Raw genomic sequence first — 55,262 nt, 5'->3', positions numbered from 1 at the left:
TCACTGATCACATCGGTGCCGATCAGGACGTCGATGTCGCCGGTCGTGCCCTGCATGATCTGCGCACGGTGTTTTGAGATCGGGGAGAACATCGCCATGATCTCGCCGAAATCGAAGCCCTTTCCGACCGTGGTCCGGGCGCCGGTGGGGCCGCCGGTGATGACGCCCGAATTCAGGCCCGCCTCGGTCAGCCCGGGTGCGAGTTCGCGATAGAGGTAGGCGGCGGTGTCGGCGAAGGCGGAGAAAATGAGGATCTTACGATTGCCGTCGTTGATCGGGCGTGACACCTTGTCGACGATGAGCTGCTTGAGTCGCTGCAACTTCACGTCGTGCTCCGGGGCGACGACCCGCATCGCGCTGATCAGCTCGCGCAGGGTCTCCCTGTCGTGCCAGAGGTCGCCGCGGTAGCGGTCCACATCGATGTCCGACGGGTCGATCGCGACGTCGCCGACCATGAGGGCCTCGATACCGGCATCGTCGGTGTCGTCGATATCGAGATCGCCGAGGCCGTCGATGAGGTCTTCGTCGTCGATTTGCGCCTGCAGCTCCAACTGCCGCAGCCGGACGTCGACTGTCCGTTCTACCTTAACGAGGGTGATGCGGAACGCCTCGACGCTCGATTCGAGACGCTTCAGCAGATTGACGGTCATCAGCTGTTTGAGCCCCTGTTCACGGCCGCCCTGACCGAGGTTTCCGCGAGCATTGCCCGCGGTGACCTTCGATGCGTCCTCATACTTCGGCCGGCGAGAAGGAAAGACATAGCTGAGCGGTGCGTAGACGCCCAGGTTCAGCACTTGGAGCTGATCGAAGATGTCGTTGAAGCTGGGAGCGGTATCGATGTCGGTGAGCGGTTCGCGGATCGCGCGCGGTGGCAGTCGTCGCGGGAATGCTCCGATCGCGGAGGTGTCGTAGAACGCCTGGATGTGCTTGCGAGAGCGCGCGATGGTGACGGCGTCGAGCAGTTCGAAGAAGTCGAAATCGAGCATGCGCAGGATTCGCTCTGTGGTGCGCTCCTCGGGAGGAAGCTTGGACCAGGTGTTGAAGACGGACTGCGCATCGCGGAAGACCGTCTCCACACTGCTCGACAGGTCCAGATGGTCGCTGAGGTCGTCCGAGTCGCCCTCGTAGGCGAGCTGCAGCTGATTCTTGAGGTCGTTGAAGCGGTTGTTCACCGGAGTCGCCGACAGCATCAGGACCTTCGTCTTGACGCCTTCCTTGATCACCTGCCGCATGAGTCGCTGGTAGCGGGACTCCTTGCCCTCCCCGTAGTCCGCGTTGCGGAAGTTGTGTGACTCGTCGATCACGACGAGGTCGTAGTTGCCCCAGTTCAGCCGGTCCAACTGCTTGCCGAAGGACTCACCCCTCGTCCGCGACAGATCGGTATGCGCGAGGACGTCGTAGTTCAGGCGATCCTCGTGGAACAAGTTGGTGGTGTAGTTCGAGTTGTAGGTGGTCCAGTTCTCCGCCAGTTTCTTGGGACACAGGACGAGGACTGTCCGGTTGCGCAGCTCGTAGTACTTGATCACCGCGAGTGCCGTGAATGTCTTTCCGAGGCCGACGCTGTCGGCGAGAATGCAACCGTTGAAGGTCTCCAGCTTGTTGATGATTCCCGTGGCGGCGTCGCGCTGGAAGTTGTAGAGGCTGGACCAGATCTTGCTGTCCTCGTAGCCGGTGCGATCGTTCGGGAGTGTGTCCTCGGAGACGTCGTCGAGGAACTCGGCGAACAGGTTGTAGAGGATGAGAAAGTAGATCCGGGCGGGTGAGTTCTCGGCGTAGACCGCGGCGATGTGATCGTGGACGGCCTGCGTGACGTCGGTGAGCTGGCCTGGTGTGTTCCAGATCTGGTCGAACGTATCGAGGAACTGCTTGGTCTCGGCCGGGCCCTCGGCCTTCATGATGAAGTTCGACATCGCGTTGCCGCGTTCGTAGCCGAGGTCGGAGGTCGTGAAGGACTGCGGTGAGAGGTAGGCGGCGCGGTCGTCCACCAGTGTCATCGGCTGGATCTGCTGGCCGGTGGCGTTGGATCGGAACGTGACCTTGCGCCGCACCCATTCGGCGCACTCGCGGGCTACGGCGCGTTGCGTGAGCTTGTTGCGGAGCCGGATCTCGAATTCCGAGCCGTACAGGTCCGATTCGGCGTGCCCGCCGGGGATGAAGAACTCTCGTCGGGACTTGCGGACTCGGTCGGTGGCTCCGGCGGGATCGAACGACGCGGCGGTGAAGACGAACTGGAGGCCGTCGATCTCCTCCAGCTCCTCGCGGAGTGCTTCGAAGGCGAAGATCGAGAACGCGGCCGCCGCGATGCGCAGTCGTGTGCCTCTCCGGACTTCGGACTTGAGGTCGTCGCCAAAACGCTCCGTGGTGTTGTTGATCGTCCGCATCAGCTGCCGCCTCGCGAGGGGATCCTAGTGTGCTGGATCGGCGGTTCGGCGAGTTCAGGGATAGACCGTGCCAAGCCATCGCGAATCCCCACCACGATTCGGAGCATACCGGCGAGCCCGGGGGTGTCCGCGCCGAACCTCGGGTTTGTCCGGGAGTGCGATCGGCGTGGGCATCTCGACTCCGCTCGATCGTCGTGTGGGTGGCGGGGTTCCGTGTCGCGGGTCGTCCTGCGTGTCGCGGGTCGTGCCGGACGGGCGACACGCAACTGGACCCGCGACACGGGCGGGCGGCGTGGTCGCTGTCTCAGTCGGCGACGCTCATGTACGGGGAGACGGTGCTGCGGTGCTCGTCGACGGCGAGGGTGGCGCCCAACTGGGGGAAGGCGCGCTGGGCGCAGCCTGCCCGGTCGCACACACGACAGCCCGCGCCGATCGGGGTCACCCGGGCCTGCGGGCCCAGTTCGAGGCCGTCGGAGTAGATCACCCGGCTCGCGTGCCGCAGTTCGCAGCCCATGCCGAGCGCGAAACTCTTCGGCGACTGTCCGTATCGCGCCGCGCGCCGGTCGACGGTGCGGGAGATCCAGAAGTATTCGCGGCCGTCGGGCATCTCGGTGATCTGGGTGAGGATCTTGCCGGGGGAGCCGAAGGTCTCGTACACGTTCCACAGCGGGCAGGTGCCGCCGCTGGCCGAGAAGTGGAAGCTGGTCGCCGACTGGCGTTTGGACATGTTGCCGGCCCGGTCGATCCGGACGAACGTCCACGGCACCCCGCGCAGGTTCGGCCGCTGCAGGGTGGAGAGCCGGTGGCAGATGGTCTCGTACGACACGGAGTAGAACGCCGACAGCCGCTCGATGTCGTACCGGAAGTCCTCGGCGACGCCGTGGAACTGCGCGTACGGCAGGAGCGCGGCGCCGGCGAAGTAGTTCGCCAGCCCGTGCCGGGCCAGTGCGACGGCGTCGTCGGTGGTGAAGCCGCCCTCGGCGACGAGATCGTCGATCAGGTCGCCGAACTCCAGATAGCCGAGTTCGGCGGCGATCCGGAAGGTGCGCTGGCCGAGGGAGAGCGAGGCGGCGAAGTCGAGCTGTCCGCTGCGGCGATCGAAGCGATGCAGCACGTCGTCGCCCAGGTCGACGCGACGGTTGATCCGGACCCCGTGCACGTCGGAGAGCCGGTCGGCGAGGCCGGTGCGGATGTCCACCGAGTGCATGCGCATCCGGGAGGTCAGCTCCTCGGCGGCCAGGTCGAGGGAGTCGATGTAGTTGCGGCGGGCGGAGAAGAAGTTGCGGACCTCCTCGTGCGGGGCGCTGATCGCGCCGCGCAGACCAGGGTCGTTGCGGCCCGAGGTGACCGCGGCCAGCTGCTCGGTGACCTGCCGGTACCGCCGATGCATGTCGACCATGGCCGCGGCGATCGCGCGGTGGCCGCCGACCATCGCGCTGATCTCGCCGGGATCGGCGGCGGCCGGATCGGAACCGAGGTCGGCGTCGAGCAGGGCCTCGCGAAGCTCGGCGATCAGCCGGACGTCGTCCTGCGGATCGAAGAAGCCGATGTCGATACCGAACACCTCGCCGATCCGGCCCAGCACCGACGCGGTGAGCGGCCGGGAGTCGTGCTCCATCTGATTCAGGTACGACGCCGAGATCCCCAGTGCCGCGGCCAGCGCCTGCTGCGACAGACCGCGCTCGGCACGCAGCTGCCGCAATCGTGAGCCCACGTAGGTCTTGCTCATCATCTCCACCGTTCCAGGTCGCGGATCGGTACCGTGAGCCCGTGTCGAGCTCCCGGTCTGTCTCCATCCCGTCCCCACGCCGCGTCGCCGCATCGGTGCTCGCGCTGACCGTCGGGGCGGCCCTTCTCGCCGGCTGCGACTCGAAAGAGCCGGAGACGCCGCTGACCTCGCTGGTCGTCGGATCGTCGTCGGTGCCCGACGGGTTCACCGTGGTCCCGGCGAATGTCGAGGATCTCATCAGCGCCAATCGTTCGACGCTGGAGCAGGCCGCCTCGGTGGCCTTCACACCGCCCGAATGCGCGCCCACCGCCGATGCGAAGTTCAACCCGGCGCTCACCACCGACAACACCGTGCTGCTGGTCGCGCAGTCCGACAGCGCGACGCTCTCCGAGGTGGTGAGCACCGTGCGGCGCGACATCGACGCCGATCGCCGGGTGAGCACCGGGGTCTGCCGGGTGGTGACCGCCGTACCGTCGACCGGGACGCTGGCCGGGGCCCGGATCGTCACCACCTCGACCGAGCTGTCGTCGCCGACCGGCAAGGCCGTCGAGCAGGCGCTGGTGGTCCGGCAGGACACGGTCACCACGCTGGCCGCCGGCGGCGGGGTGCGCACCCGCAGCTCGCTGCTCTCGAACGTGCTGGTGCGACGGCCCTCCGGCGAGGTCGTGACGGTACAGCTGAACGTCGGCAGCTCCGGTGACCAGGTGACGCAGGCCCAGTCCGGCCCGATCAGCCCGCCGATCCCGGAATCCGAGTACACCCGGCTGGTGCAGCAGGCCGTCGACAGCGCCGCCCGGTGACGGCCGCGCCTGTGAGATCTCCCACAGCGTGCGGGATCGGCCGGGCCGGTCCGCGCACCGCTTCGCGCCCGGGGCGCTCGACGACGCTACTGACGAGTTCGGAGTTTTCCCAGTACGCGCGTACTTTTTAGCGAGCTTGCTAATCCGGCGCACCCCAAAATCTTCGCAGAATTTGCACAACGCGGCAAAAACCTAGCCTCGGTTTGCATCTCGCATGGTCTGGACCTGCACGTTTGTCCTGTGGCACTCTGTGTCGTGGCAACGCCTCGAGGTGTCATCCGATTCGCAAATCGGGAGACCCCGGAATCATCAAGCACTGCCGGACGGCAGTGAAGTAGAAAGCGAAGGCTTATGAGCAACGTCGGACAGCCCCGTACCGCCGCGGAGATCCAGCAGGACTGGGACACCAACCCCCGCTGGAAGGGCATCAAGCGCGACTACACCGCCGAGCAGGTCGCTGAGCTCCAGGGCAACGTCCTCGAGGACCACACCCTCGCTCGCCGCGGCGCCGAGATCCTCTGGGACGGCGTCACCAAGGGCGACGGTTCGTACATCAACGCCCTGGGCGCCCTGACCGGCAACATGGCCGTTCAGCAGGTCCGCGCGGGCCTGAAGGCCATCTACCTGTCGGGCTGGCAGGTCGCCGGTGACGCGAACCTCTCGGGCCACACCTACCCGGACCAGTCGCTGTACCCGGCCAACTCGGTGCCGGCCGTCGTGCGCCGCATCAACAACGCCATGCTGCGCGCCGACGAGATCGCCCGCGTCGAGGGTGACACCTCGGTCGACAACTGGGTCGTGCCGATCGTCGCCGACGGTGAGGCCGGCTTCGGTGGCGCGCTCAACGTCTACGAGCTGCAGAAGGCCATGATCGCCGCGGGTGCCGCCGGTACCCACTGGGAGGATCAGCTGGCCTCGGAGAAGAAGTGCGGCCACCTCGGTGGCAAGGTGCTGATCCCCACCCAGCAGCACATCCGCACCCTGACCTCGGCTCGCCTGGCCGCCGACGTCGCCAACACCCCGACGGTCGTCATCGCCCGCACCGACGCCGAGGCCGCCACGCTGCTGACCTCGGACGTCGACGAGCGTGACCGCCCGTTCCTGGACGGCACCCGCACCAGCGAGGGCTTCTACGGCATCAAGAACGGTGTGGAGCCCTGCATCGCTCGCGCCAAGGCCTACGCGCCGTACGCCGACCTGATCTGGATGGAGACCGGCAAGCCCGACCTGGAGCTCGCGAAGAAGTTCGCCGAGGCCGTCAAGGCCGAGTTCCCGGACCAGCTGCTGGCCTACAACTGCTCGCCGTCGTTCAACTGGAAGCAGCACCTGGACGACGACACCATCGCCAAGTTCCAGAACGAGCTGGGCGCCATGGGCTTCACCTTCCAGTTCATCACCCTGGCCGGCTTCCACGCCCTCAACTACTCGATGTTCGACCTGGCTTACGGCTACGCCCGCAACCAGATGTCGGCCTACGTCGACCTGCAGGAGCGCGAGTTCGCTGCCGAGGAGCGCGGCTACACCGCCACCAAGCACCAGCGCGAGGTCGGCGCCGGCTACTTCGACAAGATCGCCACCACGGTCGATCCGAACACCTCCACCGCGGCCCTGAAGGGCTCGACCGAAGAGGGCCAGTTCCACTAGGAACCCGCTCTCCTCGATAGAGGCGAAGCAATGACGATCCCGGGGCAGGCAGGGAGTGATCCTCGCCCGCCCCGGGATCGTCGTATCTGACGACCCCTTTCCCGCGCTCGCGTCGACCTAGGAGCTCACGACATGGCCAGCCAGCCCAGCGCGCCGATCTCGCGCGTCGGCATCGTCGGTGCCGGACAGATGGGTGCCGGAATCGCCGAGGTCTGCGCCCGCGCGGGCACCGACGTCCTGGTCTACGAGGCGACGCGCGAGCGGGTCGCGGCCGGTCGTGCACGGGTGCGCGAATCGCTCGCCGGCGCGGTCTCCTCCGGACGGCTCACCGAGCGGGAACGCGAACAGGCCGCCTGGCGCCTGCGTTTCACCGACAGCCTGGACGAGTTCGCCGATCGGCAGCTCGTGGTCGAGGCGGTCGTCGAGGACGAGGCGGTCAAGACCGAGCTCTTCGGACGGCTCGACGCGGTGGTCGCCGATCCGGAGGCGGTGCTCGCGTCCAACACGTCCTCCATCCCGATCACCCGGCTGGGCCTGGCTACGCGCCGTGCGGGCCGCGTGGTCGGCATGCACTTCTTCCATCCGGTGGCCGCGTTGCCGCTCGTCGAACTCGTCACCACCGCCGCGACGGACGACGCCGTGTCCGATCGCGCCGAGGCATTCGCGAGCGACGTGCTCGGCAAGCAGGTGGTCCGCTCCGCCGATCGCTCCGGTTTCGTGGTCAACGCCCTGCTGATCCCGTATCTGCTCTCCGGCATCCGGATGGTGGAGAGCGGTTTCGCCAGCGTCGAGGACATCGACAAGGCGATGGTCCTCGGCTGCGCGCACCCGATGGGTCCGCTCAAGCTCGCCGATCTGATCGGCCTCGACACGGTCAAGGCGATCGCCGACCGGATGTACGAGGAATTCGACGAGCCGCTCTATTCGCCGCCGGGACTGCTGCTGACGATGGTCGGCGACGGCCGCGTCGGCAAGAAATCCGGACGCGGTTTCTACACCTACGGCTGAGCGCCTTCCGGCCGTGTGTCGCCCGAAGTGGGGGCTCTGGCAAGCGGAACGACAGTGTGTCACTCTCCCGAACGGGTGAAATGGGCCACAGCTGCTAGCAGATTGCTAGCTTTTGCTAGCACTTGGCGGCATACTAGTGGTGTCGAACAGATCCGAATACGAGTCCTGTGGAACCGCCGCAGGGGGCGAACGGATAGAACGTAAGGAGTTGCCATGAGCACCGCTGAGCGCACCCTCCCGACCCCCGTCTACGCCGTCGTGGGCGCGGGCGACGTCGTCGTCCAGGAGGCCAAGGAAGCGTACGACCGTCTGCGGAACCGCGCGGAGACCGCCCAGACCCGTCTGGTCGAGACCCGTACCCGTCTCGCCGAGCTGCCGACCGAGATCAACGTCGAGGAGATCCGCGCCAAGCTGACCGTCGACGAGTTCAAGACCAAGAGCGAAGAGCTCCGCACCAAGGTCAACAAGGATGAGCTGCTCAAGGTGGCCCAGCCGTACATCGAGACCGCCACCGGCCTCTACAACAACCTCGCCGAGCGCGGCGAGGGCGCCGTGGAGCGTCTGCGCACCCAGCCCGTGGTCCAGGAGAACCTGGAGCGCGTCGGGAAGGTGTACAACGAGGCCGTCGACCTGACCGAGGACGCCCTGGGCGCCGTGTCGCACCAGACCCGCCTCGTCGGTGAGCGTGCCGCCACTCTCGCCGGCCTGGCCGCTGAGAAGGTCGAAGACGCCGCCGTGGAGATCGAAGAGGCCGGCAGCAAGGTCAAGGCCGAGGCCAAGACCGCCGCTCAGAAGATCGACGGCGCCGCCGGCACCGTCGAGGCCAAGGGCCGCACCGCCAAGGCGTCGCCCGCCAAGCGGATCGCCGCCGCCGAGGCTCCGGCCAAGCCGGCCGCCAAGAAGGCTCCGGCCCGCAAGGCTCCGGCCAAGGCCGCGCCGAAGACCGCTCAGTGATCCGGCTCGCCTGACTCGGGCGAGACCTCACCGGCCATCCGGCCCCCGTACCGCGCAGGTACGGGGGCCGGATTCGTCGTGTGGTCTCGACGTCGCGGGTCCGGGGGTCAGGCACGCTCCGGCGGGAACAGACCGGCGCCGCCGAATGCCGCGCGGTGTGAGACCGGGACCGAGCCGTCGTCGTTCACGATGCCGTATTCGGCGCCGAGCTCGGCGGTGACCAGGGTGTGCCCGCTGCGGTCGGCCAGCCGCGGATCGGTGCTCAGGCGGTCGATCACCCGGCCGATGAAGGCGGGGTCCTCCGCCTGCGCGATCGGGAAGCCCGCGAATTCGGTGATCCCCGCCGACAGCAGCAGCTCGGTGCGGACCAGGCCGGGCCAGAGCGACACCGCCCGGACACCGGTGCCGCGCAATTCGTGCGCCATGTCGTAGGCCATCTTGTCGAGGGCGGCCTTGCTCATCCCGTACAGCACGGAGTGCAGGTGCCCGCGGGTGCCGAACGACGAGATCGAGGCGATCAGTCCCGAACCCCGCGGCACCATCAGCCGCGCCGCGTACACCGAGGCGACGTAGTGCGCGCGCAGACCCACCGTGATCAGGGAATCCCAGTCGCTGAGCGGCCGTTCGTAGAACTTCTCGGTGAATCCGGCGAAGCCGCGCGGCGCGGCCCACGCGCTGTTCACCAGCAGGTCGAGGCGGCCCGCGGTCGTGGAGATCCGCTCGAAGACGGCGGCCACCGCGTCGTCGTCGGTGTGATCGCAGACGATGTTGGTCGTGCCGTCCGGGCCGGTGCCGTGCCGGGAGGTGCCGAAGACCCGCCAGCCGGCGTCGCGCAGCGCGGTCGCGACCCCCTTGCCGACCCCGCGGCTGGCACCGGTGACCAGCGCGACGCGGGCGCTCACGCCGGCTCCGCGCCGGGGAGCGGTGGGAGGGCCGGGGGAGCGGCGGTGAACCGGGCGGGCGAGCCGCCGGCTCCGACGATCCCCGCCACGCCGCCCCAGATCAGCATGGTCAGCTCGTCGATCAGCCGGTCCGCGTCGACCGGTGACGTGTCGAGCCAGCGGCCGACCGTGACCTCCACGCCGCCGACCATGGCCAGTGCCCAGGTGCCGGCTCCGGCGGTCTCGGCCTGCCGGACGGTGAGCCGGGTGCGCAGCGTCGACTCGATCGCGTCGGCGAAGATCCGCTGCGCCGAGGCGATCGTCGTGCCGGTGCCCGCGTTGGACGCCGTGCAGTAGCGATACAGGTTCGGTTCGGCGGAGATGATGTGCACGTAGACGGCGATCACCGTGCGGACCAGCTCGTAGTCGCCGAGGTCCTCGGTCAGGGCTTCGCTCAGCCGGGGCAGCATCCGGGACTGGATGAAGGTGTCGGCGACGGCGCCGGACAGGTCGCTCTTGTCGCTGAAATAGCGGTAGAGCACCGTCTTGGAGACCCCGATGTGTCCGGCGATCTCGTCCATGCCCGCCTCCGGGCCCAGGTCCCGGATGGCCGTCATGGTGCCGGCGATCAACTCCGACCGGCGCTCCTCCTTGTGCCGGGCCCAGCGCTGTTTGCGGCCGTCGGAGGCGACGGCGTCGACGGCGGGGCCGAGAAGCCGCTGCTCCAGCTCGCGAGTCAAGGTCGCCGCCGCGGTGACGGCGGCGCGGGCGGCGTGCGCGGGCCGGGGCGGGTTAGACATCGGCGCGGAAGGTCGGGGCGCGGCGGGATCGGCCGCGGTGGGATGGGGTACGCATCACCTGGCAACGGTAGTCGGTCGTGGGCGACACTGGACTGATGTCGACCAGCCTGACCTCTCCGCCGCCTGCCGGTGCGCTCCCGGCGGGGTTCGCCGAACCCGACGCCGAGCGGGTGCGCAGCCTTCGCCGGATGAAGTTGCTCGCGCTCTCGCTGCTGGCGCTGGCCGCGGTGATCTACCTGATCATGCGGTGGCTGGAGCATCGCGACGGACAGGACGTGGCGGCGTGGGTGGGCTACGTGCGGGCCGCCTCCGAGGCCGGCATGGTGGGTGCGCTGGCCGACTGGTTCGCGGTGACCGCGCTGTTCCGCAGGCCGCTCGGCCTGCCGATCCCGCACACCGCGCTGATCCCGCGCAAGAAGGACGACATCGGCGAGCAACTCGGCGGCTTCATCGAAGAGAACTTCATGACCCCGCAGGTGATCGAGCAGCGCGCCCTGAGCCTGGATCTGCCGGGCCGGGTGTCCGGGTGGCTCGCCGATCCGGCGAACAACGGCCGGATCAACGACGAGGCCTCGCGCACCCTCGCACTGGTCTCGGAGATGCTGCGCGACGAGGACATCGAGCAGTTCATCCAGGCGGTCATCACCTGGGCCGCAGAACCGGTCTGGGCGCCGCCGGCGGGCCGTATCCTGGAACAGCTGGTCGACGAGGACCGGCTCGAACCGGTGATCCAGCTGCTGTGCGACCGCGCCCACGACTGGGCGCTGGGCAGCCAGGGCGTGATCGACCGGGTGATCGACAAGGACGGGCCGTCGTGGGCGCCGAAATTCGTGAACAACCTGGTCGGCGACAAGATCTACCGCGAATTGACCGAGTTCACCTACAAGGTGCGGGCCGATCCCGAGCACGAGCTGCGGCGCGCGATCCGGGAGTTCGTCCGGCAGTTCGCCGACGACCTGCAGCACGACGACGCGATGATCGCGCGCTTCGAGCAGCTGAAGGAGGAACTGCTCGGCCGCGATGAGGTGACCGACGCGGCGTCGACCGCGTGGCAGGCCGCCAAGGGAGTGATCGAGCAGATGCTCGACGACCCGAACTCCACGCTGCGCACGTCCCTGTCCGACGCGGTGATCCGGCTGGGGGTCCGGATCCGCGACGACCAGCCGCTGCAAGACAAGATGAACCTGTGGGTGGCGCGCTCGGCACGACACGTCGCGGTCAACTACTCCGCGGAGATCATCTCGGTGATCACCGACACCGTCCGCGGATGGGACGCCGAGGAGACCAGCCGCAAGATCGAACTTCAGGTGGGCCGGGACCTGCAATTCATCCGGATCAACGGCACCGTCGTCGGCTCGCTCGCCGGGCTGGCGATCTACACGGTGTCGGTGCTGCTGTTCCATTGATCTCACTCGCGGGACCCGCCGGGCGCGCGCTTGCACTTGTTAGCACCGGTTCGGGATACTGGAACCCGAGAGGATGGCACCGGTGAGCAGCAGCGAGAACAGCAACGATGCGGGGCGGCAGAACGAGGCGGGACGGCAGACGGACGCGTCCGAGGAGGCGCCGCTCACGGTGGACGCGATGACGGCCGCCGCCCAGGACGCGGTGGCGACCGCCGCGCAGGACATCGGCGCCTTCATCCGCACCCAGCGGATGGCCGCCAAGGTCTCGCTGCGGCAGCTCGCCGATCGCGCCGGGGTCAGCAACCCGTATCTCTCGCAGATCGAGCGCGGGCTGCGCAAGCCGTCGGCCGACGTGCTGGCCCAGATCGCCAAGGGTCTGCGGGTCTCCGCCGAGGTGCTCTACGTTCGCGCCGGCATCCTGGAGGAGCGCCCGGCCAGTCCGGTGCGCGACGCCCTGCTGGTCGACACGTCGATCAACGAGCGGCAGAAGCAGATGCTGCTGGAGATCTACGACTCGTTCCGCAACGAGAACGCCGCGCAGGCCGCCGCCGAGGACGCCGCGATCGCCGAGACGGCCGCCGGGCCGGAGGCGGCCGGGATCGTCGTCGATCAGGCCCGCCGGTCGGGCTGAGAACACGCGCGTACCGCACGCCGCTAGAGTGGAAACCGTGACTGCTGGGAACGTTGTGCTCTGGATCATCAAGGTGATCCTGTACGCCATCTCCGCGCTGACCCTGCTCGGTGGTCTGGCCGCCTTGGTTCATGCGATCGGCACCCGTCCGGACGCGTTCCCGGCCGTCGACACCAAGAGCAAGGGCTTCTGGGTGATCGTGCTCGCGCTGTCGACCCTGGTCTGCACGCTGATCGGTGCGGCCGCGCTGCAGGTGTCCTTCCTCGGCATCTTCTATCTGGCCGGAGTGATCGCGATCTGCGTGTACCTCGCCGATGTCCGTCCGCGGACCGACGAGATCCAGGGCAAGTCGTGGTTCCGGAAGGCCGCATGAGCGGCGGGCGGGGCCGGTGACCGAATACCGCGTCGCCGAGCTCGCCGAGGTCTCGGGGGTCAGTGTCCGCAACATCCGCGTCTACCAGGACCGCGGTCTGTTGCCGCCGCCCGAGGTCCGCGGCCGCACCGGCTGGTACTCCGAAGAACACCTGGTCCGGCTCAATCTGATCTCCCGCCTCTTGGAGCGCGGCTACACCTTCGCGACGATAAGCGAGTTGCTGATCGCGGCCAGTCACGGCATGAAGGTGGAGCATGTGCTGCGCGACAAGCCGCGCTCGGGACGCTTCCGGAGCTTCCGGCGGGCCGCCACCATCACCATCACCGAGGTGCGCCGCACGCTGGGGGGCAGTGACCGTGCCATCGGCCTGAGCCAGAAACTCGGGCTCCTGGTCAAGGACGGCACCAACTTCGCGGTCCGCAACCCCGAACTGCTCGAAGGCGCCGAGGTGCTGGTCAAGGGCGGTATCGACGTCGACGTCCTGTTCGATCGCTGGTTGCGCGTGGAATCGGACCTGGCCGACGTGGCCGCCAGCTTCGTGTCGATCATCACCGACAAGTACTTCGACGAGAATCTGCCGAATCTGAGCGAGAAGTCGGTGTCCGAACTCGCCGAACTGATCCAGACGGTCCGGCCGATGGCGCACGAGATCGTCGAGACGGCCTTCAGCAAGGCGCTCGATGTGGAGATCTCCCGCGCCATCGGTGAGGCGAACAAGTATTTCGACGACGGGAGCAACGGTGGGCAGGGCTGACGGCTGGATTCCTTCGCCGTGGGGAAAGCGGGCGCTGCAGGCCGGTGCGGTGGGTGCCGGGCTGGTGGCCGCCGACATGGGCCTCGCCGTCGGCGGGATCCTCCGCGCGGCCACGACGTTCCCCTTGCCGATCGACGACGGGCCCGACCCCGCGCTGACCGACCCCCGGCATCTGATGCGATCGGGTGTCGTGTCGACGCCCGACGGGACGCTGCTGCACGTGGAGACCTCGCTGGATCTGGAGGATCACCCCGCTGACGAGGTGCTGGTCCTGGTCCACGGCTGGACGTGCAGCACGCGCTTCTGGAACGCACAGGTGAACCACATCGGCACGTCCCGGCCGGTGATCGCCTTCGATCACCGCGGCCACGGGCTCTCCGAGATGGGCAACAAGAAACTGGGCATCGAGACGCTCGGCCAGGATCTGCAGGCGGTGCTGGCCGCGACGCTGCCGCCGGGTAAGCGGGCCGTCCTGGTGGGGCACAGCATGGGCGGCATGACGATCATGTCGTGGGCCGGTCAGTTCGGCGAGACGATGCACGAGCGGGTCGCGGCCGTCGTCCTCGCCTCCACCGCCGCGCGCGGCGTCGTGGAACACCAGCGGCTCACTCCCGACTCGGTGCGCACCCTCACCCGTCCGGTCAACCCGCTCGTCGGACGGACCTTCCTCTCCACTCCCGTGCCGCTGCCGTCGAACCGATTGACCAGCCGCTTCACCCACTACCTGGCGCTGGGGCCCAAGGCGCGCGCCGCGCACGTCGATTTCAGCGACGAGCTGATCTCGCGGACCTCCCCGGTCTCCCGCGCGGCGTGGGGCGCCGCGATGTACGGCCTCAACGTGATCGCCGGCCTGGAGGCGATCAGCGTGCCGACCGCCGTGGTGGTGGGCTCCGAGGACCGCCTCACGCCGCCGCTGCACGCCGACTTCCTCGCCAAGGCGCTGGACCGCAACGGCGTCCTCCTCACCTACGACACCTACCCGGAGGCCGGTCACATGGTGCCGATCGAGCGTTCCCTGGAGTTCAACCAGCTGCTCGACGACGTCCTCGCCGTTCTCTGACCGGCGTTTCGCGCGACGGTCGGACCGCGCCCGCGACACCCCGATCTCCATCTGTCGCGGATCTTGTCGACCGCCGATAGACGTCGCGCATCCCGTCGGATCTGTCGGCGCGTCCGCGACGGATTTCCGCCGCCGGCAGGATCGGCCCTCGATCCAGGCCCGGCTCACCCGGTTTCGGCGACGCTGCTCCGCTCGAACCTGCTCGACGCCTCGCTCCAGGCTTGACAGTGCTGACTCGGGGTCGAGGCAGCACCGTTCAGTCCAGGGAGCAGCCGACGAAGACCGGTTCCGGGTGCAGGGCCACGCCGAAGGCGTCGCGCACGCCGTCGCGGACGGTCCGGGCCAGCGCGATCAGGTCGGCGGTGCGCGCCTCCCCGCGGTTGGTGAGGGCCAGGGTGTGCTTGGTGGAGAGCCGCACGGGGGCGTCGTCGCCGGGGAAGCCGCGGGTGAAGCCCGCGCGCTCGATCAGCCAGCCCGCGGAGAGCTTCACGCCGCCGTCGGCCGGGAACTGCGGGACCCGGACGTCGGCGCCGAGGCGGTCGGCGATACGGCCCAGGACGGCGGGCAGCGCGTCGTCGCCGACGATCGGGTTGGTGAAGAAGCTGCCCGCGCTCCACGTGTCGTGGTCGGCGGCGTCGAGCACCATGCCCTTGCTCGCGCGCAGGGCCAGGACGTGCTCGCGGACCCGCGCGGCCGGTGCGGCCGAACCCTCGTCGACGCCGAGCGCCCCGGCCAGTTCGCGGTAGCGGATCGGCGCGGAGACGGCGCCGTCGTTCAGCCGGAACGAGACGGCCAGCACCACATGGCCGTCGCGGCCCTTGAGCCGGCTGGTGCGGTAGCCGAGTTCCAGCCACGACGGCGCCACCCACGACACGTCGCCGGTCGAGCGGTCGAGTACCGCTGCGCCGCGCAGCATGTCGGCCACCTCGACGCCGTACGCGCCCACGTTCTGCACCGGGGTGGTGCCGGCCGCGCCCGGGATGCCGGACAGGCATTCCAGCCCGCCGAAACCCGCCTCGACGGTGGCGGCGACCAGCGCGTCCCAGTCGGTGCCAGCCGCGGCGGTGACGTGGGCGCCGTCGTCGTCCCGGCCGAACTCGATGTCCGACGACGCCACGAGCACCGCGGTGCCCGCGAACCCGTCGTCGCCGATCACCAGGTTCGATCCGCCGCCGATCAGCAGCACGGGTTCCCCGGCACGGTCGCACTCGGTCACCGCGGCGACCAGCTCGTCGGTGCTCTCCGCGCGGCGCAGCGACCGGGCGGGGCCGCCCAGACGCAGGGTGGTGAACTCGGCGAGACGCGGGCCGGGAGGTTGCGGAGTGCTCACCGCAGTAACGGTAGCCTCTAGGCCATGGCGAGCAACTTCGAGTATTCGGTCAGCTACCCGTTCGGTGTCGCCGAGCTGTGGGCGCTGATCAGCACCGAGCAGTACTGGCACGACCTGATCGAGCGCACCAACTCCGAGCTGGGCAGCGTGCAGTCGTTCCTCCTGGACGAGAACAAGGTGACCGTCACCACCAAGCAGGGTGTGGCCCCCGCCGAACTCCCGTCGGTGGTCACCGCGATCCTGCCGGGCGGCGTCGAGATCCCGCGCACCATCGACTTCGTGCTGGCCGGCGATCAGCTGATCGGCCAGATGGAGGCCTCGGTGTCCGGCCAGCCCGCCAAGATCCACGGCGACGTGATGGTGATGGGCGCCCCGGCGACCGCCACCTACGACGGCTCGTGCGCGGTCTCCATCCCCTTCGTCGGCGGCAAGATCGAGAAGGCCATCATCGACCAGCTACGCCACCTGCTCGACGCCGAGCGCGACGCCACCCTCGAGATCGCGGAGAAGTAGATTTCGCTCCCGATCCGGCGCTCGTTAGGCTGATCTTTCATGGCACGACGTCTCAGTTATTCGGCGCGCTTCGAGTTCCCCGCCGAGAAGCTCCACCAGGCGCAGATGGAACGGCAGTATTGGCAGGATCTGGTCGACGGATTCCGCATGCTGACCCCGGTCTCCGAGATCGACGAGTTCACCGTCGGTGACGACGGTATGCGCGTGGTGCTCAAGCAGGCCATCCCGCGGGAGATGATGCCGCAGCTCGCGCAGACCGTGGTGCGCGGCGACATGATGATCACCCGGGTCGAGACGCTCGGGTCGTACTCGGCGGAGAGCACGCCGGGCACCTACACCGCGTCGATCCCGGCCGGACCCGGTTCGCTCAAGGGCGAGCAGGTCCTGTTCGACACCGCCACCGGCTGCACGCTGCGCAAGACCACCGAGGTGAAGGTGTTCATCCCGTTCATCAACGGGAAGCTGGAGCAGATGATGCTGATAAACCTGGTCGACCTGTTCCGCGCGGAGGCCGAGTACGCGCAGTCGTGGGTGGCGAAGAACCTCGTCTGACCGTCTCGCCCCGTCCGGCCGGATCACCCGCGGCACGACGAACCTGAACCGGCTCCGCCGTGTCGACCGGTGGATCGTCGCCGATCCGCGCATCCGGGCCGTGCTCGACGACGCCGCGGCGCCGCTCGCCGTCGACCTCGGCTACGGCGCCCGCCCGGACACCGCCCTCGAACTCGCCGCGCGCCTGCGCGCGGTGGTCCCCGATCTGCGACTGGTCGGACTCGAGATCGACCCCGAGCGGATCGCGCCGCCCGCGGAGGGGGTGCGGTTCGCCCTCGGCGGCTTCGAACTCGCGGGACTGCGCCCGCACCTGGTCCGCGCGTTCAACGTGCTGCGCCAGTACGACGAGGACGAAGTGCCCGCGGCCTGGGCGCAGATCCTCGCCGGGCTCGCGCCCGGTGGCTTCCTGGTGGAAGGCACCTGCGACGAGATCGGCCGTCGCGCCTGCTGGCTGCTGCTCGACGCCACCGGGCCGCTGGAGCTGACGCTCGCCTGGGATCCCGCGCACACCGCGCGCCCGTCCGATCTGGCACCGCGGCTCCCGAAGGCCCTGATCCACCGCAACGTACCCGGCGAACCCGTGCACGACCTGCTGGTCGCCGCCGACCGCTGCTGGGACCGCGCTGCCGGGCACGAGCCCTTCGGGCCGCGGGCCCGCTGGCGCGCCGCACTGGAACTGCTCCGCGACGAGGGCGTCCCGATCCGCGTACGACGTGGCCGGAGCATCGACAACGTCTTGACCGTGCCCTGGTCGGCCGTTCGTCCGAACGGCTGACGCGCTGGTCAGAGCGCTACTATGCCGCACATGACTGATTCGCCGGGCTCCGCCCGCCGGCCGGAAGACTTCGACACCACCGCGATCGTCGGTGAGGACGAGGCCACCGCCCACGTCGGTATGGAGCAGCACGTACCGACGCAGATCGCTCCGATCGCGCCGACGCCCGCCCTGCCCCTCCCACCGGAGACCCCGGGGGGTACGGCGCCGTACGCCTACGGTGCGGACCCGCGCACCTCCGGCGACTACGCCTACACGCAGGCCGGCTATCCGGTCGGCGGGGGTGCCGGGCCGTACTCCGATCCGGGTTACGGCGGGTATCCGGCGACGCCCGGTCCCGGCTACTACGGTCCGCCCGCGGGCCGGCCGTCGCGGACCCCGCAGGTTCTGCTCGTCGTGCTGATCGTGCTCCTGCTGGTGGCCGGTGGCGTACTGGTCTGGGTGTGGTCGTCGTCGCACGACGACGCCACCCGGGCCGCGGGTCAGACGCGGACCACGCAGACCGCGACCACCACTCTCACCACGACCGCCCCTCCCGCCGCGCCCGGGCAACAGCTGGCCGACCTCGCCGCCGGCGACCGCGGCTCCCTCGGCTCGGGCCGCTGGTCGGCGCAGCTGAGTGCCAAGAAGCCCGGATTGAACGCCGAGAACCGGATCTGGGACGACGCGTCGATCCTCGACGAGCACCAGCGGCTCCGGAATCGCTTCCCCCAGGTCAAGCTGCTGAACAGCAGTGACTGGCCGGTGTTCAGCTACAGCGGCTGGTGGGTCACCGTGATGGACGGCGGGTTCGTCACCCCGGAGGCGGCCAACGCGTGGTGCCGCGGCAACGGCTTCGATCCGGACCACTGTTTCGCCAAGCTGGTGTCCGTGTCCGGAACTCCCGAGGGGACTACGCGATACTGGAACTGACTCACCGGCGACAGGCAAGGAGGCGGCCGTGCGGATCGCGCTCGCGCAATGCAATTCGGGAACCGACCCGGACGCCAACCTCGACCTGCTGGAACGGCTGACCGAACGGGCCGTCGCCGACGGCGCCGAACTGGTGATCTTCCCCGAGGCGATGATGTGCCGGTTCGGGGTGCCGCTCGGCGACGTCGCGCAACCGCTGGACGGGCCCTGGGCCGGCGGAGTCGCCCGGGTGGCCGAGCGCACGGGCGCCGCCGTGATCGCCGGCATGTTCACCCCGTCCGGCGACGGCCGGGTGCGCAACACACTGGTGATCGCGGTGCCCGGCGAGCCGGTGCGCGGCTACCACAAGATCCACCTGTACGACGCCTTCGGATTCGCCGAGTCGCGGACCGTCGCCCCCGGCGACGAACCGGTGGTGGTCGACGTCGCCGGACACCGCGTCGGCGTCGCCACCTGCTACGACATCCGCTTCCCTGCGCTGTTCGTCGAACTGGCCCGGAGGGGCGCCGAACTCATCGCGGTCCCGGCGTCGTGGGGTGCCGGACCGGGGAAGCTCGAGCAGTGGCAGCTGTTGGCGTCGGCGCGGGCCCTCGACTGTGCCACCTACGTGGCGGCCGTCGGGCAGGCACTACCCGACGATCCGGGCCTGCGCGAGTCGGCGGCGCCCACCGGGATAGGTCATAGCCGAATCTCAGATCCGTTCGGTAGCGTGATCGCCGATTACGGTGCGCAACAGCAACTGAGCGTTCACGACCTAGACCTGTCCGTCGTCGAGAAGGCGCGTGCCGCGTCGGCCGTCCTGGCCAACCAGCGCGTCATCCCGACGGACCCGACCGAGTAGAGGCACATGACCGAGCCCACCGACCCCGCCAAGCCGACCGAGCCCGACGCCCAGGATCGTCCGCCGGCCGAGCCGGCGTCCGAGAGCCCGGCCGATCCGGCCGCGACCACCGGCCCGGTCGACGTCACCGCCCTGCCCACCGACCACGTGCCCGTCGCGCCGAAGCACGCCACGCAGGAGCCCGCCGTGTCGGAGCCCGAGGCGCGCCCGGCGACCCGGCCGGTCACCGCCGAGTACCCCGCCCCCGGCGACTCCGGTGTCTTCGCGGCCCCTCCGGCCGATCCGGCGAGCGCCCCGGCGTCGTCCGGTTCGACGACCGGTACCACGCCGGTGGTACGCACCAAGCGCCGCCTGTGGCGTACCGTCACCCTCTCCGTGGTCGCGGTGCTCCTGCTGGTCGTGATCAGCGGGGTCGGCACCGAGCTGTACCTGCGGCACCGCGTGCAGAGCTGCCTGGAGAACGCGTTCAAGGACATGACCGGGACGTCGACCGACGTCTCGATGCCGCGCGGATCGATGCTGCTGGCCTGGATGCGCGGCGAGGTCGCCTGGGTGCAGGTGGACACCAACGACTCCGGCAACGGCTCCGCGATGCGGCTGCACGCCCGCGCGACGGACGTCAGCAGCAACGGTAAGACCGTCCGCACCCTGCGCGGCACCGCGTACGTCCCGTATTCGCGGGTGAAGGCGATGGCCGATGAGGGCGGGAGCGCGGGCGGCGCACCCACCATCGACTCGGTCACCGGCAGCGCCGCCGACCGCTCGATGACCATCGACTCCAACGTCCCGGTGGCCTTCCTCTCGGTACCGGCCACCGTGGTCCTGCTGCCGACCAAGACCACCGACGGCAAGGTCGAGTTCCAGGTCAAGGAGGCCAAGGCGTTCGGGATCGGAGTGCCGAACGACTTCGCGCAGGACCTCGTCGATCAGACCACCCAGGCGATGCTCGGCCCGCTCTTCCAGGAGATCCAGGTCAACGAGCTCACCGTCAGCGACCAGGGCATCGAATTCGGGTTCTCCGGCGACGACGTCAACCTGCAGGCCGCGTCGGCCAGCACCTCCGGCGGCGGAGGCAAGTGCACGTAGCGCTGCCGGCGTAGGTACTCAGCTCGTTGAGCCGTCCGAGTCAGGGGTGCGTTTCGACTCGATCTCGCCTTGCGGCTCGATCGGCTCAACGGGCGGTACGTAGCTCGTTGAGCCGGACGGGCCCCCCGGGGCCCGGCCGAGTCGAAACGACCTTCCGCGGGCAGGGGTGCGTTTCGACTTGATCTCGCCTTGCGGCTCGATCGGCTCAACGGGCTAGTGGGGCCGGGAACGGTTCGACGAGCTTCCACAGTCGGGGCTGTGTTTCGGCACGGTCTGTGCCTTGCGGCTTGACCTGTTCAACCGGCTGAGGGGGCCGCTTCAGCAGCTCGTTGAGCCGGACGGGCCCCCGGGGCCCGGCCGAGTCGAAACGACTTTCGGCGGGCAGGGGTGCGTTTCGACTCGATCTCGCCTTGCGGCTCGATCGGCTCAACCGGCTAGTGGGCCGGAGCGGCTCAACGGGCTAGTGGGGCCGGAGCGGTTCAACAGGCTAGTGGGGCCGGGGCGGTTCAACGGGATGGATGCGGGCCTGGCCAGGTGGTTCGCAACGGTCGACGAGGTGGGCTTCGGGGTCAGGCGAAGACGACGGTCTTGCGGCCGTGGACCAGGACGCGGTCCTCGAGGTGCCAGCGCACGCCGCGGGACAGGACCAGCGTCTCGATGTCGCGGCCCTGCCGGACCATGTCGGCCGGCGTCTGCTCGTGACTGATCCGGCCCACGTCCTGCTCGATGATCGGGCCCGCGTCGAGGTCGGCGGTGACGTAGTGGCAAGTCGCGCCGATCAGCTTCACACCGCGGTCGAAGGCCTGATGATAGGGGCGCGCACCGATGAAGCTGGGCAGGAAGCTGTGGTGGATGTTGATCGCCCGCCCGGCCCACGCCTCGCACAGCCAGGCGGGCAGGATCTGCATGAAGCGAGCGAGCACCACCGCGTCCGGGTCGTGCGCGTCGACCAGTTCACGCACCTGCTCGAAGGCGGCGGTCTTGCCCTCGGGGTCCCCGGCCGGGAACGGCACGTGGTGGAAGGGCACGCCGAAGCGCGTCGTCAGTGACTCCAGGTCGCGGTGGTTGCCGATCACGGCGCGGATGCGCGCGGGCAGTTCACCGCGTTCGGCACGGGAGAGCAGATCGGTGAGGCAGTGGCTGTCGCGGCTCACCAGCAGCACCACCGACTTGGGTTCCCCGGTGTCGGTCACGTTCCACTCGGTCTCCGGGCCCAGTCCGGCGGCGACCGCGGCGAAGCGAGCGCGGATCTCGTCGACCGTGAAACCGACCGACGACGCCCGGATCGCCTGCCGGGTGAAGAACCAGCCCGAGGTCTGGTCGGAATGGTAGGCGGCTTCGGTGATCCAGCCGCCGATCCCGGCGAGGAATCCGGAGATGGTGGCGACGATGCCGGTGCGGTCGGGGCAGCCCAGGGTCAACACGAAGCTGCGGTTGTCATCGGTGGGGGAGGCGGTCACCCGAACCAGTGTGCCAAGCTCGTTGTCGTGATTGAAACCAACCTGCGCCGCAGCCAGGTCGCGGCCCTCGTCGACCACACCCTGCTCAAACCGGAGGCGACCCGCGCCGACGCCGAGGCGGCGGTCGCCGACGCGGCCCGGCTCGGCGTCTACGCGGTGTGCCTGTCGCCGTCGATGCTTCCGATCGACACCGGTGCGCAGCGGACCTGCGTGGTGGCCGGCTTCCCGTCCGGCAAGCATCACTCGCTGGTCAAGGCCGCCGAGGCGCGGCTGGCGGTGGATTCCGGTGCCGACGAGATCGACATGGTGATCGACATCGGCGCGGCCGTCGACGGCCGGTTCGACGAGGTCTTCGCCGACGTGGTGACCGTCCGTGAGGGGGCCGGGGACGCGGTGCTGAAGGTGATCGTCGAGTCGGCGGTGCTGCTCGACCGGATCGGCCCGGACGGGCTGGCGCAGGTATGCCGCCGCGCCGTCGAGGGCGGCGCCGACTTCGTCAAGACCTCCACCGGACTCCATCCGGCCGGTGGGGCGAGTGTGGAGGCGGTGCGGGTGATGCGCGCGGCCGTCGGCGACGGGATCGGTGTCAAGGCCAGCGGCGGCATCCGCGACGCCGCGTTCGCCGCCGAACTGATCGCCGCCGGGGCGAACCGGCTGGGTCTCTCCGGCACCGAAGCGGTCCTCGCCGGTTTCCCGGAATAGCGCTGGGCCCGCGTCGATGCAGTGGGTGACGGGAATCGTCTTCGTGGTGGCGCTGGCCGTCACGGCGCTCGCGGTGACCGACGACCGGGCGCCCACCGCCGACCACCCGCGCGTGGGGCGCCGCGGTCTCGGCTGGATGTACTGGCCGGCCTGGCTCGCGTTCGCGGTGTGCGTCGCGGTGATCGGCGTGCGTGGGGGCAGCACGGTCGGGGGTGTCGTGGCAGCGGTCGCGGTGCTGGCCGGGGCCGTGGTGGTCGGCGCGATCTGGACCGATCTGGTCGTGATCCCCGGTCCGCGAGGCGGCCGCCGGATCGGGCCGTGGGCGGCGACGCGCGGCGGCCGCGAGTGGTGGACGCGAGGTTCGTTCGGCTCCACCGATCTCTACGGTGGCGGCCAGGAGGACGACTGGCGGCGAGTGAATCGCGCGGACCCGCCGGATCGGCACGACGGCTGAGGTGCGTCGACGCGCGGTCGAAGAGGCGCCGGTCGAGCAGCCTCGAAGCCGCCTTCTCCGGGGCGCACCGGCCTGGGCGCCGGTCAGTCGTCCAGCCGGAGGTGGCCGAGGACCAGTGCCAACTTGTGGCGGCCCCGGGCGCACCGGCTCTTGACGGTGCCCGGCGCGACGCCGAGGAGCGCCGCGGTCTCCTCGATGGAACGGCCCTGCAGATCGACCGCGATGATCGCCTCCCGTTGGCCGGCAGGCAGGACGTCGAGCGCGCGGCCGATGGCGAGTTGCAGATCGATGCTCTCGGTGAAGTCCTCCGGGGCGATGTGCGGTGCGGCGCAGTCGAACTCGGGGAGCGGGACGCCGTCGTGGCACTTGCGGCGCCGCAGGCGGTCGAGACACGAGTTGACGACGACGCGGTGCATCCACACCAGCACCGATGAGTCGCACCGGAACGAGCCCGCGGTCCGGACGATGCTGACCAGCGCGTCCTGCAGGGCGTCCTCGGCATCGTCGGGGTCCTGCGCGGTGCGCAGCGCGATCGACCAGAGGTAGCGCTTGTGCCGTTCGTAGAGTTCGCCGAACGCCCCGCCGTCGCCACGCGCCCCCGCATGCAACAGTTCCGCGTCACTGACCTCTTCGATGATCCCCCGAGTCATGCGAGTGACTGTAAGCGTTCACCGACCGGCTATTCCAGGGATTGTCGGACGCTGTGGATAGCCGCTCCGACCTGTGGATATGCGCATTGACAAGGGTGGGGTGACAGCAGTAGTCATCGCGCAGCGCACACCCTGGTGGGGCGGTTCCGGCGAATCACGACACGCCGCCGGGATGCGTCGCAAATCGCCGCCTACTCCGGATTCCGCCCGGATCGGCGAAATCGGGGAAAGCGGCGGAACCGGTCGGCCGCCTATCCGGTGCGGACGTTCCGGCGGGCGTCGACCTGATCGCGCGGCTTGAGCACGATCCGGTCGAGGTTCACATGCGGCGGCCGGGACGCGGCGAAGGCGATCACCTCAGCGATGTCGTCGGCGGTGAGCGGGGTCAGACCGTCGTAGACCTTCGCCGCGCGCTCGGCGTCGCCGTCGAAGCGGACGAGGGAGAACTCGGTCTCGACCATGCCGGGGCAGACCTCGGTGAGGCGTACGGGCTGCCCGACCAGTTCGCCGCGCAGGGTGCTGTGCAGCACGCTCTGCGCGTGCTTGGCGGAGGTGTAGCCGGCGCCGTTGTCGTAGACGTCGAGCGCGGCGATCGAGGTAACGGTCACGATCAGGCCGTCGCCCGACGCGATCAGCGCGGGCAAGAGGGCCTTGGTCATGCGCAGCGTGCCGACCACGTTGGTCTCCCACATCCAGCGCCAGTCGTCCAGGTCCGCTTCGGCGACCGGCGCCAGGCCCTTCGCGCCGCCGGCGTTGTTCACCAGGACGTCGACACGGTCGAGCGTCCCGCAGAAGCGTTCCACCGACGCCGGGTCCGTCACGTCGAGATACTGCGCGCGGCCGCCGATCTCGGTCGCGAGCGCCTCCACGCGGTCCGTGCGCCGGGCGCCGAGGACCACCCGGTATCCGTCGGCGGCCAGGGCGCGGGCGGTCGCCGCGCCGATGCCCGAACTGGCGCCGGTCACCACGGCGACCTTGGCGGCGGGGGCCGGTCCGGAGTCGGTCGAAGAAGCGGGAGCACTGCGCAGCGTCGTCATGAACCCCAGTCTAGGCGGCGAGCCCGACTGCTAGATTCGACGCCATGACCGGCTCCGGAGTGGTCGCGGCCAAGCTGCGCGTGGGTTCGGCTCCGGCCAGCATGGTGCTGAACGCGATCCGCGTCGGGGGTCCGGCGATGCGTGACGAGATCACCGCGCGCACCGGTCTCAGCCCGGCGACGGTCAACCGGCAGATCACGGCGCTGGCCGCCGCGGGCCTGGTCGACGAGCGTCCGGACCTGGTCGACAGCCGGGGTGTCGGGCGGCCGAAGATCCCGATCACCCTGGACCGGGACCGCTACTGCGTGGCCGGTATCCACATCGGGGCCCGGCGCACCGCGCTGGTGATCGCCGACATCGGCGGCCGCACCCTGTACAGCCACGCGATCGCGACCCAGGACGTGTGCGGCGGCAGCGCCGAGGCGGCCGTCGAGCGGCTGGCGGCGGCGCTCGCGGAACTGGTGGGCCGCTTCTCCGGCCGCCGCGTGCTGTGGGCGGGCGCCGCGCTCGGCGGCGGCGTCGACGCGGAGACCGGCGTGGTGGATCACCCGATCCTGCGCTGGCGGTCGCAGCCGCTGGGGCCGCGGCTGCACGACGCGCTGGGCGTCCGGGTATCCGTCGCCGAACACGTCCAGGCGATGGCGGCGGCCGAACTGCTGCTCGGTGGCGAGGTGGTGCCGCACGGCGCGGCACTGTTCTTCTACGCGCGCGAGACCGTCGGCATGGCGATGATCTTCGAGGACGAGGTGCATCAGCCGACCCGCGGTGCCGGCTCCATCGCGTCGCTGCCGGTCGCCCCGGGGCCGCTCGACACCGAGCCGATCGCGGCCTTGCAGACGGTGATCGGGACCGCCGCGCTCAAGGCCGCCGCCGCGCGGCTGGGCACCGGCGACGACGCCCAGGTCCTCGCCGATGCGCGGGCCCGGGTGCTGGGGCAGGCGGTGGCCGTGATGCGCGATGTGGTGAACCCGGATTCGGTGATCGTCGCCGGTGAGGCCTTCGCCGCCCACCCGCGCGGTCTCGCACCGGTGCAGGCCGCGTTCGACGCGGCCACCAGTACCGGCTGGCCGCTGGAGATCGTGCCGACGCGTTTCGGCGTGCATGTCCCGGAGGCGGCGCCGGTGGCGGTCGCACTGTCGGCCGTGTACGCGGATCCGGTCGCGGTGGCGGCCGCGGCCGTTTCATAGCGAAGGCGGCGCCGAGATCCCGCAGTTGTGACTGAAGTGACGTCTGTAGTTTAGTGGGACTACAGTCCGGCGAAACCGGTTCGTCTGGACTCGTCGAGGGGAACTCCGTGACCGAATCTCCGAAGACCCGCGCGGCCCGTGATACCGGTCGCCGCGTCCGTCGCCGGGCGCTGCTCGGCGCGGCGGGCACGGGTGCCGCGCTGCTCCTTGCCGTCTCCGGGGTCGCCGAAGCGGTGCCGGCGGTGCCCGACGGCGTGCTCGGCGCGGTGGGCAACTCGTCGTCGGACCTGAATCTGCCGGACCTGTTGGGCGCGCTGCCCGGGCTGCTGAGCCCGGGGACGCAGCCGGCCGGCACCACCCGCTGCGACACCGTGATCCAGGTGGGTGACTCCACCTCCGTCGCGGCGGACACGGCCGCGATGCTGCCCAGCGCCGGGGACACCGCCGGCGCGCAGTATCGGCGGGTCGGTGCACGGAACGTCACCGTCGACGCGCTGAGCGGCCGGGCGATCGTCGACGGCCCCGGACCGGACGCGAAGAGTGCGGTCGCCACCCGCCTGGGCCGCGGTGAACGTGGCTGCTGGGTGATCGCGATGGGCGTCAACGACGCCGGGGCGATCAGTTCCGGCTCCTCCGTCGACGCCGACGCCCGGATCGACGCGGTGATGCGGCAGTTGGCGGGTCAGCCGGTGCTCTGGCCGACGATCGCATCGTCCAACCCGCAGAACCGGGCCTTCGACAGCGCGGCGATGGCGGTCTTCAACGACGCGCTGCGCCGGGCCACCGCGCGGTACGACGACCTCGCCGTGTACGACTGGTCGGCCGCCGCCCGCCCGGAGATGTTCACCGACGGCATCCACTACACCGCCGCGGCGACCGCGGAACGGAATCGGCGGTTCGCCGACGCCCTGGCTCGGGCGTACCCGGCCGGGTCCGGCTCCACCCCGGCGGTGCGCTGGATCGGCTAGAGCGGGCAGCCGATGGACGTGTCGCGCTCGCCGGAGACGGCCTGTTTGAGGCCCTGCGCCACCGCGTCGGTGTACAGATCGGTGCCGGCCCCGAACGGGTGCACATCGTCGGGGCCGAGCAGATCCGGGTGGGCGGCGGCGGCCGAGCACCACGGCGCCAGGAACACGTTCTTGCGGGTCGGGGCGTACGCGATCACCTGCCGCGCGGCCTGCGGAATGCCCTCGACCGGGCCGTACGGCACCACCAGTACCACCTTGCGGTCGGGGCCGAGCATCCGGAGGATCCGGTCGAGCTGTCCGGGGAACGCCTGGCCGTTGGTGCCGAAACCGAGCACGACGTAGTCGCGGATCTTGTCCGACGACGCCAGATCCTGCAGCACCACCTCGCCGCCGGTGTAGTGCCGTGACACCTCGGCGTCGATGTAGATGCCGGGGAACTTCTTTCGCAGGGACGCCGAGGCGGCCAGCATCACCGAGTCGCCGACCGCCGTGACGTCGGTGCCCGCAGGCAACCCGGTCGCCGGAGGCTGCGGGTGTTTCGCCTGTTCATCGGCCTGGCGCTGTGCCTCTTTCTGTTGCTCGGCGAGGTGGTCGAGCTGTAGTTCCAGCTGCGACTTCGCCGGGCTGGTGCCCAGCGCCGACCCCGCCAGCAGGACGGCGACGGTCGTCACGACCGCCACCACCGCGGGGCGGGCCCGATGGGCGTTGCTGCCGAGCGCGGTCAGTACACCGCGGAAGCCCAGCCGCCGGAACGGCGTCTCGATCCAGCGGTACGAGAGCTCGGACGCCACGAGCGAGATCACGGCGGCGATCGTGCCGGCCACCCAGAGCGGGGTCTCCGAATGCGGGCCCATCAGCCAGTGTTTGACGAAGACCATCACCGGCCAGTGCCACAGGTACAGGCTGAACGAGCGCTCACCGAGCCAGCGCAGCGCGGGCAGCCGCAGGAGCCGCGGCACCGGCCCGGTCTCCCGGACCGCGTTGTAGACGACGGCGGCGGCGAGCACGCAGGCCGCGAACAGTCCGCCGCGGTAGGTGATCGGGGCGGTGTCCGGCAGGACGAACATCAGCGCGATGAGACCGGCGAAGGCGAGCGGTCCGAGCGTCCACCCGATGATCTGCGCGGTGCGGCGCGGCAGTTTGCGCGGCCACGAATCGGTCGCGTTCGACGCCGGGCTGGTCACCAGCAGGGCGAGAACGACGCCGGAGAGCAGCCCGAAGGCATGGGTCTCGCTGCCGAAGTAGACCCGGCTGGGGTCGGCGTCCGGCTGGTAGAGCCACGCCATGAGGGCCACCGAGGCGAACGCCAGCACCGTGGCGGCGACGGCGGCGAACAGCAGACGGCGACGGACCGGCCGGCGACGGCGCAGCCACATGAGTGCGACGAACAGCAGCGGCCAGACGACGTAGAACTGCTCCTCGATCGCCAGCGACCAGTAGTGCATGAAGATGCGCGGCGTGGTGTCGGCGAAGTAACTCTGCGACTGGGCGATCTGCACCCAGTTGTTGACGAAGAACATCGAGCTGGTGAACTGCGGCCACAGCTGGACGGCGACGTCGCCGCCGATCAGGCCGGCGATCGCGGTACTCACCACCAGCACGGTGACCGCCGCCGGGACGATACGGCGCACCCGCCGCAGCCAGAAATGGGACAGCGAGATCTCGCCGCCGGCTCCGAACTCGCGCACGAGGAGCGACGTGATGAGGAACCCGGACAGCACGAAGAAGACGTCGACGCCCAGGTAGCCGCCCCGCAGGACGGTGCCGAACAGGTGGTACACCACGACCGACAGCACGGCGATGCCGCGCAGGCCGTCCAGCGCGGGGGCCCGGCGGATCCGGCCCGGCTTGAGCGTGGTCGCGGCCGGCTCCGGGGCGGCTGTCGCTGCCGGACGGGCCGGCGGGCGGGCGGGAGCGGGCCGGGACGAGTGCGGCGGTGGTGCGGTCGGTCGTGCTCGCTGGGCGGCGGGCGCCGGGCGTTTCGGTGCGGGCCTGGGATCCGGAGCGCGGCCGGGCGCCTGCCGGGTCACCGGGACCGTCGGCGCCGTGCCGCGCGGATCGGGGCGCGGCGGTTTGGGCCGGGACTGTTCGGGCTGCGGCTGTTCCGGCTGCGGCGGTTCGGGCCGGGACTGTTCGGCGGCGGGAGACTCGTCCGGCGCCGAGGGTCCGGCCGGCGGCGATTCCTCCGCGACGGCCTCCGCGTCGGCACTCTCGGTTGTGTCCGGGGCCGCCGGGGCTTCCGGCGCCTCGGCGGACTCGGGTGGGTCCGGCGTCTCCTCGGTGTTCGCGACCGGCCGCTGCTGCGCGGTCTGCGCCGGTTCCTCGACCGGCTCGGGCCGTCCAGTGGGCTCCGGGGCGACGAGCACGCGGAACTGCCGAGTGGGCGCGTCGGAGTGGCCGCCGCCGAGCGGGGCGTCCTCCGCTCCGGGCTGGTCGTCGCCAAGACCATGAGGCTGCTGTTCCGCGGGATCGGCGGCGTCGTCGGGCGAAGGCGGAGCCTGATCGCCGGGACCCCGACCGTCGCGGGGGTTGGTCTCGGCGGAAGTGGTTTCGGCGGTCTCTTCGCGCGGTTCGGCGTCCGGCGGCCCGTCCGTCGCGGACCCTCGTTCGGCGTCATCCGGCGGCTTGCCGCCGGGGAATCGGGCGGCGTCGTCGGTGTAGTCGAGCACGACCATCGCCAGCCCGGTGGGAACGCGCATCTCCTTGGTCGGAGTGTCGTTCTGGGTGGACTGGCTACTGGAGTCGACGTCGAGCGTGGTCAATGGCGAATCGTCTCAAATCGATGCCCCGGCGTACGCGTCTAGCGACGGGGCGAAAACGGGTGGTCCGGTCGAAGAGTTTATCGCTGCTTCGGTACCCGGCCATTACCGAGGACCAAGGAATCTGGCCGTTCTGCCGGGAATGACCGGCTCTTCGGTCAGCTCGGCCGGCCGGCCGCGACGTACTCCAGGACGGTGGCGACGTCGTCGGTGCCCGGCACGCGGAATTCGGCGACCGTGTCGCCCGCCCCGACCTTGATGCCGACGTCGCGACCGGCCGGGCTGCCGTCCCGGCGCCGCAGATGGGCGAAGGCCTTCTCGTCGGTCACGTCGTCGCCGAGATAGAGGACGGCCGCCGCATCGAACGACTTCCGGAGGCGGTCGAGCGCGAGTCCCTTACTGGTCTCGATCACGGCGAGCTCGATCACCGCCTTGCCTCGGGTCACGTGCACGCCGGGCCAGCCGGCCGGTCCGGACTCCGCCAGAGCCATCGCGGCAGCGGCGTCGTCGGCGGAGGCGTTGCGCACGTGCAGGGTGGTGCTGGCCGGCTTCACCTCGACGCTGGTGCCGGCGAACCGCGAAGCGAGGGAATCGAACTCGGCGACGATGCGGGCCAGCAGCCGGCTCTGGTCCTCGGTGAGCGGCGCGTCGAAGCCGCTCTCGAACTCGGCGCCGTGGCTGCCCACCAGCACGAGGGGAGCGGCGGCACCGGACATGGCGGCCAGATCGTCACGGGCGCGTCCGGACACCAGTGCGGCCAGCGTGCCGGGCCGCGACGCGCATGCCCGCAGGGCGTCGATCGACGCCGGGTTGGGCACGGCGAGTTCCGGCCGCGGCTGGATCGGGGCGACGCAGCCGTCGTAGTCGGAGGCCACCAGCACCCGGTCGAGCCGGCAGAAGTCGTCGAGCGCCGCACGCAGTTCCGCAGTGATTCCGTTCGCGGTCACCGTCGTCTCCCTCAGCTGGACTGCTGTTGCAGGGCGGTCAGGAAGCTCTGCGCCCACAGGTCGACGTCGTGTGTCATCACCTGCTCGCGCAGCGCCGTCATGCGGCGGCGGCGCTCCGCGTCGTCGTCGGTCACGGCGGCGACCACCGCGTCGTCCGTCGACACCTCGTCGTACGGATTCATCAGGTACGCCTCTCCGAGTTCCATCGAGGCGCCGGTGAACTCGCTCAGCACCAGTGCGCCGCCGAGGTCGTGGCGGGCCGCGAGGTACTCCTTGGTCACCAGGTTCATGCCGTCGCGCAGCGGGGTCACCAGGGTGACGTCCGCGGCCACGAAGTAGGCGAGCAACTCGTCGCGGGGGACCGGTTGCAGCAGGTAGCGGACCGGCGGTGCGTCGACCGTCCCGTAGGTGCCGTTGATGTGGGCGACGGTGCGTTCCACCTCGTCGCGCAACGCCGCGTAGCTGTCGACGTTCTCCCGGCTCGGGCTGGCGAGCTGCACGAAGACGGTGTCGGCCGGGTCCAGCCGTCCGGTGGCGAAGAGCCGTTCCAGCGAGGCGAGCCGGACGTCGATGCCCTTGGTGTAGTCGAGCCGGTCGACGCCCAGAAGCAGCGTGCGCGGGTTGCCGAGGCTCTCGCGGATCGCGACCGCGCGGCGCTGGACGTCCTCACCGGCGGCCTGTCCGGCCACTCCGGCGGAGTCGATGGAGATGGGGAAGCAGCCGGCCGCCGCGATGCGGTCGCCGACGGGCACGGTGCCGAAATCCTCTCGCACGCCGACGGGTCCGGTCGACGCGTCCACTCCCAGGATGCGGCGGCACAGCGCCAGGAAGTTCTGCGCGCCGCCGGGCAGATGGAAACCCACCAGGTCCGCGCCGAGCAGTCCTTCCAGGATCTCCCGGCGCCAGGGGAGCTGACTGAACAGCTCGTACGGCGGGAACGGGATGTGCAGGAAGAAGCCGATCTTCACATCGGGCCGCAGCTCGCGGAGCATGGCGGGCACCAGCTGAAGCTGGTAGTCCTGCACCCAGACCAGGGCCCCGGGCGCGGCGGCCTCGGCGGCGGCCTCGGCGAACCGCCGGTTCACCGACACGTAGGCGTCCCACCAGTCATGCCGGTAGGCGGGTTTCACCAGAACGTCGTGGTACAGCGGCCACAGGGTGGCGTTGCTGAAGCCCTCGTAGTAGTCCTCGACCTCGGCGGCGCTGAGCGGCACCGCGTGGATGTCGATGCCGTCGACCTGCGGGTCGTCGGCGCAGTCCGGGCTACCGGTCCACCCGACCCACGCGCCCGGCTGCCGGTCGAAGACCGGGGCGAGAGCGGTGACCAGGCCGCCGGGGGCGCGCGTCCAGGAGACGGTGCCGTCCGGGGCTACCTGCTTGTTGACCGGGAGACGATTGGCGACGACGACGAACTGTGAGCCCGCCATCGCGTCAGTCGGTCTCCCCCGGCGCGATGCCCAGCATGTTGAAGAGCATCACGCACTCGTCGGCGTCGGTCGCGTAGGCCGCGACCACGCGGCGTGCGGAGTTGGCGGTCTCGTCGGCTACCGGATCCAGTTCTTCGTCATCGACAAGGTCGGTCGTCTTGGGAGGCATGGCCGCGATTCTACCCGCCCGTCGCCGGATGCTCAGCGCTCGGCCGGTTCGCGAGGCCCGCATTGGCGACGATCGCATCCCGGACGTACCGGGCGAGACCCGGTTCGAGGTCGTCGTAGGTGGCGGCGAATCGGGGGTCGGCGACGTACATCTCGCCGAGGCACGCATGGAACGACGGCGGGCAGTCGTAGAAGCGGTCGTCGATGTGCCGCCGGGCACGTTCGGCGACGGCCGTCGCGACCGCGCCGTCGGCCGGTTCGCCCGCCCGCTTGGCCGCGGCGAAGGCGTCGTTGATCGCGTCCATGTCCGCCTTGATCGCGGCCCAGTCGGCCTTCGTGTACCGCTGGGTGCGGGCGGCCGACTGCTTCCAGGCGTCGGTGTCGCCCCAGCGCTCCCGCGCCTCGGTCTGGTACTCGTCGGCGAAACCGTCGCCGAATATCTCGCGCAGTTCGGTGTCGGTGGCCGGTCGCTGATCCATGGTTCTCTCCAATGCTCGGTCGATGGCGCCGACCAGCTCGGTGAGCTCGTCGCGCCGGGCGATGACGGCGGCCCGTTGCCTGCGGAGGTGTGCCTCGGGCGAGGTGTTCGCATCCAGCAGCTCGGCGATCTCGTCCAGCGGCAGTTCCAGCCGCCGGTAGAGCACCACCTGCTGCAGCCGCGCCAGGTCGGCGGCGTCGTACAGGCGATAGCCCGCCGTGGAGCGGCCGCTCGGCGTGAGCAGGCCGATCGCGTCGTAGTGGTGCAGGGTGCGCACCGTGACGCCGGTCAGCTCGGCGAGCCGGCCGACCGTCCACTGAGCGTCGCCGCGGGAGGAAGCCGTCATGGGAACCATCGTGAGCCCTGACGTCGCGGGAGGGTCAAGTGCCGCGTGCCGCCCGTGCATGACGGCGGCGCCCCGGCGACTCACGATCGCTGTCTGCACGTGTGACCCGCCCCGGTGCCGTTGTCATGCGGGACCGCGTGGCGGGGGCCGGCGTCGGCGGGCCCGATCGCGGATCCGCCGGGGCGTCAGCGGGGGCACGGGAGGACGGACGTGGCGGAGCGCGTCCGGAATGGCCGGTGACAGATGCGGTCTGCGCAGGCGGCGGGCGATGAACTCGCCGAGGGTCACACCGGCGGCGAGGGCGCAGCCGAGTGCGAAGGCGGTCGCCATCTCGGCGCCGCCGCGACCGGGGTCGTTGTTGAGCAGCCCGTACATGCCGCGGTAGATGGCGAGGCCGGGGAGCATCGGGGTGATGCCGGCGATGGCGATGACCAGCGGCGGAGTGAGGGCGCGGCGGGCGGCGACGCCGCCGATGAGGCCGACCACCACCGCGGCGGCCGCGTAGCCGATGAGCGGGCTGGTGCTGTAGACGGCCATGACGCCCTGCACGCCCGAACCGAGTGCGCCGGACACGATCGCCGCGGGCAGGGCGCGTCGTTCGGCGTAACTCGCCGCGGCGAAACCGCCGGAGACGATCGCGCCGCCGATGATCCGGGCCGGCAGATCCGAGGCGCCGAACGGGGCGATGGTGGTCAGCTCCGGCAGCTCGATGCCGAACAGGCCGACGAACCGCACGGCGAGGGCGACACCCACCAGGATGCCGCCGGTCATCACCAGGACCTCGGTGAACCGCGCCGTGCCGGTGATCGGGGCCCCCGTGATCGCATCCTGCACGGCGCCGACCAGCGACAGCCCGGACAGCAGCACCACGATCCCGGCGGCGATGATCTTCGCCGGATTGATGTCGTAGCTGGTGAACTCCAGTATCCGGAACAGCACGGCGGCCGGGAGCACGGCGACGAACCCGCCGGTCATCTGCTGGAAGAACGGTGGCGTGCCGATCCGGTTGAGGTAGCGGTTGATCACCACGATCGAGACCGAGGACAGGAACGCGGTGAGGCCGATCAGCCAGCCCGCGGCGAGGAAGACCGCGACGCCGTAGGCCATCACGCCCCACGCGAGCGTCGAGATCCACCGCGCGTACGGGTGCGGGGCGGCGATGATCACGTCGACGATCCGGTGCGCCGACGCCGGACTGATCGCCAGACCGCGGATGCGGCGCACCAGGCGGTCCGTCTCGGCGAGGCGCGTGAAGTCGAGGGATCGGTAGGCGACGGTGCGCGAGGCGGTGATCGGCGGCAGGGTGCTGCCGCGCCGGGCGCAGATCAGGACGGTGTTGAAGGTGACGTCCACGTCGACGTCGTCGAGCCCGTAGATGCCCGCGACGAAGGCCACCTGGTCGCGGGTGTCGATCGCCCCGGTGCCCGAGTCGAGCAGGACCGCGCCGATGCGGGCGGCGAGGTCGAGGACCTCGGTGATCGCGGCCTCGTCGTGCAGGTCGATCGGCTTCCGCGGGGTGACGACGATGCGGCCCGGCTCGATCGTGTCGATCGTCGCCTGGTCGGAGCCGAGGATACGGTTCAGGCCACGGCGGATATACTCACGCACGCACCTGCCTCCTTAGCTCAGCGGTAGAGCAACGCTCTTGTAAAGCGTAGGTCGTCGGTTCAAACCCGACAGGGGGCTCTCTATCGGCCCTGGTCACGGCGGTATCTCACCGTCTGGCCAGGGCCGGTGTCGTAGCTCGGTGCCTCACGTTGCCTCAACTCGATCGAAACTCTGTCCGGCTGCCTTCAGTGCCTCACCCTGGCTGTGCACGTACGTCGCCATCGTGAACGCCGGTGAGCTGTGCCCGAGCCACTGGGCGATCTCCCTGATCGGCACGCCGCGCAGGTGCATGAGCGTCCCGCAGGTGTGCCGCGCATCGTGCAGGCGCACCCGCTCGATCCCGAGGTCGCGCAACACCCGCTCCCAGCCCGCCGAGATCTGCCATGTGTTCAGCGGGCGCCCGGCCTCATCGCTCGCCAGATACTCGCCGCCGGCGTACGCCTCGCCGAGTGCCAGCCGCTCCCTCCACTGTTGCTTGCGCGCCGCCTTCAACGCCTTCACCACGTCGACCGGCATAGGCAGCGTCCGCGCCGACGTCCTCGACTTCGGGGTATCGACGACGATCCCCTCGACGCCGTCGACCCGGGTCTCGCGGATGGTCACCGTCCCGGCTGTCAGGTCGACGTCGCACCAGCGCAGGCCGGCGATCTCACCGCGGCGCAGCCCGTACAGCGCCAGCGTCCACAGGTGACGGTCCCGGCACTGGTGGTCGAGGACCCGGTACATCTCCGCTTCGGTCAGGGTCCGGTACTCCTTGGCCTCGACGGGGACGTGATCGACGAGCGCGGCGACGTTCCGCGCGAGGTGGCCCTGTGCCTGCTCGGACGCGAGTACCTGGGACAGGGTGCCGATCATCTTGTTGATGGTCCGGGCCGCGTACTTCTTGCGCGCCTTCGTCGTGCCGTCGTCGAGGGCGCGCTCGACCTGCCCCGCCCGCAGCTGCACCACCAGGTCATCGAGATCCCGCTTCGTGAGCTTCTGCACCGCGATCTCGCCGAGCTGGTCCCGCACGGGCTGCAGCGCCGAGATGTACCCGCGCCGGGTCGACGACTTCAGGTTGTGCTTGGAGGTGAGCCAGTCGGCGCACGCCTGCTCGATGGTGCGGTGTGAGCCGCGGACGTAGGCGCCGGCCTCGACGTCGCCGAGGGTCTTGGACCGGAACGAGCGGGCCGCCGCTTCGGTGGTGAACGAGCGCCGGACCTGGTGCCGCTGGTCGCCTTCGCCGATGTTCAGCTGTACCCGCCAGCGTGGTTCGGGCTTGCCGGTGCGCCGGTTCTTCACCGTCACCTTCGTGATCCCGCTGGGAAGCTGCTGCCGGCCCATCACGCACGCTCCGATCGGGCGATGCGGGCACGCTCCGAGTGAACAGCGCGGTCCAGGTCTGCAATGCGGACGCGCAGCTCATCCCGGTTGCGCATGAGCCCATCTAGCCTGCCGTCGTCGACGGGGTGCCCGTCGTCGCCTGTCGGCAGGGTGCGCACCGTCGCCGTGATCGCTTCGTCGAGTCGCGCGAGTTGGGCGAATGCCTCGACAAGCTCGCGGGCCATGTCGTCGAAGTGCGCGAGTCGCTGCTCATCTCTGTCGTCGTTGTTGGTCGCGGTGATGGCCTCGCCGTTGAACCAGCGGGCGGCGTCCCTGCTCGACGAGCGTAGGCCGGGGAGGACGTCTATCTGGTCGTCGGAGAGTCCGGGGTATAGCAGGAAGATCGGCGGAACACCGAGCGCCGCCGCGATCACCAGCAGCTCAGAGACGTCGAGACTCCGTTTCCGGCCCGTCTCCAAGTCCGACAGGACCGACCGCGACACGGGCGCCCCGAGCTCCGCTGTTCGCTCTGACAACTTCGCTGCGCTGGTCTTCGTCCGCTCGCGCGCCGCCTTGATCGACGTCGCTGCCCGCTCCGCGACCGACTCGGACCAGCTCTTCGGGGGCACCTTCCACGTCATGGACACGCAGATTACGCGCCTGCTTGCGCGATAGCTACGAGTCGTCTACTACTTGTAGCGACAACGCACTACAACCAACTACTTGCGTTGCTGCTACGAATTGAGGTGTCCAAGTGTCCTCCCAACTCATCCCGATCGAAGCACCGTCCGGTGAGCGCTCGATGGTCTCCGCGCTCGGTCTCCATCGGACGACCGTGCTCCGAGAGATCAAGACCGGCCGGTTGAAGACGGTGAAGGTGGGCCGCCGCCGGTTCACCACCGACGAGCTCCTCGCCGAGTACGTCGCCAGCCTGCCCGTTCACGGTGGTGACGCGGCGTGAACGCGTCGAAGGTGTACCGCTGCGGCCGGTGCCAGCGGCGGGCGCGCCGCACCCTGACCGGTTGGAACGTCACCATGCGCGGCGGCCGGCCCGTCGGCTACCTGTGCCCGGATTGTCAGACGCCGGACGAGAACGCCGAGGCGGAGATCAACCAGGCCACCCTGACGTATCTCGGTGCTGGTGCGGACGGCCGCCATCGGGCTGTTCCGAAGGTGAGTGCGTCGTGAGTGCCGAGTCGAGCGGGGCGCAGCGCCGCGACGACGGCACCGCTGCGGTCCTGGACGCCGATCTCGCCGGGCACCGCGGCTACGCGGCGATCGTCCGGGAGGCCATCGCCGCCCTGGCCGACACCGGTGAGGTGTTCACTCCGGACGATGTGGCGCGCCGGTGCGCCGAGCTGGCGCCGGATCACCCGGGGCCGCACCGGGCGCAGCTGATCGGCGCGGTGTTCAACGGCGCCGTGCAGTCCGGGCTGGTGGAGGTCGTCGGGCATGAGCGCTCGCGGCGCCGCAACCGAAACCGCGGCCACCAGAACCGCTATCAGGGGACTCTTGATCCGCGGATCGTCGGCGCGCGGCTGATCCTCGCCGGTGATCCGGCCGTGTCCAACGCCGAGACGGCGCGACGTACCGGGCTCAGCGTCCATCGGGTCGCGACGATCCGCAGGTCGCTTGGTCTGCCGCCTGCCCGCCACCGAAAGCAACTCGACGACGCGCCACGTACCGCCAAGCACCAGCGCGCCGCCGAGTCCACCACCAGCACTCACAAGGAGAACTGATTCATGAGCAACCCTATCCGCACCCTGACCGCGGTGCCCTGCCCGTCCAAGGTGGTGTGCCTGACGCACCCCCTCGCGCAGGTGCAGCCCGCCACCATCACCGACCTGTTGGACCTGGCCGTGCTGCTCGACGAGCCGAGCCCGGTCCGTCTGGTGGAGCTGCCGGGCATCGGTCCCGGCATGTCCTCGCCGTGCCCGTTCGCGGCGGACGACACCAGCGCCGCCGCGCTCGCGTTCCGTGCCCGGCTGCCGCTGGCCGCCCGGGTGGAGGCCGTGCGCGCCGCGGTCCCGCCGGTGACCGACGTCCAGGCCGCCGAGTTCGCCGCGCTGATCGGCGGTGCCCGGTGACCGAGGTCCCTACGATCCCTCCGTCTCTGAACGTGGCCGACGTCGTGGACCTCGACGCCCCGGCGCTCACCTACGACCGGACCCGTGAGGCCGACCCCGACGGCACCCCGGTGAACGTCTACATCTGCGACGAGTGCGCCGCGGAGATCCGGGTGCGCCTGGACTCTGATCCGGTGATCGACTGGAAGCTCAGCTTGGGCAAGGTGCATCGGGCGCTCGACGAGCACGCCGACGTCTGCCCCGGCCCGCCGCTGCCCGCCGAGCTGGCCACCTGGCGCGAACTGTGCGACGTCGACGCCGAGGTTCACCACGACGGTGACGCCGAGATCCTGACCGGCTGCAAGCGGCCGTCGTGGGCGGCCCCTGAGCGTGACGTGATCACTCATTCCCCGTGGTTCGGTGGATTCCGCTCGACCCCGGCGGTCCTGCCCCTCGCTCGACGCCGCGCCGACGACGCGGGCGCCGCATACATGGATCGGGCTCACCTGCTGGTGGCTGCCAAGCAGTATCCGCTCCAGGGCACCGCCGGCCTTACTGTCGGCCTGACCGTCGGCAAGGAGTGGCTGACCATGTTCACTGCCGAGGCCCGTCAGCTCGCGCGGCTGCTGCACGCCGCTGCCGATCTCGCCGAGTCCGAGACGAGCGCGCGGCATGACTGACCAGTTCGACCCGCACAATCCGCCGTCCGAGTTCTACGTGGTCGACGACCAGGGCATGCCCCTCGCACACGTCGACCTCGATCGGTTGCAGGCCGACGCCACGGTGCTGATGTACGACATGGCCTCGACCGCGGGGGACGACGCCAGTACCGACGCCGTGGCCGCCCACTGGTCCGGGAAGCATGATCCGGACTACTTCGGCTACCTGTGTGCCGCTGCGCTGTCCCTGATGACCCGGTGTGTCCTCGCGTCGACCCTGGACGCCGTCGCCGCCTCCGGTGTGGACCTTCGTCCCATCCTCCGCGCTTCGGCCGCCGACGCCCGGCGCGACCTGGGTAGGCGGTCGTGATGACGCCCGACGAGATCCGGGGTACCTGAGTCTCGGCACCTCCCGGTCGGCCCGGCCCATCGCCAGCGCGGACACTCTGCCATGTGTGCCCGTCGTCGTACGCACCTGCTACACCTGTAGGTGAGTCGCTGGCCGTGGGCCGGGCCGCCACCACTTCCATCTGGTGGGCGCCCCCGCGGTGACCACCTCGACCGAGGAAACCTCGATGACCGAGACCGACTCTCTCCTGAGCACCCTGTCGGCCGCCGCCTACATCGGCATGACGCCCGGCACCCTCCGTGCCTGGCGGAAGCAGGGCACCGGGCCGGCGTACGTGAAGACCGGCGACGACGACCGCGCTGCCGTCCGCTATCGCCGCTCCGACCTTGACCGGTGGCTCGACGACCGCACCGTCCGCCCCGTCCGGTGAGCACCAATGACGACGGCCCCGGAAGCCACTCCGAGGCCGTCACGACGAATCACCCTGCCGTCCCTTCCACAGTAGACGCCGGGACCGACAACGCTGCTGGCCGCGGGCCGGGCGACACCGGAGGGTGCACCCGATGACCACCGACAAGCCGCGCCCCGAGCGCGGTGATCCCGGCTTCAAGTACGAGTGGGCCCGGGCCGTGGAGTGTGTGCCCAAGCTGTCCGGGGCGCAGCACGCCGCGCTGTGGGCGATCTTCAACCGCGCCGACGGTCGGACCGGTGCCGGTGCCGTGGTTTCTGCCGAGTTGCTGGCCGAACGACAGGGGATTCACCCGGATACCGCCCGGGCTGCTCTGTCGTCGGTGCGTGCGCTCGGTCTGGTGCTCCGCACCAAGCGCGGCGGCCGCTCCAACTCAGGGCAGACGTGGGGGAGCGAATGGACCCTCGCCGATCCGGTTGCCGTGCTTGCTGTCGCTGCTGAGCGCCAAGGGCTTCAACCGGGTGAATCCGCCCGGTTGAGCACCGACACTATCAACCGGGCCGATCCGCCCGGTCGTGACGATCAACCGGGTGAATCCGCCCGGTTGACTGACGATGTCAACCGGGCCGATCGGTCGTATCAACCGGGTCGATCGGTCGTATCAACCGGGCCGATCGACCCCCCCAATAGATCCTTATCCATATCCCCTCCTGGTGGAGGACCAGAACCGAGTCCCAGCGCTGCCGCCTCTGGGACGACGGATGCCTACGCATCGCGCGAGACGGGGAACAGCGGAGCAGCCGCAGCCGAGGAACAACCGGCCGCCGTCGACATTGACGCCGTCGAGGGCGCGCCGCAACCGCCGGCGCCGTTTGCTCGATGGTCCGAGCTGCTGACCGACGAGGGCCGCGTCATCGCGGGCCGGTTCAACGCCGACGGACTCACGCCCGACTCTGTCGGCGCCGTCGAAGTCGCCTACGCCCGAATGCACGCCGATCCGAGCGGGTCCGTGCTGCCGCCGTACGACCTGAGCCGCGACGGGTTCAGTGCGCTACTCGCTGACGCCTATCACCGGTACCTTGACTCGGCTCCGGGCGACTTCGTCGACGTCGTGATGACCCTCGCCGAGGGCGCCTGATGAGCGCCGACGCGGGTCCGGTCGCGCTGATGGCCGCGATCCTCGACCACCACCCCGGCCTGCCCGGCGCAGCCTGCCGTGGCCGCGGTGACCTGTTCGACGCCACCGAACGGCCCGCCGGCCGACTCGGTGGGACGCGCCGCGCCCAACTCGACCAGACGGACGCGCAGCGCCGTACCCGAGCACTCGCGGTCTGCCGCATCTGCCCGGCCCTGGACGCCTGTGCCGCCTGGCTCGACGGCATGGTTCCCTCGCGCCGCCCGATCGGCGCCGTGATGGCCGGCCGGGTCGTCACCCGGCCGCACCGCAATGCCCCGGACACGAATGCCATCGCGCCCCTGATTCCCGGCGCTGAACGCACGCCTCCGGCCCTACCGACCGACCGCAGTTATCCACTCGCCCGCGGACCGGCAGAACGTCCGTAACGACCTAATGAACATCGCCACCAATAAGCCGAGGAGCACCATGACCCCGATCCCCACCAGCGACGTCCCGGCCGACGCCGACGTCATCGCCGCCCGGCTCCTGCTGGTCCGCATCGCCCTCGACGACAGCCGCGTCATCGACGCCCTCGACCCCGACCGCACCGGCCTATGGGCCCGCGTCGTCACTGCCGACCCGACCGGCGCCGGCCTGGCCGCTGTCCGCGGTGAGCCCGAGCCGCCCCGTCTCGCCCAGCTGCGCGGTGCGGTCGACGCGGCGCTCGCCGATCTTGCTCCGATCCCGGATCCGGGCAACAACACCACCAGCCCGGCCGCCCAATTGCTCTCGGAGACCATCGAGACCAAATGCGCCGAGGGTCGCATTCGGAATGCGACCCTCTCCACCTCCCGGCGCCGGGAAGCGCTGGCCGCCTGGCTCCACCACCTCGAAGGCGTACCCGACCTGACCGCCGTGCAACTGCGCTGCTGCCTCGCCGTCGTCCTTGCCGAGGTCGAAGACCGGCCCGCCGCCGTATCCGCCGAGACCATCGCCCGCACTGCCGCCGTCACCGAGGACACCGCAGCCGCCGCACTCCGGCGCCTGACCCGCCGAGGGCTCCTCGACCTCCGCAGGCACCCCGCCACCGGGCACCTCGCGCACGCCCTGCCCTGCAACGTTCCAACCCAAAAAGGGCAGCGACCATGAGCCGCGGCCCCGGCCGGATACAGCGGCTTCTGCTCGCCGAACTCCGCCGCCCCGATCCCGAACACCCGCGCGACCGGATCGCCCTGCACTTGGGCGCGTACTACGAAGACGGATCGAACAGGCGTGACTCGGTGGAACGCGCCGCCGCAGCGCTCCGCCGCAAAGGACTCGCCACCGGCGCCGGCCCGATCCTCGAAGAAACCCCGCGCGACTGGGTACGACGACTCGACCAGACACAGGTAAGTGCCGGTGAATCGGGTGAGTCGGCGACACTCGCGCGCGCGTACGCGCATGCGCGAGACTGCCCGACCTGTACATGCGTCCCACCAGCGGCGATATGTGGTGAGCCCGTCGACGCCGAGACTCTGGGATGGCAACGATGAGCCCTCACCTGTCCAGCGCTGACGTCCAGTTGCTCCGCGCTGCGCTCGACGCCGAGCAAGCCCGGCTGACTGCGCGCCGCAAGGCGCGACAGGCGATGCCGCCCCGAGCGCGAGCACTCGACACCGCTCGCCGTTCGATCCTGGCCAAGGCGCGCAACCCGGCGACTCGCGGTGCGCTCCGGCAGGCGTGCAGCTGCTACCGGTACGGCGGCCTGGTGTCGGCGCACGACGTCGCCGATGAGGTCCTTGACGAGCTGATCGCCTCCGGCGAGTTGGCGATCACCGGCCCGGCCACCGGACAGCACCGGCCCCGCTACTCGCGCGCCCCAGTCCTGGCACTGACACACCCATCTGTGACACCACGAAGAAAGGAACTTCCACGATGACCGACTACGACCTCGACAAGGTCGCTGCTGCTGCCGTCGCCGAACTGACCGCGACTGGTAACCGCTCCGCTGTCCACAACGTCCTGACCAAGGTCCGGGAGACCGTCGGCGACCAGGCATACCCCGCGGTGCTGCCCCGGATCTTCGGCGGCGTCCTCGACCAACTGCCCAAGGACGCGCTCGCGCTGGCGTTGCCCGAGTTCATCGGCGCCGCCGTCGCCGCGCTGCCGGCCGACGATGACCCGATCACCGCGGCCGCTCGCCGTATCGACCCGGGCCGAGTCCGTATCGACCCGGCCCGCCGCCGCCCCAGCCTCAACAAGAAGGAGACGCTCCGATGAAACTCACCCGCGCCACGAAGGCGCCCACCACCGAGCCGTGCCCGGAGTGCGCGGCCCGCGCCGCCGCTGAGGCCGAGGCGCCGCCCCGGTTCTCGGCGTACGAGCTCGCGGGCGCCTTCGCCCGGACCGCCGGCCTTTACGGTGACGGCACCGACGTCGTGCGCCGCGACCACTACGACCGGTACGTGCCCGTCGACAAGCGCGAGTTCCGTCACCTGCTGGCCGAGTTCGCCCGCGGGCAGGGCTGGGACACCACGCACCCGTTCGGCCGCCTCGACGTCCTCGAAGCCGCGGCCCGCGACACCATCACCACGATGTACCGGCGGCCCGCCGATCCGGCGCCGGCCGCAGACGGGCCGCTCGCCCCGCCGTCGTCGTGGGCGCGCCGCGGACGGGAAGACGCGCTGCCCGAACCGTGGGACGTGACCGGGCTCGCGCAGGTCTTCGCCCGCGAACACGCCTACGTGTGCGACGGCCGCGCCCTCATCTACTGCTCCGGCCAGCTGATGGCCTGGAACGGCGCCAGCTGGGAGACATGGGGAACGTTCGAGCCGACACACACCATCGTCACCGGCGCCGATGATTCGATGGACGCTGTCGGCCGCAACCTCCACGACATGCTCACCAGCTTCGTCGCGGGCGGCCGGTACTGGGACGAGACCGGCCAGCTCCTCCCCGTTGGTGGTGTCCACCCGCGGCTCCTCGACGCCGTCGTCGATCTCCTCGCCGTCGGTGACGCACTCCCCGGCGGCCCGGCTGCTGTCGCCGCTCTCGACCGGGCCCGCGCCGGCACCTCGACGACCTCGACCAGGCTGGTCGACCCGCGCCCGGCCTACCTCACGGAAGGACTCTGACCATGGACTGGGAATACCGGATCTCCTACGGCACCCATCACCTGATCGGCGATCAGGACGCCGTCGAAGCACTCGCCGCGGTCCTCACCGCTGCTGGCACCGAGCACTACATGCATCGGCGCTCGATCGGACTCGGCAGCATGCATGACCGCGGCCCGTGGCAACTCTGGACGGCATGATGAACCCCATGATCGACGATCCCCTCGACGCACTGGCCGACGTGTTCACCGGCACCCCGGCCGAGCGCCTGACGCTCGCGGCCGAGGTGGCTGACCGCCTCGACCGGCTCCGCTCGGTGATCGACGCGGGGGAGATCGACGCGACCGCGGCGCAGCGGGCCGCTCTCGACGGCGCGGTGATCGCACTCCGCGCCGTCGTCGGTTGAGCTGTCACACCGACACCAGCCAGTGACGGTACCGCCGGACCTTCTTGCTGGCGCCAGCAAATAGGAGGCCGGGCACACACCTCACCGTGTGCCCGGCCTTCGTCGGCATCAGGCCGTAGCGTCTGGCCGGCGGCCTGGTTGCCGCGGTCGCTGTGGCCAGTCGCCGCAATAGTTGTAACGGTGATGACCGTTAGTGTTACAGTGGAGACATGAGCAACACCGCCCCGGTCCAAATCCCCGGCCGTCGCCGCCGCGTCAGCACCAGCGCGCCCGCGGGCACCGTCCTCGCTTACCTCCGCGTCTCCACCGACGAGCAAGCCGAGTCCGGCGCCGGCCTCGCCGCGCAGCGCGCCGCGATCGTCGCCGAGGCCGACCGGCAGGGCTGGACCATCACCGGCTGGCACGTCGACGAAGGACTCTCCGGCGGTCTCGCGCCCTCGAAGCGGCCCGCCCTCGCCGCCGCGCTCGACGTGCTCGCCAACCGGGAGGCCGCGATCCTGGTCGCCGCCAAGCTCGACCGCGTCTCGCGCTCGATGAGCGACGCGGCAGCGCTACTCGACCGATCGGCCCGCGAGGGCTGGCAGCTGGTCACCGTCGACATGGCCGTCGACACCAGCAGCCCGCAGGGCCGGGCCGCCGCGCACATGGCGATGACCTTCGCCGAACTGGAACGCGGCCTGATCTCCCAGCGCACCCGGGAAGCGCTCGCCACCCGCAAAGCGGCCGGTGTCCAGCTCGGTCGCCCCACCGAACTGGACGACGACGTGCTCACCAGGATCATCACCGAGGCATCGCAGGGCCAGTCCCTCCGCGCCATCGCGCAGGGACTCATGGCCGACGGCATCCGCACCGGCGCCGGCAAAGAGCAGTGGCATGCCCCGCAGGTCCAGCGCGCCATGGACTCCCAGCGTGGGCAGGCCATCGCCGCCAAGCTGTTCGGCTGAGACCTTGATCTTCTCCGCGGCGTCGTGGAAAAGGCTGGTCAGACAAGTCCGCAGTCGGGTCGGGGTACGCTGAACCGTGTAGGACCCAATCCTCCGCAAGCCCCGAAATAATGGGCCGTCAGAACGCAGAGGCGGGGGTCCTACATTCATCAGACCTCGGCGGTCACCCTCCCACCCTGGCCGCCTCGTTCCGCAAGGTAGATGCGCGAGTGGGCTGGTCTTCGGTCTGACTTCCGTGGCGCCGGTTGTATTCCTCCAGCACATCAGCGGCGCGGCGGAGTTCCTCGGCTGTGTACTCCGTCATCGTGACCGCCAGACCGGCACGGCGTCAGGGTGGGCTGCCAGGTAGCCGGCAGGGTGGTACTTGTACTCGCACTTCGACGTGAAGCACTCCCAATGGTCCAACTGCTCGCCGGGACCATATCCGGGCGGCCTCCTGGTCAGTACGTTGTCGCACGCAGGGCAATGAGGTTCCATCGCCTAAACGTAGGCAGCCCGCGTCAGATTCGTGGCTGTTCGGTCTGATCGGACCTGTCTCAGGCCCCGTCTATCCTGTCCTAAAGCACGTTCGTAGCTGCTGGCCGTGGGCCGGGCCCTCTCTGATCGGTCAGCAGCGTGACGGCTCCATGGGCAGAAGCTCGGGTCGAGGCAGACCTCGACTGGGGCAACATCGACGACGAACTCGAGACGATCCGCGTCCTGAGACGAAAGCGAGGAGCGCACATCGACGATGACCTGTTCGCCAAGGTCATCGGTCCAGGGCTCGGTGATCGTCCACGCGTCGGAAGGAATGGCGGCACGCACGACCGAATCGACCGCGGCGACTTCGTCGCGCGGCGCCTCAACGGTGATTACTCGTGGCTGCACGGCTCCATCGTATCCCGCCCGTTCCCGCCTGCGCTGGCCGCCATTTCGGCATACCGCCGGGCGCCTCGTCCTCCAAAGGGAAACGAGGACACCATCGGCAAGGTGTGCGTTTTTGCTGGTCACGGCCTCAAGCGTTCGGTTGTTCGGGCGGGGACGTCGGAATACCGTGGACGCCGTGACGGACGTCTTGGAGATCCTGACCGTGCCCGATGTGATGCGGCTGACGCGCCGATCGCGGAACTACGTCAACTCTGCGACGAACTCCGGCGCCCTCGAAGAGCTGCCGCGCACGGGCCACCGCCACCAGTACCTGCCCGAGCACGTCAACGACTGGATTCTCCGCGGCACCCCGCTCATGCCGACTTCGCAGCGACGTCGCCGGTGACCCTCCTGCTGGCAGTTCAACGACTAGCGGGATCGACGATTTCGTACCCGACGGCGGCGAGACCATCGCGGAGCTTCGGCATCACGTCGGCAACACGAACTCCGCGGAAGCACTCAATGTCGATGGCGACCACGCCGTCCGCGACGTCTTCCTCAACGTCGACCTGCGTGGTGCTGGCGTCGTAGCCGATCCGGACGAGTTCGGCCTCGATCGCCGGAATGTCGGCAACAGCCGTCCGGACCGAGAAGGAGTCGAACTCATACACGCGGCGAGTATGGCACCTGGCGGTCGCTCGGTGCCTCATCGGTGCCTCAACTTGGTGCACTACGAGCGGGCACGGCCGGGCGTCGCTGGGCAATACATGCAGGTCAGTGCGAGTGAGGCGACTCTGGTGGACCGTCATCTACACCACGGACCGTTCTTGTAAAGCGTAGGTCGTCGGTTCAAACCCGACAGGGGGCTCCACATCGGCCCAGGTCACCGCGTTTCGGTATGCCAGTGCAGTGCTACCCGCGCTACCGTGCCGTGCTACCACGGCGCTACCACGCCGTGCTGCCCGCGCTCGCGGCTCAGTACAGAACGAACAGATCCGTCCGGAGGTCGGCGGCGGGAGTGACCGAGGGATCGGTGGCGTAGACCTCGGCGATCAGCCGGGGCTCACCCAGGTCGCGCGCGGCGAACGACTCCATCAGCGATCCCCAGGAATCGCCGAGGGTGTCGTAGGGGCCGACGTGACTCAGGGCGAGCGCACGACCGGCCGGGAAGGTGCCCGCGGTGAAGCCGGCGGGCGCGGCCGCGACCGGAAAGCCGATCTCCAGGTCGAACCAGCCGCTCGGCGGCCCGGAGTACAGGGCGTAGCCCGGCCCGATCGGGCCGGCCTCGGCGAGCGAGGAGTAGCCGGCGTCGAAGATGGCCGGCAGGTCGGCGAGGGAGACCGCCTCGGAGAACTCGTTCACGGTGACCACGCCCTCGGGCAGCGTCACCTCGGTCGGTTCGGTGAAGGGCTCGTCGCGCAGGATCAACGGAACGTTCATGGCGACCACGGTAGCGCCGTCCTGCGACACGCACGCGGGCCCGCCGAGAGGAGTCGTCACGACTCTCCGCGGCGGGCCCGTCCGGGGGGATCGGCCTGTCGGGTCAGGCCTTCAGCGCGGCGTTCAGCCAGTCGACGGTCTGCATGCCGAACAGGTCGGTGCCCCAGCCGTACATGTCGGTCAGGAACTTCACCATGCTGCAGTCGGTCGGCTGGTAGTCGACGCGGGCGCCGCGGCCGCGCCACTGACCGGCGAGCTTCCGCGAATCGGCGGCCGGCACCAGCGACATCGGGGAGTCGTCGGCCCCGCACGACGCGATCAGGATCCGGTTGCTCTTGGCGGGCGTGCCCTTGCCGAGGAGATTGTCGCGGTAGGCGTGCTGGAAGTCGCCGATGTCGGCGGGATTCCGCCCGTTGAACAGGGTGCGCAGCGGGACCATCGGCATCGTGAAGTAGGCGGGCGTCTGGCACTGGCCGCGGTAGTAGTCGGCGATCGCCCGGCCGGTGGGGTTGAGCTTGGCGTCGATCTTCATCTCCGGGTAATGCGGTTCCAGGCCGAGCAGGGTGGCCATCGCGAATCCGGAGCCGACCGAGCCGTCGGCGGTGCGGATGAAGTTGCGGTAGTTCACCACCATGCCCTCCAGGACGGTGGCGCGGATGTTCAGCTCGGGCGCGTACGACGGTGCCAGCTCGCTCGCGAAACCGGCGCCCACGCCGCCGCCGGCGATCCCGAACAGGCCGATCGGGGCCTTCGCGGAGAGCCCGGCGTCGTGCAGGCTCAGCGCGGCGCGCAGGCCGTCGAGCGTGGTCATCGCGCTGTACCGGCCGGCGAAGACACCGTGCGGGCTCAGGTCGCCGTTGTTGCCGACGTCCGAGATCACGACGGCGTAGCCCTTCCCGAGGAGCTGGGCCAGCGGCCCGAGCGCCGACCACGACGCACCGTCCATCGGATCGGCGCCGGTCCACATCGCCGAGGGGTGGCAGTTGCCGCCGACGCTGTCGTTGGCCATCTGGTAGCCGACGACTTTGCGTTCGGAGTTCTTCCGGCCGTCGCGCGGGATCATCACGATGCCGGTGCTGATGTCGCGGCGGCCCTGCAGATCGGTGGTGACGTACATCGTCTTCCACGCGTCGAGCTTGCCCGGCTTCACGCCGAGGAACTGGACGTCGACCTGCTTCGCCTTGAGCACGGTGCCCGGGGTGTCCGACGGTTTCAGCGCGGGCTCGGCGTAGAACGGGTCGCCCGGTGAGAGCGGCCGCAGGATCTCTTCGGGGCTCGCGAGCTTCGCTCCGGTGAAGGTGCCGACGACGTAGCCGTTGAACACCTCGCCGAGGCCGGGCGTGCGGTTGGGTGTGGCGGCGGCTGGTGCAGCGACGGCGCCGACGAGGACGGCGGCGGTGCCGACCGTCGCGAGAGCGGTGGTGAGAGCGCGTTTCACTGGTAGGTCACCTTCATCGTGTCGAGGGCGGACTGCAGCGTCGGACCGATGTTCCAGATCGGCCGGTGCGACTCGAACTGCTGCTCGTAGGGCACTTGCAGCTGGGCGCGGAGGGTGGCCCAGTGGTTGTCGACCAGGTTCTTGTACTTGGGCAGCAGCTGCTCGGTGATGTACTCCCAGCGCTCGGGGTACACCGACCAGTTCCAGGTCGCCAGCGGCAGGGTGAGCGTGGCGGTCCGGCCGTCGGGGCCGGTACCGGTCACCTGCATCGGGTGGAACGAGCGCGGCGGCACCACGCCGGCCACCGACGGCGATCCGGCGATGGTGGTGGCGTAGGTGAGGGCCTCGCCGATGTCGCCCTTGTAGGCGCGCACGGCGTCCCACTGGTCCTTGATCACCTCGCCCTGCTCACGACGCAGCAGGCGGGCGTTGCCCGCGGCCACGGCGGCGGGCTGCTTGGAGGCGATCTGCTCCCAGGCATGCAGGATGTCGTCGCTCATCAGCCCGGCCGCGTGCATCTCGCGGAGCGCAGGCAGGCCTCCGGTGACGTACGCCCGGTGCTGCGGCATCAGGTCGGTGAAGATGTTCTTCTGCATCACCAGGATGTCGCCCTGGACCTTGTACAGGTCGGCGGCGGAGATGACGGCGCCGACGCGGGCCAGGGCGCGCAGGCCGGCCGGGAGCTTGTCGACGAACACCGGCCCCAGGGTGCGGTTGGTCTCGGAGACGATCGCGTTGGCGATCGGCTGCAGCTGCCCGATCCGGTAGACGTTGGTGGCGAGCTCGAAGTCGGCCAGGCCGCCGCCGAAGTCGGCGCCGACCATGCCCGCCATGCCTGCCCACTGCAGTTCGCGGTGCGCCAGCTGCAGGTTCTCGTAGTAGCGGTACGACTTGATCAGGTTGCCGCGGTTGGCCGTCACGCCGGCGCGCGGATCCCACGACTTCAGGTCGATCCCGGCCGCGTGGGTCGCCTCGGCCAGCCAGTACTGGAGGAGCAGCGCCCGGTACGACGACGGGGCGTCGCCGTCGGCGCGGGCCGCCTCGACCAGCTTCTTCAGCGTCGGGACGTCGGTGGGCAGTATCGGGTTGATGCCACCCGGGCCGTGCGCGGCGTCGCGGTTGACCGTCGGCAGGTTCAGGTAACGGTCGAGCGGGGCGGCCGTCGCGGGTGCCGCGGTGAGCGCGGAGCCGACGACGGTGACGGCGGTGGCAACGCCAGGGCTGCGGCGCCCAGGCGGGTGTGGCTGCGGGTGGCCGTGCGAGACATGACGGGTCCTTCGGTGTCGTGCCGATTGCGCACCGGCCGGGAACGAACGGTGCGATCAGGACAATGAGACAGATTTCGGTAACTGTCTTATCGTCGCGGTGGTCAGTGGACCACACGGTTGTTGCGGAGTCACGTCCGTGTTACCTGCCGGTAAGGTGCCGGTGCCGTGTCGCCCGACGGCGAATGCCCAGCGTGCCGGGGGTTTCTGGTGGGCGCCCGGCGCGGTGATCGGCGGTGCGCGAGTGGGGTGTATCTCGAATCGGGAAACAAAGTGATTCACATCTCTCCCGGGCCGGTCGACTCCCGGTGCGGCACACTGGAGACCGTGAGTGCAGACGCAGTGACCGTCGAGACCACCTTCGGCCCGGTGCGCGGATCCCGCGACGCCGATGTGGACGTCTGGCGCGGAATTCCGTTCGCGGCACCGCCGGTCGGCCCGCTGCGCTGGCGCCGCGCTCGCGACCCGCAGCCGTGGACTCAGCCGCGCGATGCCACCGGCTTCGGGCCGGTCTGTCCGCAGCCGACCATGCCGGTGATCGACCTCGGGCCGGGCACCACGAGCGACGAGGACTGCCTCTACCTGAACATCTGGTCGCCCGCGGGCGCCGCCGCCGAAGGCGAGCGCCGCCCGGTGCTCGTATGGCTGCACGGCGGGGCGTACATCTGCGGCTCCGGGAGTCAGCCCCTGTACGACGGCACCGCGCTGGTCCGGGCCTCGCTCGACGAGGAACTGCCCGCCGTCGTCGTCACCCTCAACTACCGGATGGGCGCGCTCGGCTTCGCGCACTTCGGCGATCTCACCGGGGCCGAGGCCGCGTTCGACGCCAACTGCGGCCTGTCGGACGTGGTGCAGGCCCTGCGCTGGGTGCGGGCGAACATCGAGCGCTTCGGCGGCGACCCGGACCGCGTCACGGTCTTCGGCGAGTCGGCCGGCGGCGGCCTGGTCACCACGCTGCTCGCCGTCCCCGCCGCGGAGGGCCTGTTCGCCCGCGCGATCGCCCAGAGCTCCCCGGCGACCAGCATCTACGACCACGAGCGCGGGGTCCGCCACACCGAACTCCTGCTCTCCGAATTGCACGCGCCGGAAGGCGCCACCGCGGAGCAACTGCGGGGCCTGCCGGTGGCCGCGCTGGTCACGGCCAGCACCCGCGTCTTCAACGACGTTCCGATCCGCTACCCGGGCACCATCGCCTACGCGCCGGTGGTCGACGGCGATCTGGTGCCGCGCGATCCGGTGGAGGCGATCCAGGCGGGCGACGCGCACGACGTGCCGCTGATGATCGGCACCAACCGCGACGAGACGTCGCTCTTCAAATGGATGAAGGCGCCGCTGATGCCGGTCACGCAGGAGCAGGTCGGCGCCATGTTCGACCTGATCGCGCAGGAGCAGCCCGAGCTCGCCATCCCGCCCGAGGACCAGGTCTCCGGTGCGTACCGCGGCCGCAGTTCGGCCAAGTCCATGGGCATCTCCCGCGACCTCGCGTTCCGGATGCCCGCGCTCTGGATCGCCGAAGCGCACAGCCGCCGCGCCCCGGTCCACCTCTACCGGTACGACTGGGCGACTCCGCTGTTCCGGGTCCTCGGGATCGGCGCCACCCACGCCACCGAGCTGCCGTACGTGTGGGGCAACCCGGCATCGACCAAGCTCGACATCAGCTATCGGCTCGGCGGCCGCAAGACCGGCGCCAAAGTGCGCCGGCGGATGCAGCAGCGCTGGCTCGGCTTCGCCGCCGGCGGTGATCCCGTCGCCGACTCCCCGGCGCTCTGGCAGCCGTACACCACCGACGGTCAGCATTCCCTCCTGATCGGCGCCGAGGACACCGCGGTGACCGAGCTGGACCGGAACCTGTTGCGTGCCTGGGGTTCCGACGTGCTGAGCTTCCGGTGAGCGGGCCCGGCGTTCGGCGGATTCACGCCGCGGGACTGCACGACGGCGGCTTCTCGCACGCCGCGGTGGCGCCGGCGGGGGCCACGCTGTTCACCGCGGGCATCTCGCCGCTCGACTCGTCCGGCGCCCTCGACTCGCCCGGCGACCCGAGCGCCCAGGCCCGCCGCTGCCTGGCCGACCTGGCCACCGTCCTGACCGCCGCGGGCGCGAGCCCGGACGGGCTGGTCAAGCTGACCGTCTACGTCGTCACCGACGACCACGACGTGCTCGGCCAGGTCTGGCGGATCGTCGACGAGTGGTTCGCGGTGACCCCGCCGGCGATCGTGCTCGGTGTCGCGGCGCTCCCGTACCGGGGTCAGCGGGTGGAGGTGGAGGCGATTGCGTCCGTCCATCGGTGACGATCAGCGACGCGCCCGGCTGCAACTCCGGCAGTTCCCCGCGCCCGGACCGCGGCCCGCGGACTCGCCCGTCGCACTGGCCGGCACGCTCGCGGGGTTTCACGCGACGACGTCGTCGACCGTGCACCTGTCGGCCTGGGCCCGCGACCCGCGCGTGCGCCCCGGCGACCTGGAGTCCGCCCTCTACGACGACCGGGCGCTGGTCAAACAGCTCGCGATGCGGCGCACCCTGTTCGTGCTGACCCGGCCGCTGCTGGCCGCCGCGGTCGGGGCGATCGGCGCCCGGGTGGCGGCGTCGGAGCGGACCAACATGTTGCGCGAACTGCGGCGGAGCCCGGTCAGCGGCACTGAGGCCGCGGTACCCGACCCCGAGGGCTGGATCGCCGCGGCGAGCGAGGCGGTGCTCGCGACGCTCGCCGCCGAGTCGCTCACGACCGCGCAGCTGCGGGCCGCGCTTCCCGAGTACGACCTGTCCGTCGACGTGCACCCGGGCAAGACCTACGGCGGGGCGGCGCCGATGCTGCCGCGCCTGCTGAATCACCTCTCGGCCCGCGGTGACATCGTTCGCGGCGACGGCGCCGGGTCGTGGAACACCGCCCGCAACACGTGGACCACCATGACCTCGTGGCTGGGAACGGAACTGCCGCACGCCACGCCCGACGACGGCCATGCCGAGCTGGTGCGCTGCTGGCTGCGCACCTACGGGCCGGGTACCGAAGAAGACCTCGTCTGGTGGCTCGGCTCCACCAAGACCGCGGTGCGCAAGGCCCTGTCGGCGGTCGACGCGGTCGAGGTGGCCCTGGACTCCGGCGACGTCGGTCATCTGCTGCCCGACGACCTCGACGACGTCGAGCCCGGGCCGCCGCGCGCACTGCTTCTGCCGGAGCTGGATCCCACCACGATGGGCTACAAGAAGCGCGACTTCTACCTGGGGCCGCACGCCGCCGAGATCTTCGACGCCACCGGCAACGGTGGGCAGACGGCGTGGTGGGACGGCCGGATCGTCGGCGGCTGGATCCGGCGCCCGGAGTCGTCGTCCGTCGAGGTGCTGCTGCTGGAAGACGTGCCCGCACCGGCGCGTCGCGCGCTCGATCTGCGCGCCGAAGAACTGGCCGCGTGGCTCGGCGAGGAGAAGCTGGTCACCGGCTATCCGTCGCCGCAGACGCGCAGGCATCGCTGACAGCGACCTCACAGGAATCATCCAGGCGGGGTGCAGCGGCTCGGTAGATTGTGGTGACCATGAGTTCATCGAGCCTTGCCCGGCCCGCGAAGGTCCTCGTCGTCGACGACGAGGAGAACATCCGCGAGCTGCTGTCCGTCTCGCTGAAGTTCCAGGGCTACGACGTCACCACCGCCACCGACGGGCCGAATGCCGTCGACCTGGCCAGATCGGTGCGGCCGGACGTCGTCGTGCTCGACGTGATGATGCCAGGCATGGACGGCTTCGGGGTGCTGCGGCGACTGCGGGCGGACGGCATCTCGGCGCCCGCGCTGTTCCTCTCGGCCCGGGATTCGGTGGCCGACAAGGTCAACGGCCTGACCATCGGCGGCGACGACTACGTGACCAAACCGTTCAGCCTGGAAGAGGTGATCGCCCGGCTGGAGGTGCTGCTGCGGCGCAGCGGTTTCGGCGACGAGGCCGCTGAGCCCACCCGGATCCGGTTCGCCGATCTGGAACTGGACGACGAGACCCACGAGGTGTTCAAGAACGGCGAGCTGGTCGCGCTCTCGCCGACCGAGTTCACCCTGCTGCGCTACTTCATGGTCAACGCCGGGACCGTGCTGTCCAAGCCGCGGATCCTGGACCACGTCTGGAACTACGACTTCGGCGGCGAGGTGAACGTCGTCGAGTCGTACGTGTCGTACCTGCGGCGCAAGATCGACACCGGGCCCAAGCGGCTGATCCACACGCTGCGCGGGGTCGGCTACGTGATGCGCGAGCCGCGGGAATGACCGGGCCGTGACCGCCGCTCCGCCGCCGGCCGCTCCGGCGCCCCCGTCGGTCGTCCCGCCATCCCGGGTCCTCGCCCGGCGACGCGGGATCCCGCTGCGGATCTCGCTCGTCGCGCTGACCCTCGCGCTGGTCGTGGTCGGGCTGGTGGCCTCCGGTGTCGCGGTCACCTCCGCGATGCGCAGTGACCTGATGAACCGTGTCGACGGCAGCCTCATCGAGGCGACCAACACGTGGGCGCGGCCCCTCCCGCAACCGGGGGGCGGCACCCCGGATCACCGTCCCGGACCGCGCCGCCCGCCGTCGAACTTCTTCGTCCAGCTCAGCGCCGGAAGCGAGCAGTTCACCGTCAGCGACTACGACTGGCTGCCGGACCTGTCCAGCCTCCCGAACGGCGACATCGGTCCCCGGACCGTGCCGTCGGCCAGCGGTGGCCCGGACTGGCGGGTGATCCAGCGGACCAACGGCACCAGCAGCGTGGTGGTCGCCACCCCGCTCAAGGACCTCGACGACACCCTCAGCCGACTGATCTGGCTGCAGGCCGGGATCGGCCTGCTGGTGGTCGCCGCGCTCGGCCTGCTCAGCTATCTGCTGGTCAACTCGTCGCTGCGGCCGCTGCGGCGGGTCGAGGAGACCGCGCACGCGATCGCCGGCGGCGAGTCCAACCAGCGCGTCCCCGAGTTCCGGCAGGGAACCGAGGTCGCGAGCCTGGCGTCGTCGCTCAACGCGATGCTCAGCCAGATCGATTCGGCCTTCGCCGCGACGCGTGCGTCCGAGCAGCAGGCCCGGGCGTCCGCCGAGCGGGCCCGGGGCTCGGAGGACCGGATGCGGCGCTTCGTCGCCGACGCCTCGCATGAGCTGCGGACCCCGCTGACCTCGATCAAGGGCTTCTCCGACCTGATCCGGGCCGGCATGATGCCCGATCCGGCGGACGGCGTCGCCCGGATCTCCGCGGAGGCCGACCGGATGAGCCTGCTGGTGGAGGATCTGCTGATGCTCGCGCGGCTCGACGCGCAGCGGCCGCTGGCGAAGTCGCCGGTGGACATTCCGGGTCTGGTCGACGACGCGG

At 70.2% G+C, this 55,262-nt stretch carries 61 protein-coding genes, 1 tRNA gene and 1 pseudogene (2 of these 63 cut by a window edge); 43 read left to right on the top strand and 20 right to left on the bottom strand.

The window, feature by feature from the left end; all coding sequences use genetic code 11:
- Together MYK68_RS18825 and ramB are read right to left on the bottom strand one after the other, a co-directional pair.
- Positions 1-2,381 carry the 5' portion of a helicase-related protein gene (locus tag MYK68_RS18825; protein ID WP_247865262.1) on the bottom strand. The gene continues 934 nt to the left of window position 1, outside the view, so the window shows 2,381 of its 3,315 coding nt (coding positions 1-2,381); its start codon is at positions 2,379-2,381; the stop codon falls past the left edge of the window.
- Between the two features lie 304 nt (positions 2,382-2,685).
- Complete coding sequence (gene ramB / locus MYK68_RS18820) at positions 2,686-4,110, bottom strand: acetate metabolism transcriptional regulator RamB (RefSeq protein ID WP_247865261.1); 1,425 nt, start codon at positions 4,108-4,110, stop codon at positions 2,686-2,688.
- A 41-nt stretch (positions 4,111-4,151) separates the two neighbouring features.
- On the opposite strand from ramB, the gene MYK68_RS18815 reads away from it, so the two are divergent.
- The 4 genes from MYK68_RS18815 (at position 4,152) to MYK68_RS18800 (ending at position 8,516) form a co-directional block, all read left to right on the top strand.
- A complete protein-coding gene (locus MYK68_RS18815) occupies positions 4,152-4,910 on the top strand; it encodes a hypothetical protein (protein ID WP_247865260.1) in 759 nt (252 codons plus the stop codon).
- Between the two features lie 351 nt (positions 4,911-5,261).
- Positions 5,262-6,554, top strand: coding sequence for an isocitrate lyase (aceA, locus tag MYK68_RS18810; RefSeq protein WP_247865259.1), 1,293 nt, complete (start codon positions 5,262-5,264; stop codon positions 6,552-6,554).
- Positions 6,555-6,686: 132 nt separating this feature from the next.
- The gene (locus tag MYK68_RS18805) at positions 6,687-7,562 is read left to right on the top strand and encodes a 3-hydroxybutyryl-CoA dehydrogenase (protein WP_247865258.1); all 876 of its coding nucleotides are present in this window, start codon (positions 6,687-6,689) and stop codon (positions 7,560-7,562) included.
- A 213-nt stretch (positions 7,563-7,775) separates the two neighbouring features.
- Positions 7,776-8,516, top strand: a complete 741-nt coding sequence (locus MYK68_RS18800; protein ID WP_247865257.1) for a heparin-binding hemagglutinin — start codon at positions 7,776-7,778, stop codon at positions 8,514-8,516.
- Positions 8,517-8,623: 107 nt separating this feature from the next.
- Here the strand turns inward: MYK68_RS18800 and MYK68_RS18795 are convergent, their stop codons facing one another.
- Both MYK68_RS18795 and MYK68_RS18790 read right to left on the bottom strand, forming a co-directional pair.
- Entirely contained in the window at positions 8,624-9,418 is a 795-nt protein-coding gene (locus MYK68_RS18795) for an SDR family NAD(P)-dependent oxidoreductase (protein ID WP_247865256.1), read from the bottom strand.
- Entirely contained in the window at positions 9,415-10,197 is a 783-nt protein-coding gene (locus MYK68_RS18790) for a TetR/AcrR family transcriptional regulator (RefSeq protein WP_247865255.1), read from the bottom strand. Before MYK68_RS18790 ends, MYK68_RS18795 begins: the two co-directional genes overlap by 4 nt.
- Before the next feature lie 95 nt (positions 10,198-10,292).
- On the opposite strand from MYK68_RS18790, the gene MYK68_RS18785 reads away from it, so the two are divergent.
- From MYK68_RS18785 to MYK68_RS18765, 5 genes are all read left to right on the top strand, one after another.
- Complete coding sequence (locus tag MYK68_RS18785) at positions 10,293-11,603, top strand: DUF445 domain-containing protein (protein ID WP_371307230.1); 1,311 nt, start codon at positions 10,293-10,295, stop codon at positions 11,601-11,603.
- 169 nt (positions 11,604-11,772) lie between these two features.
- The gene (locus MYK68_RS18780; RefSeq protein WP_371307628.1) at positions 11,773-12,234 is read left to right on the top strand and encodes a helix-turn-helix domain-containing protein; all 462 of its coding nucleotides are present in this window, start codon (positions 11,773-11,775) and stop codon (positions 12,232-12,234) included.
- 37 nt (positions 12,235-12,271) lie between these two features.
- Positions 12,272-12,607: a DUF2516 family protein gene (locus MYK68_RS18775; RefSeq protein ID WP_247865254.1), complete on the top strand. Its 336-nt coding sequence runs from the start codon at positions 12,272-12,274 to the stop codon at positions 12,605-12,607.
- A gap of 16 nt (positions 12,608-12,623) precedes the next feature.
- Positions 12,624-13,361 carry a MerR family transcriptional regulator gene (locus MYK68_RS18770; protein ID WP_247865253.1) on the top strand — a complete coding sequence of 246 codons (738 nt, stop codon included), beginning with the start codon at positions 12,624-12,626 and terminating at the stop codon, positions 13,359-13,361.
- Entirely contained in the window at positions 13,348-14,421 is a 1,074-nt protein-coding gene (locus MYK68_RS18765; RefSeq protein ID WP_247865252.1) for an alpha/beta fold hydrolase, read from the top strand. The genes MYK68_RS18770 and MYK68_RS18765 overlap by 14 nt, the downstream gene beginning before the upstream one ends.
- Before the next feature lie 256 nt (positions 14,422-14,677).
- On the opposite strand, the gene MYK68_RS18760 is transcribed toward MYK68_RS18765, so the two are convergent.
- On the bottom strand, positions 14,678-15,751 hold the full coding sequence (locus MYK68_RS18760; RefSeq protein ID WP_247865251.1) for a UDP-N-acetylmuramate dehydrogenase: 1,074 nt from the start codon (positions 15,749-15,751) through the stop codon (positions 14,678-14,680).
- Positions 15,752-15,775: 24 nt separating this feature from the next.
- Between MYK68_RS18760 and MYK68_RS18755 the strand changes: the two genes are divergently transcribed.
- Genes MYK68_RS18755 through MYK68_RS18730 form a run of 6 tightly spaced genes read left to right on the top strand, consistent with a single transcriptional unit; the run spans position 15,776 to position 20,430 of the window.
- Positions 15,776-16,264, top strand: coding sequence for a DUF2505 domain-containing protein (locus MYK68_RS18755; protein WP_247865250.1), 489 nt, complete (start codon positions 15,776-15,778; stop codon positions 16,262-16,264).
- A gap of 39 nt (positions 16,265-16,303) precedes the next feature.
- On the top strand, positions 16,304-16,816 hold the full coding sequence (locus MYK68_RS18750) for a DUF2505 domain-containing protein (protein ID WP_247865249.1): 513 nt from the start codon (positions 16,304-16,306) through the stop codon (positions 16,814-16,816).
- Positions 16,817-16,838: 22 nt separating this feature from the next.
- Positions 16,839-17,591, top strand: coding sequence for a class I SAM-dependent methyltransferase (locus MYK68_RS18745; protein WP_247868105.1), 753 nt, complete (start codon positions 16,839-16,841; stop codon positions 17,589-17,591).
- A gap of 30 nt (positions 17,592-17,621) precedes the next feature.
- The gene (locus tag MYK68_RS18740; protein ID WP_247865248.1) at positions 17,622-18,503 is read left to right on the top strand and encodes a hypothetical protein; all 882 of its coding nucleotides are present in this window, start codon (positions 17,622-17,624) and stop codon (positions 18,501-18,503) included.
- 28 nt (positions 18,504-18,531) lie between these two features.
- Positions 18,532-19,344 (top strand): carbon-nitrogen hydrolase family protein, encoded by an 813-nt coding sequence (locus MYK68_RS18735; protein WP_247865247.1) that lies wholly within the window; start codon positions 18,532-18,534, stop codon positions 19,342-19,344.
- A 6-nt stretch (positions 19,345-19,350) separates the two neighbouring features.
- A complete protein-coding gene (locus tag MYK68_RS18730; protein ID WP_247865246.1) occupies positions 19,351-20,430 on the top strand; it encodes an LmeA family phospholipid-binding protein in 1,080 nt (359 codons plus the stop codon).
- 569 nt (positions 20,431-20,999) lie between these two features.
- Here MYK68_RS18730 and purU read toward each other — a convergent pair.
- Positions 21,000-21,890, bottom strand: coding sequence for a formyltetrahydrofolate deformylase (purU, locus tag MYK68_RS18725; RefSeq protein ID WP_247865245.1), 891 nt, complete (start codon positions 21,888-21,890; stop codon positions 21,000-21,002).
- A gap of 27 nt (positions 21,891-21,917) precedes the next feature.
- Here purU and deoC point away from each other — a divergent pair, with 27 nt between their 5' ends.
- Complete coding sequence (gene deoC / locus MYK68_RS18720) at positions 21,918-22,592, top strand: deoxyribose-phosphate aldolase (protein ID WP_247865244.1); 675 nt, start codon at positions 21,918-21,920, stop codon at positions 22,590-22,592.
- Between the two features lie 25 nt (positions 22,593-22,617).
- On the top strand, positions 22,618-23,046 hold the full coding sequence (locus tag MYK68_RS18715; protein ID WP_247865243.1) for a hypothetical protein: 429 nt from the start codon (positions 22,618-22,620) through the stop codon (positions 23,044-23,046).
- Positions 23,047-23,129: 83 nt separating this feature from the next.
- On the opposite strand, the gene sigM is transcribed toward MYK68_RS18715, so the two are convergent.
- Complete coding sequence (sigM, locus tag MYK68_RS18710; RefSeq protein WP_247865242.1) at positions 23,130-23,696, bottom strand: RNA polymerase sigma factor SigM; 567 nt, start codon at positions 23,694-23,696, stop codon at positions 23,130-23,132.
- Positions 23,697-23,947: 251 nt separating this feature from the next.
- Positions 23,948-24,733, bottom strand: coding sequence for an SDR family NAD(P)-dependent oxidoreductase (locus MYK68_RS18705; protein ID WP_247865241.1), 786 nt, complete (start codon positions 24,731-24,733; stop codon positions 23,948-23,950).
- 44 nt (positions 24,734-24,777) lie between these two features.
- On the opposite strand from MYK68_RS18705, the gene MYK68_RS18700 reads away from it, so the two are divergent.
- Complete coding sequence (locus MYK68_RS18700; protein ID WP_247865240.1) at positions 24,778-25,920, top strand: ROK family transcriptional regulator; 1,143 nt, start codon at positions 24,778-24,780, stop codon at positions 25,918-25,920.
- A gap of 107 nt (positions 25,921-26,027) precedes the next feature.
- Entirely contained in the window at positions 26,028-26,888 is an 861-nt protein-coding gene (locus tag MYK68_RS18695; protein ID WP_247865239.1) for an SGNH/GDSL hydrolase family protein, read from the top strand.
- Here the strand turns inward: MYK68_RS18695 and MYK68_RS18690 are convergent.
- From MYK68_RS18690 to MYK68_RS18665, 6 genes are all read right to left on the bottom strand, one after another.
- Positions 26,885-29,650 (bottom strand): acyltransferase family protein, encoded by a 2,766-nt coding sequence (locus MYK68_RS18690; RefSeq protein ID WP_247865238.1) that lies wholly within the window; start codon positions 29,648-29,650, stop codon positions 26,885-26,887. The genes MYK68_RS18695 and MYK68_RS18690 overlap by 4 nt on opposite strands.
- Positions 29,651-29,805: 155 nt before the next feature.
- Complete coding sequence (gene otsB / locus MYK68_RS18685) at positions 29,806-30,594, bottom strand: trehalose-phosphatase (RefSeq protein WP_247865237.1); 789 nt, start codon at positions 30,592-30,594, stop codon at positions 29,806-29,808.
- A gap of 11 nt (positions 30,595-30,605) precedes the next feature.
- Entirely contained in the window at positions 30,606-32,021 is a 1,416-nt protein-coding gene (locus tag MYK68_RS18680) for an alpha,alpha-trehalose-phosphate synthase (UDP-forming) (RefSeq protein ID WP_247865236.1), read from the bottom strand.
- A gap of 4 nt (positions 32,022-32,025) precedes the next feature.
- A complete protein-coding gene (locus MYK68_RS18675) occupies positions 32,026-32,190 on the bottom strand; it encodes a hypothetical protein (protein WP_247865235.1) in 165 nt (54 codons plus the stop codon).
- Between the two features lie 10 nt (positions 32,191-32,200).
- Complete coding sequence (locus MYK68_RS18670) at positions 32,201-33,013, bottom strand: MerR family transcriptional regulator (RefSeq protein ID WP_247865234.1); 813 nt, start codon at positions 33,011-33,013, stop codon at positions 32,201-32,203.
- A gap of 123 nt (positions 33,014-33,136) precedes the next feature.
- Positions 33,137-34,621: a threonine/serine exporter family protein gene (locus MYK68_RS18665; protein ID WP_247865233.1), complete on the bottom strand. Its 1,485-nt coding sequence runs from the start codon at positions 34,619-34,621 to the stop codon at positions 33,137-33,139.
- Positions 34,622-34,627: 6 nt separating this feature from the next.
- Here MYK68_RS18665 and MYK68_RS18660 point away from each other — a divergent pair.
- Positions 34,628-34,699 (top strand) — tRNA-Thr (locus MYK68_RS18660).
- A 66-nt stretch (positions 34,700-34,765) separates the two neighbouring features.
- Here the strand turns inward: MYK68_RS18660 and MYK68_RS18655 are convergent.
- Entirely contained in the window at positions 34,766-35,944 is a 1,179-nt protein-coding gene (locus tag MYK68_RS18655) for a tyrosine-type recombinase/integrase (protein ID WP_247865232.1), read from the bottom strand.
- The gene (locus MYK68_RS18650; RefSeq protein WP_247865231.1) at positions 35,944-36,564 is read right to left on the bottom strand and encodes a helix-turn-helix domain-containing protein; all 621 of its coding nucleotides are present in this window, start codon (positions 36,562-36,564) and stop codon (positions 35,944-35,946) included. The genes MYK68_RS18655 and MYK68_RS18650 overlap by 1 nt, the downstream gene beginning before the upstream one ends.
- Before the next feature lie 113 nt (positions 36,565-36,677).
- On the opposite strand from MYK68_RS18650, the gene MYK68_RS18645 reads away from it, so the two are divergent.
- From MYK68_RS18645 to MYK68_RS18560, 18 genes are all read left to right on the top strand, one after another.
- Positions 36,678-36,884, top strand: a complete 207-nt coding sequence (locus MYK68_RS18645) for a helix-turn-helix domain-containing protein (RefSeq protein WP_247865230.1) — start codon at positions 36,678-36,680, stop codon at positions 36,882-36,884.
- A complete protein-coding gene (locus MYK68_RS18640; protein WP_247865229.1) occupies positions 36,881-37,111 on the top strand; it encodes a hypothetical protein in 231 nt (76 codons plus the stop codon). The genes MYK68_RS18645 and MYK68_RS18640 overlap by 4 nt, the downstream gene beginning before the upstream one ends.
- Positions 37,108-37,662 carry a hypothetical protein gene (locus MYK68_RS18635; protein ID WP_247865228.1) on the top strand — a complete coding sequence of 185 codons (555 nt, stop codon included), beginning with the start codon at positions 37,108-37,110 and terminating at the stop codon, positions 37,660-37,662. The genes MYK68_RS18640 and MYK68_RS18635 overlap by 4 nt, the downstream gene beginning before the upstream one ends.
- 3 nt (positions 37,663-37,665) lie before the next feature.
- Entirely contained in the window at positions 37,666-38,010 is a 345-nt protein-coding gene (locus tag MYK68_RS18630) for a hypothetical protein (protein ID WP_247865227.1), read from the top strand.
- 32 nt (positions 38,011-38,042) lie between these two features.
- The gene (locus MYK68_RS18625) at positions 38,043-38,669 is read left to right on the top strand and encodes a hypothetical protein (protein WP_247865226.1); all 627 of its coding nucleotides are present in this window, start codon (positions 38,043-38,045) and stop codon (positions 38,667-38,669) included.
- Positions 38,662-39,018, top strand: coding sequence for a hypothetical protein (locus tag MYK68_RS18620; protein ID WP_247865225.1), 357 nt, complete (start codon positions 38,662-38,664; stop codon positions 39,016-39,018). Before MYK68_RS18625 ends, MYK68_RS18620 begins: the two co-directional genes overlap by 8 nt.
- 205 nt (positions 39,019-39,223) lie before the next feature.
- Entirely contained in the window at positions 39,224-39,427 is a 204-nt protein-coding gene (locus MYK68_RS18615; RefSeq protein WP_247865224.1) for a helix-turn-helix transcriptional regulator, read from the top strand.
- A gap of 208 nt (positions 39,428-39,635) precedes the next feature.
- Positions 39,636-40,544, top strand: coding sequence for a helix-turn-helix domain-containing protein (locus MYK68_RS18610; RefSeq protein WP_247865223.1), 909 nt, complete (start codon positions 39,636-39,638; stop codon positions 40,542-40,544).
- Positions 40,544-40,969 carry a hypothetical protein gene (locus MYK68_RS18605; RefSeq protein WP_247865222.1) on the top strand — a complete coding sequence of 142 codons (426 nt, stop codon included), beginning with the start codon at positions 40,544-40,546 and terminating at the stop codon, positions 40,967-40,969. Before MYK68_RS18610 ends, MYK68_RS18605 begins: the two co-directional genes overlap by 1 nt.
- 40 nt (positions 40,970-41,009) lie before the next feature.
- Positions 41,010-41,672: a hypothetical protein gene (locus MYK68_RS18600; RefSeq protein WP_247865221.1), complete on the top strand. Its 663-nt coding sequence runs from the start codon at positions 41,010-41,012 to the stop codon at positions 41,670-41,672.
- Positions 41,669-42,055: a hypothetical protein gene (locus MYK68_RS18595; RefSeq protein WP_247865220.1), complete on the top strand. Its 387-nt coding sequence runs from the start codon at positions 41,669-41,671 to the stop codon at positions 42,053-42,055. The genes MYK68_RS18600 and MYK68_RS18595 overlap by 4 nt, the downstream gene beginning before the upstream one ends.
- Complete coding sequence (locus tag MYK68_RS18590) at positions 42,052-42,441, top strand: hypothetical protein (protein ID WP_247865219.1); 390 nt, start codon at positions 42,052-42,054, stop codon at positions 42,439-42,441. Before MYK68_RS18595 ends, MYK68_RS18590 begins: the two co-directional genes overlap by 4 nt.
- A complete protein-coding gene (locus MYK68_RS18585; protein WP_247865218.1) occupies positions 42,438-42,782 on the top strand; it encodes a hypothetical protein in 345 nt (114 codons plus the stop codon). The genes MYK68_RS18590 and MYK68_RS18585 overlap by 4 nt, the downstream gene beginning before the upstream one ends.
- Complete coding sequence (locus MYK68_RS18580) at positions 42,779-43,636, top strand: hypothetical protein (RefSeq protein WP_247865217.1); 858 nt, start codon at positions 42,779-42,781, stop codon at positions 43,634-43,636. The genes MYK68_RS18585 and MYK68_RS18580 overlap by 4 nt, the downstream gene beginning before the upstream one ends.
- Positions 43,637-43,638: 2 nt before the next feature.
- Positions 43,639-43,815, top strand: a complete 177-nt coding sequence (locus MYK68_RS18575) for a hypothetical protein (protein ID WP_247865216.1) — start codon at positions 43,639-43,641, stop codon at positions 43,813-43,815.
- The gene (locus MYK68_RS18570; protein WP_247865215.1) at positions 43,812-44,021 is read left to right on the top strand and encodes a hypothetical protein; all 210 of its coding nucleotides are present in this window, start codon (positions 43,812-43,814) and stop codon (positions 44,019-44,021) included. The genes MYK68_RS18575 and MYK68_RS18570 overlap by 4 nt, the downstream gene beginning before the upstream one ends.
- Positions 44,022-44,230: 209 nt before the next feature.
- A complete protein-coding gene (locus tag MYK68_RS18565; protein ID WP_247865214.1) occupies positions 44,231-44,965 on the top strand; it encodes a recombinase family protein in 735 nt (244 codons plus the stop codon).
- 1,042 nt (positions 44,966-46,007) lie between these two features.
- On the top strand, positions 46,008-46,217 hold the full coding sequence (locus MYK68_RS18560) for a hypothetical protein (protein ID WP_247865213.1): 210 nt from the start codon (positions 46,008-46,010) through the stop codon (positions 46,215-46,217).
- 16 nt (positions 46,218-46,233) lie between these two features.
- Here MYK68_RS18560 and MYK68_RS18555 read toward each other — a convergent pair whose 3' ends face one another.
- From MYK68_RS18555 to MYK68_RS18540, 4 genes and pseudogenes are all read right to left on the bottom strand, one after another.
- The gene (locus MYK68_RS18555; RefSeq protein WP_247865212.1) at positions 46,234-46,482 is read right to left on the bottom strand and encodes a hypothetical protein; all 249 of its coding nucleotides are present in this window, start codon (positions 46,480-46,482) and stop codon (positions 46,234-46,236) included.
- 304 nt (positions 46,483-46,786) lie between these two features.
- The gene (locus tag MYK68_RS18550; RefSeq protein ID WP_247865211.1) at positions 46,787-47,251 is read right to left on the bottom strand and encodes a GyrI-like domain-containing protein; all 465 of its coding nucleotides are present in this window, start codon (positions 47,249-47,251) and stop codon (positions 46,787-46,789) included.
- Between the two features lie 103 nt (positions 47,252-47,354).
- Entirely contained in the window at positions 47,355-48,689 is a 1,335-nt protein-coding gene (locus MYK68_RS18545; protein WP_247865210.1) for a lipase family protein, read from the bottom strand.
- Positions 48,686-49,891 (bottom strand): annotated as a pseudogene (locus MYK68_RS18540) (hypothetical protein); the annotation flags it as partial. The gene MYK68_RS18545 and the pseudogene MYK68_RS18540, both read right to left, overlap by 4 nt.
- Before the next feature lie 390 nt (positions 49,892-50,281).
- Between MYK68_RS18540 and MYK68_RS18535 the strand changes: the two are divergent.
- The 5 genes in view from MYK68_RS18535 to MYK68_RS18515 are tightly spaced (at most 59 nt apart) and all read left to right on the top strand, a layout consistent with a single transcriptional unit that may run on beyond the window.
- A complete protein-coding gene (locus MYK68_RS18535; RefSeq protein WP_247865209.1) occupies positions 50,282-51,844 on the top strand; it encodes a carboxylesterase/lipase family protein in 1,563 nt (520 codons plus the stop codon).
- On the top strand, positions 51,841-52,242 hold the full coding sequence (locus MYK68_RS18530) for a RidA family protein (RefSeq protein ID WP_247865208.1): 402 nt from the start codon (positions 51,841-51,843) through the stop codon (positions 52,240-52,242). The genes MYK68_RS18535 and MYK68_RS18530 overlap by 4 nt, the downstream gene beginning before the upstream one ends.
- Complete coding sequence (locus tag MYK68_RS18525; RefSeq protein ID WP_247865207.1) at positions 52,223-53,422, top strand: winged helix DNA-binding domain-containing protein; 1,200 nt, start codon at positions 52,223-52,225, stop codon at positions 53,420-53,422. Before MYK68_RS18530 ends, MYK68_RS18525 begins: the two co-directional genes overlap by 20 nt.
- Positions 53,423-53,481: 59 nt before the next feature.
- A complete protein-coding gene (locus MYK68_RS18520) occupies positions 53,482-54,195 on the top strand; it encodes a response regulator transcription factor (RefSeq protein WP_247865206.1) in 714 nt (237 codons plus the stop codon).
- A gap of 7 nt (positions 54,196-54,202) precedes the next feature.
- Positions 54,203-55,262, top strand: partial view of a sensor histidine kinase gene (locus MYK68_RS18515; protein ID WP_247865205.1) — the 5' portion only. The gene runs 440 nt beyond the window's last position; 1,060 of the gene's 1,500 nt are visible here — the first part of the coding sequence; it begins with the start codon at positions 54,203-54,205; the stop codon falls past the right edge of the window.

The sequence above is a fragment of the Gordonia sp. PP30 genome, from assembly GCF_023100845.1.
Lineage (GTDB): Bacteria > Actinomycetota > Actinomycetes > Mycobacteriales > Mycobacteriaceae > Gordonia.
Note: the sequence above shows the minus strand (reverse complement) of the source record. Positions and strands in the feature narration are given on the sequence as shown.

What these genes read in the sequence shown, in the direction of transcription:
- MYK68_RS18605 (WP_247865222.1), top strand. Translation starts at nt 40,544, where the DNA reads ATGAGCGCCGACGCGGGTCCGGTCGCGCTGATGGCCGCGATCCTCGAC.
- aceA (WP_247865259.1), top strand. Translation starts at nt 5,262, where the DNA reads ATGAGCAACGTCGGACAGCCCCGTACCGCCGCGGAGATCCAGCAGGAC.
- MYK68_RS18615 (WP_247865224.1), top strand. Translation starts at nt 39,224, where the DNA reads ATGACCGAGACCGACTCTCTCCTGAGCACCCTGTCGGCCGCCGCCTAC.
- MYK68_RS18595 (WP_247865220.1), top strand. Translation starts at nt 41,669, where the DNA reads ATGAGCCGCGGCCCCGGCCGGATACAGCGGCTTCTGCTCGCCGAACTC.
- MYK68_RS18755 (WP_247865250.1), top strand. Translation starts at nt 15,776, where the DNA reads ATGGCGAGCAACTTCGAGTATTCGGTCAGCTACCCGTTCGGTGTCGCC.
- MYK68_RS18740 (WP_247865248.1), top strand. Translation starts at nt 17,622, where the DNA reads ATGACTGATTCGCCGGGCTCCGCCCGCCGGCCGGAAGACTTCGACACC.
- MYK68_RS18600 (WP_247865221.1), top strand. Translation starts at nt 41,010, where the DNA reads ATGACCCCGATCCCCACCAGCGACGTCCCGGCCGACGCCGACGTCATC.
- MYK68_RS18680 (WP_247865236.1), bottom strand. Translation starts at nt 32,021, where the DNA reads ATGGCGGGCTCACAGTTCGTCGTCGTCGCCAATCGTCTCCCGGTCAAC.
- MYK68_RS18580 (WP_247865217.1), top strand. Translation starts at nt 42,779, where the DNA reads ATGAAACTCACCCGCGCCACGAAGGCGCCCACCACCGAGCCGTGCCCG.
- MYK68_RS18650 (WP_247865231.1), bottom strand. Translation starts at nt 36,564, where the DNA reads ATGACGTGGAAGGTGCCCCCGAAGAGCTGGTCCGAGTCGGTCGCGGAG.
- MYK68_RS18730 (WP_247865246.1), top strand. Translation starts at nt 19,351, where the DNA reads ATGACCGAGCCCACCGACCCCGCCAAGCCGACCGAGCCCGACGCCCAG.
- MYK68_RS18800 (WP_247865257.1), top strand. Translation starts at nt 7,776, where the DNA reads ATGAGCACCGCTGAGCGCACCCTCCCGACCCCCGTCTACGCCGTCGTG.
- MYK68_RS18670 (WP_247865234.1), bottom strand. Translation starts at nt 33,013, where the DNA reads ATGACGGCTTCCTCCCGCGGCGACGCTCAGTGGACGGTCGGCCGGCTC.
- MYK68_RS18675 (WP_247865235.1), bottom strand. Translation starts at nt 32,190, where the DNA reads ATGCCTCCCAAGACGACCGACCTTGTCGATGACGAAGAACTGGATCCG.
- MYK68_RS18585 (WP_247865218.1), top strand. Translation starts at nt 42,438, where the DNA reads ATGACCGACTACGACCTCGACAAGGTCGCTGCTGCTGCCGTCGCCGAA.
- MYK68_RS18700 (WP_247865240.1), top strand. Translation starts at nt 24,778, where the DNA reads ATGACCGGCTCCGGAGTGGTCGCGGCCAAGCTGCGCGTGGGTTCGGCT.
- MYK68_RS18565 (WP_247865214.1), top strand. Translation starts at nt 44,231, where the DNA reads ATGAGCAACACCGCCCCGGTCCAAATCCCCGGCCGTCGCCGCCGCGTC.
- MYK68_RS18630 (WP_247865227.1), top strand. Translation starts at nt 37,666, where the DNA reads ATGAGCAACCCTATCCGCACCCTGACCGCGGTGCCCTGCCCGTCCAAG.
- MYK68_RS18520 (WP_247865206.1), top strand. Translation starts at nt 53,482, where the DNA reads ATGAGTTCATCGAGCCTTGCCCGGCCCGCGAAGGTCCTCGTCGTCGAC.
- MYK68_RS18785 (WP_371307230.1), top strand. Translation starts at nt 10,293, where the DNA reads ATGTCGACCAGCCTGACCTCTCCGCCGCCTGCCGGTGCGCTCCCGGCG.
- MYK68_RS18620 (WP_247865225.1), top strand. Translation starts at nt 38,662, where the DNA reads ATGACTGACCAGTTCGACCCGCACAATCCGCCGTCCGAGTTCTACGTG.
- MYK68_RS18705 (WP_247865241.1), bottom strand. Translation starts at nt 24,733, where the DNA reads ATGACGACGCTGCGCAGTGCTCCCGCTTCTTCGACCGACTCCGGACCG.
- MYK68_RS18590 (WP_247865219.1), top strand. Translation starts at nt 42,052, where the DNA reads ATGAGCCCTCACCTGTCCAGCGCTGACGTCCAGTTGCTCCGCGCTGCG.
- sigM (WP_247865242.1), bottom strand. Translation starts at nt 23,696, where the DNA reads ATGACTCGGGGGATCATCGAAGAGGTCAGTGACGCGGAACTGTTGCAT.
- MYK68_RS18575 (WP_247865216.1), top strand. Translation starts at nt 43,639, where the DNA reads ATGGACTGGGAATACCGGATCTCCTACGGCACCCATCACCTGATCGGC.
- MYK68_RS18805 (WP_247865258.1), top strand. Translation starts at nt 6,687, where the DNA reads ATGGCCAGCCAGCCCAGCGCGCCGATCTCGCGCGTCGGCATCGTCGGT.
- MYK68_RS18790 (WP_247865255.1), bottom strand. Translation starts at nt 10,197, where the DNA reads ATGTCTAACCCGCCCCGGCCCGCGCACGCCGCCCGCGCCGCCGTCACC.
- MYK68_RS18570 (WP_247865215.1), top strand. Translation starts at nt 43,812, where the DNA reads ATGATGAACCCCATGATCGACGATCCCCTCGACGCACTGGCCGACGTG.
- MYK68_RS18655 (WP_247865232.1), bottom strand. Translation starts at nt 35,944, where the DNA reads ATGGGCCGGCAGCAGCTTCCCAGCGGGATCACGAAGGTGACGGTGAAG.
- MYK68_RS18750 (WP_247865249.1), top strand. Translation starts at nt 16,304, where the DNA reads ATGGCACGACGTCTCAGTTATTCGGCGCGCTTCGAGTTCCCCGCCGAG.
- MYK68_RS18550 (WP_247865211.1), bottom strand. Translation starts at nt 47,251, where the DNA reads ATGAACGTTCCGTTGATCCTGCGCGACGAGCCCTTCACCGAACCGACC.
- ramB (WP_247865261.1), bottom strand. Translation starts at nt 4,110, where the DNA reads ATGAGCAAGACCTACGTGGGCTCACGATTGCGGCAGCTGCGTGCCGAG.